Genomic DNA, 54,526 nt, shown 5'->3' on the forward strand with positions numbered 1-54,526 from the left:
GCCGTCGGCATGCCCGCCTCTTGCTCCTTGATCATCCCGATAATCTGCGCCTCGGTAAAACGGCTCTTTCGCATTCGTCTGCTCCTTCAAGGTTGGGCAGACTCTACATCATGATGAGGGATTTCGCGGGGGGCAGGTCACCCCAGATGGTCTTCCAACGACTTTATCTGAAAGGACAGCGCAGCCGGCGTGACATTCAACTCTTCGGCCGCGCGCGCAAATGACATGTGCCTCGCGGCGGCATCAAAGGCGCGCAATGCGGTGAGAGGGGGCAGGCGATCGGCCATGCCAGTTAAGTAATACTTGTCTGAAGGATTGAAAAGCCTCGTTTGTGCCTTTTATCCGCGCAACTCATATTAGGTGTCGCAGACAGATTTTCTGAATCATATGAGGCACGCCATGCTGGAAAGCACCACAAGCCCCGAAATGCGCCTTATCTTCCTGAAGGCACACGAAGACCGCGCCCGTCTGTTTTTTGCGCTCTGGCGCAGGCTGTTGCCGCGCCGTCATCAGCGGACGGTATGAAAAAGGAGCCGGCCCTGGCGGACCGGCCCCTGATCGTTTTTTCGGTTTGCGATGTGCTCGCTGCCGATCAGCCGAAGAACTGCGCCCCGTTTGCGGAAATCGTCGAGCCGTTGATGAAGCCCGCGTCATCGGAGGCGAGGAAAACGACACAGCGGGCAATCTCTTCCGGCTCGCCAAGACGACCGGCGGGGATTTGCGCGATGATGCTCTCGCGGACCTTTTCCGGCACGGCCATGACCATGTCGGTACCGATGTAGCCCGGGCAAACCGCGTTCGCGGTGATGCCTGCCCGCGCGCCTTCCTGCGCCAGGGAGCGGACGATGCCGATGTCGCCTGCCTTGGTCGCGGCATAGTTGACCTGTGCGAACTGGCCTTTCTGACCGTTGACCGAGCTGATCACGATCACGCGGCCGAATTTGCGTTCGCGCATGCCGGGCCAGATCGGGTGGACGGTGTTGAAGACGCCGGTCAGGTTGGTGTCGACCACCTGCTGCCACTGTTCCGGCGACATCTTGTGGAAGGGCGCGTCACGGGTGATGCCCGCATTCGCGACCACGACGTCGATGGGGCCGAGGTCCGCTTCGACCTGCGCGATGCCCGCCTTGGACGATTCGTAGTTCGCGACATCCCACTTGTAGGTCTTGATGCCGGTTTCCTCGGTAAAGGCCGCAGCGGCTTCGTCGTTGCCGGCATAGGTTGCGGCGACGTTGTAGCCTTGGGCTTTCAGCGCCTTGGAAATTGCGGCGCCGATACCTCGGCTGCCGCCGGTCACGAGGGCGGTTCTGGACATGTGTATCTCCTCCAAAATCAGGGTTCGTTGGTTTTTTTTATGGTTTCTTTCGTGTGTCACGGCGCGACCCTTCGAGGGGGCCGTGACACGTCATTCTGTCAATCGCGCGCGACGCACAGGGCGACACCCATGCCGCCGCCGATGCAGAGCGTGGCGAGACCCTTCTTGGCATCGCGGCGCTTCATTTCGAAGAGCAGGGTGTTCAGGACGCGGCAGCCCGATGCACCGATCGGGTGGCCGATGGCAATCGCGCCACCGTTGACGTTGACGATCTCGGGATCCCAGCCCATGTCCTTGTTCACGGCACAGGCCTGCGCGGCAAAGGCTTCGTTCGCTTCCACGAGGTCAAGATCGTCGGCGGACCATCCCGCCTTTTCCAGCGCCTTGCGCGATGCATAGATCGGACCGACGCCCATGATCGACGGATCGAGGCCGGCGGTTGCATAGGACACGATCCGCGCGAGTGGTTCGATACCGCGCTTTTCGGCGTTCTCGGCGGACATCAACAAGGTGGCCGCAGCCCCGTCGTTCAGACCCGACGCGTTGGCGGCGGTGACCGAACCGTCCTTGGTGAAGGCCGGGCGCATTTTTGCCATGGCTTCGAGATTTGCGCCGTGGCGGATGTATTCGTCGCTGTCCATCACGATGTCGCCCTTGCGGGTCTTGATGGTGAAGGGAACGATTTCGTCGACGAACTTGCCGGCTTTTTGCGCGGCTTCGGCCTTGTTCTGGCTGGCGACGGCGAACTGGTCCTGCTGTTCGCGCGAAATCTGCCATTTTTCCGCGACGTTTTCGGCGGTCTGGCCCATGTGATAGCCATTGAAGGCGTCCCACAATCCGTCGCGGATCATGGTGTCGATATATTTCATGTCGCCCATCTTGTGGCCGGCACGCAGGCTGGCGGCGTGGGGTGACATCGTCATGTTTTCCTGGCCGCCGGCGGCCACGATCTCGGCATCTCCGAGCTGGATATGCTGCGCACCCAGAGCGACGGCACGCAACCCCGAACCGCAGACCTGGTTGATGCCCCAGGCTGCGCTTTCCTGCGGCAGGCCGGCATTGATATGGGCCTGGCGGGCGGGGTTCTGTCCCTGCGCGGCGGTCAGGACCTGTCCGAGAATGGTTTCGGAGACCTCTGCTTTGTCGATCCCGGCGCGCTCGACCACGGCCTCGAGTACCGCGGCACCCAGATCGTGGGCGGGCGTGTTGGCGAAAGATCCGCCAAAACTGCCAACCCCGGTCCGTGCTGCAGATGCAATTACTACGTTCGTCATTTTCGCAAATCCTTTGCCAGCGTGCAGATATGAGGATCATTAACGGTTGCACAAGCAAGCGCAACCGACGCGCGAAACCCCCACTTCCGCATCGGACATAAAGGATTGACGCCGGGCCAGCAACTGACAGTGTGTCTCAGGTCGCAGCGCGACGTTGGGCCGGCTGCGGTATCCATGGCGGTCGCACCGTGGGCGCGCCGAACAGGTGACCTTGCAGGCAATCGACGCCGGAGGAGATCAGGAAATCGGCGTCGCGCTGACGTTCGACGGCACCGGCGATGACCAGCATGTCGAACTGTTTCGCAACCGAGACAAGGGCACGGACGATACACTGGTTGTCGGGGTTGTCGGCGAGATTTTGCATGAAAGGTCCGTTGAGCTTGACCGCGTCGAAATAGAAGTCGTTCAGGTATTGCAGCACCAGCGCCCCGTTTCCGAAATCGTCCAGCGCAAAGCCGATGTTGCGATCCTGCAGGTGGTCCATGAAATCGACGACGAGTTCCGGCATGGTCATTGCGGATTGCTCCGAAATTTCGAGAACGAGCCGCTCGCCGACAGATGCATTCTTTTTCAGGTGCCGGTCCAGGATGCGCATCCATCGCTTGTAACCGACGGAACGCACCGACATGTTCAGCGACAGACGGATTGACGGGTTGGCGGCCAGCGTCCGCAGCCCGGTTTCAAGCGCAATACAGTCGATTTCCCGGCCCAGTTCGGTCGCCTCGATTTCCGGCATGAAGGTTCGCGCGGGTATGACGCGCCCGCTCTGATCGAGCACCCGGATAAGCCCTTCGTAAAAGGCGGTCTTGCGTGGCGCACGCGCCTGCATGACGGGTTGGAAGGCCAGCATCGTCTGATTGGTTGCAATGGCGTGCTTCACCATCTCGAGCGCGTGCGATTCCCGTGCGGTGACGACCGCATCGACCGGGCTGTGGCCGCCTTCGGGAATGTCGGCCTTGATCCTGCGACGTCTCGACATGGCGCTCTCCTCGCTCGGGCATTGTCACAGCCGCGTGTCGCTGCGGCACGGGCAGCATCGGATACAGTGGTGAAAAACGTCTTAAGCCTCGCTTTTTCGCGGAAACTGGTTCAAATCCGTCATATAGAGGATGAAGAGGGTGCGATGGAACGCTGTGGTTGGGTCGGGTCAGAACAGATCTACAAGGATTATCACGACACGGATTGGGGTGTGCCCGAATATGACAGCCGTGCGCTTTGGGAGAAACTGATCCTCGACGGCTTTCAGGCCGGGCTGAGCTGGCTCACGATACTTAAAAAGCGCGAGAATTTTCGCGCGGCGTTTCAGGGCTTTGATCCCGATATCATCGCCGGCTGGGGCGAGGAGGAGGTTCTGCGCCTGCTGCAGGATGCGGGCATCATCCGGCATCGCGGCAAGATCGAGGCGACAATCGGCAACGCCCGCGTCTGGCAGAAGATCGAGCAGGCCCAGGGTTTTGACAGGTTTCTCTGGGATTATGTGGGTGGGACCCCGATACAGAACAACTGGCAGAGCCTCGCCGAGGTTCCCGCCCAGACGCCGCTGTCGGTGCAGATTTCAAAAGATCTGAAAAAGGCCGGATTCCGTTTTTGCGGCCCCACCATCGTCTATGCGTTCATGCAGGCGGTCGGCATGGTGAACGATCATCTCGTGACCTGCCCGCGCCATGCAGAGGTGGCCCGGATGGCCAGTAACCGGCCTCCGCTCTGAACCGCTGGGGCCGGTCTGCAGTATCATCCTTCGGGTGCGGTATCCAAAATCGCGGCGAGAATGGATTTGGCGCTGTCGGAATTCCAGTCCGCATCGCCTTGCAGCCGGGCAATTTCGTTGCCTTCGGGGTCGATCAGCACCGTGATCGGCAGGCCGAGAACGCCCATGTCGCGGGCGATCGCCTGTTTCGGATCCTGATGGCGGGGCAGGTTGGTGACGCCGATTTCGTCAAAGAACTTCTGGATGCCGACAGGCGAGTTGCGCCCGGTAGCGAGCGTGACGACCTCGAACGCGTCGCCGCCGAATTCGTCCTGAAGTGCCGAGAGCATCGGCATTTCCTTGCGGCAGGGCGCGCACCAGGTCGCCCAGAAATTCAGGAGCACATATTTACCACGGTAATCGGCCAGGGTGCCGGTGCCCGCGCCATCGGCCAGCATGAACTCTCCGTCGGATACCGGCCTGGGATCGGCATGGAAGACCAGCTTTTTCATGTCGCCTTCGCGCAGCGCCTCAAGCGCGGCGGTGTCCGCGGCGGCGATATTTGCACAGAGCGCAAGGGCCGTATAAACGAACCCGAACAACAGTTTTCTCATGTCCCCTCCGAAGGGTTTCCAAATAATGACCGATACGACCTCGAACCAGATGTGGGGCGGCCGCTTTGCCGCCGGACCGGACGCGATCATGGAGGCAATCAATGCCTCTATCGGGTTCGACAAGCGGATGGCGGCGCAGGATATTGCCGGGTCGCGTGCCCATGCCGCGATGCTGGCGGCGACGGGTGTGATCAGCGATAACGATGCGGCGGCCATTCGTGAAGGGCTGCTCACCGTTTTGTCAGAGATCGAGGCCGGAACATTCGAATATTCCACCGCGCTGGAGGATATCCACATGAATGTCGAGGCGCGCCTGAAACAGGTCATCGGCGAGCCGGCAGGCCGCCTGCACACCGGCCGATCGCGCAACGATCAGGTGGCGACCGACTTCAAGCTCTGGGTCCGGGACCAGTTGGATGCAGCGGAATCCGGTCTGCGCGCGCTGATCGACGCGTTGCTGGCGCAGGCCGAGGCAGGGGCGGATTGGGTCATGCCGGGTTTTACCCATCTGCAAACCGCGCAGCCGGTGACATGGGGTCATCACATGATGGCCTATGTCGAGATGTTCGGACGCGACCTGTCGCGGGTGCGCGACGCGCGGGCGCGGATGAACGAATGTCCGCTCGGGGCGGCGGCGCTGGCTGGCACCAGCTTTCCCATAGATCGCGACATGACCGCGACGGCGCTCGGTTTCGACCGCCCGTCGGCAAATTCGCTCGATGCGGTCAGCGACCGGGATTTCGCGCTCGAATTCCTGTCGGTGGCCTCCATTTCCGCCATCCACCTCAGCCGGATGGCCGAAGAGCTGGTGATCTGGTCCTCGGCGCAGTTCCGCTTTGTCACGCTGTCTGACCGGTTCTCGACCGGCTCGTCCATCATGCCGCAAAAGAAAAACCCCGATGCGGCAGAGCTGATCCGGGCCAAGATCGGGCGGATTTTCGGTGCGAACACGGCGCTCATGATGGTGATGAAGGGATTGCCGCTGGCCTATTCCAAGGACATGCAGGAAGACAAGGAACAGGTGTTTGACGCCGCTGACAACTGGATGCTGGCGCTCGCGGCGATGGAAGGCATGGTCAGGGACATGACGGCCAACCGCGAGTCACTCGCGGCGGCCGCCGGTTCGGGCTTTTCAACCGCGACCGATCTTGCCGACTGGCTGGTGCGGGTTCTGGGCCTGCCGTTCCGCGATGCGCATCACGTCACCGGATCGCTCGTCGCCGTTGCCGAGCAGCGGGGCTGTGACCTGCCCGAGCTTGACCTGGCTGACATGCAGGCGGTGCATCCGGCGATCACCGGGGACGTATTTGGTGTCCTTGGCGTTGAAAATTCGGTAAACTCGCGCATGTCATACGGGGGAACCGCGCCCGCCCAGGTTCGGGCACAGATCGAACGATGGAAAACAAAGTCATGATGAAATCCTGTCTTGTCGGTCTCTGTACGCTCTTGCTGGTCGGCTGTGGCGTGGATGGAGAACCGACGCCACCGCCGCCGAAGCCGCAGAAAGAAACCGGTATCCGGGTATCCGGAGAAGCGCGGGCCGGGATCAGCATCACGCGGAATGCAACGCCATTTGAGGACATGCCCATTCAGCTTGTCCCGGTGCTGCCGGAATAGCGGGGTCGGGTATGCGTGCGTTGGGTTCATCTCTGCTGGTGCTTCTGTTGCTGGCAGGGTGCGAACCCGATCCGCCTCTGGTGGGGCCGGATGGCGAGTTGATCGTGCAGCCCCCGCAGCCCGCAACGGCACAACCTGCGGTCAATGTCGGCATCGGTGTCGGTACTGGCGGCGGCGCCTATGGCGGGGTTGGCATAGCGCAGGGTCCATTCGCGGTGTTTCTCGGTTTCTGAGCGCGAGTTGCCCTCGCTCGGTTCCGTGCTAGGTCCTCCGTGGGATGCAGAGCGGCACGCCCGACCGGCCCTTGGGAGAGACACCGAATGAGCGCATTGCGAATGACCTATCTGGCCCTCGCCGTATGGGGGGCGATACATCCGATGTATTACTTTCTGTTCTGGTTCGCAGAGAACGGTTTTGATCTCGGCGCGCTGGTTCAGGCCTGGCATGTCAACGCCGCCAGCAGCGGGCTGGTCTGGGATCTGACGATTGCGGCGATTGCCCTGACGGTTTTCATCGTCGCCGAGTGCGTGGCCCGCCGTGCCTGGGCGGGACTGATCGCGATTCCGGCGACCTTTTGCATCGGTGTCAGCTGCGGCCTGCCGCTCTACCTGTTTCTGAGGTCGCGCCCGTCTGGCTGATACGCATTGATCCCGGCGCGGGTTTTGCTATGAGGCCGACATGGACCATTTTCTCTACAAGGACGGCGCCCTTCACGCCGAGGATGTGCCGGTGAGCGAGATCGCTGCCGCCGTCGGAACCCCGTTCTACCTCTATTCCACCGCGACGCTGTTGCGTCACTATGCGCTGTTTGACGAGGCGTTGGAGGGCACGGAGCATCTTGTCTGCTATGCGATGAAGGCGGCAGGGAACCAGGCGATCCTCAAGACGCTGGCGCAGGCCGGGGCCGGCATGGACGTGGTCTCGGTCGGCGAATACCTGCGCGCACGCGCCGCCGGGGTACCGGGGGAAAAGATTGTGTTTTCCGGTGTCGGCAAGACGACAGACGAAATGCGCACGGCGCTTGAGGGCGGCATTCGCCAGTTCAATGTCGAATCCGAGCCCGAGCTGGCGGCGCTGAACACTGTTGCGCTGTCGCTGGGCAAGGTCGCGCCGATCACCATCCGGGTCAATCCGGATGTGGATGCCAGGACCCATGCCAAGATCGCCACCGGAAAATCCGAAAACAAGTTCGGCATTCCGATTTCCCGCGCGCGCGAGGTTTATGCGCTCGCGGGGCGCATGCAGGGGATCGAGATTGTCGGCATCGACGTGCATATCGGCAGCCAGCTCACCGATCTGGCCCCGTTCGAGCAGGCCTACAGGCTGGTCGCGGATCTGACCGAAACCTTGCGCGCGGATGGTCACGATATCCGCCGCCTCGATCTGGGGGGCGGGCTTGGCATCCCCTACACGCGCAGCAACCAGGCGCCGCCGCTGCCGCTGGAATACGGCGCGATAGTCAAGCGTACGCTCGGCCATCTGGGTTGCGAGATCGAGATCGAGCCGGGTCGCCTGATCGCCGGCAATGCCGGTATCATGGTCAGCAGGGTGATCTATCTGAAATCGGGCGAAGGCCGCGATTTCCTGATCGTGGACGGTGCGATGAACGATCTGATCCGACCGGCGATGTACGATGCGCATCACGATATCGTGCCGGTGCTCGAACCCGAGGCCGGTGTCGAACAAAGACCCTATGACATCGTCGGCCCGGTTTGCGAAAGCGGCGACACCTTCGCAAGACAGCGCGGTCTGCCGCCATTGGCTGCGGGGGATCTGATCGCGTTTCGAAGTGCGGGGGCCTATGGCGCGGTGATGGCCAGCGAATACAACGCGAGACCGCTGATACCCGAGGTTCTGGTGAAGGGCGATCAATTTGCGGTCATCCGCCCGCGCCCGACCTTTGACGAAATGATAAATCGCGATACCATCCCCGGGTGGCTTTGACGCAATCCGGCGATCTGGCCACTCGGAGACCGTGATGGCCAGACATACACTCCCCCCGGCCCTGCATGCGGTGCGTATGCCCCTGGCATTGACGCGCGCGGGCATGCTGGCCGAACGGGTGTTGCGCTGTTTCTGGCCGCTGATCAGCCTGGTGTTGCTGGTTCTGGCGCTGCTGATACTCGGGATACAGGATCTCGTTCCGGTCGAGGCGGTGTGGGTGAGCGGGGCGGTTGCGATGCTGGGCGCCTGCGCGGCGCTGGTGCATGGTGTCCTGCGGTTTCATTGTCCAACCCGGGCCGAGGCACTGGCGCGGCTGGATGAAACCTTGCCGGGGCGTCCGATACGTGCCCTGCTGGACGAGCAGGCCATCGGGGCGGAAGACTCGCGATCCGCGGCGCTCTGGCGGGCGCACCAGGCGCGGATGGCGGAACGGGCGGCGACCGCCCGGGCACCTGCGCCAGACCTGAAACTCGCGCGCCGGGATCCGTTTGCGCTGCGCTATGTTGCGTTGCTGGCGCTGCTGGTCGCGTTGCTTTTCGGTTCGGTATGGCGGATCGGCAGCGTCGCCGAGATGACGCCCGGCGGGGCTGATTTGGCAAGCGGTCCGTCCTGGGAGGGCTGGATCGAGCCGCCGCGCTATACCGGCAAGCCGACGCTGTATCTCAATGACTTGACCGGCAAAACCCTGCAGGTGCCCGAAGGGAGCCGGATCACCCTGCGTTTCTATGGTGAGGTTGGCGCGCTGAGGCTGGCCGAAACCGTGTCGGCCAGAACCGCAGAAGAAGAAACCGGTTCCGATCCGGTGCAGGATTTCACTGTTGTCCGCAACGGCACCATCCAGATTTCCGGGGGGGGTGGACAGAGCTGGCGGGTCGAGATCATCGACGACACACCGCCGCAGATCGCCATGGCGGGCCCGGCGGAGGCGGAGGCCACGGGCGAGATGACATTGCCCTTTACCGCCAGCGACGACTACGGGGTTGTCGCAGGACAGGCTGTGATCGCTCTGGACATCGCGGCGGTGGACCGTCGCTACGGGCTCGCCCCCGATCCCGAACCCAGAGAGGCCGTGGCGGTGCCGCTGCCGATGCCGATTGCGGGCGACCGACGGATGTTCACGGAAACGCTGATCGAGGATTTCTCGAAACATCCTTTTGCGAACCTGCCGGTCACGGTCCGGCTCTCGGCCGAGGATGCGGCGGGGCATGTCACGGAGATCGACCCGTCGCCAATGGTGCTGCCGGCCCGCCGGTTCTTTGATCCTCTGGCGGCTGCGGTGATCGAGCAACGCCGCGATCTGCTCTGGACGCGCGAGAACGCGGCGCGTGTCGCGCAGATTCTACGCGCGATTTCACATCGGCCGGAGTCGCTGTTCCGCTCGGAAACAGCCTATCTGCGGCTGCGCGTGATCCTGCGCCGGTTGGAGACGTTCACGGCCCATGGGCTCAAGACCGCGCAGCAGGAGGAGATTTCGGAGGCGCTCTGGGCTCTGGCGGTATTGCTGGAAGAGGGCGATCTGAGCGATGCGCTGGAACGTCTGCGCCGTGCCCAGGAGCGGCTGAGCGAAGCGATGAAGAACGGGGCCAGCGATCAGGAAATAGCCGACCTGATGCAGGAACTGCGCGACGCCACCAACGAATACATGCGCCAGTTGTCGCGGAAGGCCCAGCAGGAGGGGGAACAGGGCCAGCAGGGGCAACCTTCTGAGAACGCCATGCAGATGACCCAGAACGATCTGCAACGCATGATGGACCGGATTCAGGAGTTGATGGAACAGGGGCGCATGGCAGAGGCGGAACAGGCGTTGCAGGAATTGCAGCAGATGATGCAGAACATGCGCGTCACCCAGGGACAAGGCCAGGGCGGCCAGTCCGAGGGCCAGCAGGCGATGGAAGGTCTGGTCGAAACCCTGCGCGAACAGCAGGGGCTGAGCGATCAGGCCTTCCGCGATTTGCAGGAACAGTTCAATCCCGGCGCGCAGGCTGGCGAAAACCAGGGCAATCAGGGTCGCAACGGAGGCCAGGGACAGGGACAGAGCCACGAGGGGCAGGGCGGGCAAGGCGAGCCATCCGGTGCGGAACAAGGCTCGCTCGCGGATCGGCAACAGGCTCTGCGCGAGGAATTGCAGCGTCAGCAGGGCAATCTGCCCGGTGCCGGCACACCCGAAGGCGAGGCCGCGCGCGACGCGCTGGACCGGGCGGGGCGCGCGATGGATGGCGCGGAACAAGCCTTGCGCCAGGACGATTACGCCGACGCGATCGACCGGCAATCCGAGGCGATGGAGGCGCTGCGCGAAGGAATGCGCTCGCTCGGTGAAGCGATGGCACAGCAGCAGGGCCAGCCGGGCCAAGGCAGCACGCAGGGCAATATGGAGGCACGGAACCGCGACCCGCTGGGGCGCGAAAGCGGTTCGAACGGATCGCTCGGCACGCCCGAAAACCTGTTGCAGGGCGAAGATGTCTACCGCCGCGCCCGCGAGTTGCTGGATGAAATCCGCCGCCGTTCGGGCGAGGGCGACCGGCCCGAAGTCGAACGCAACTATCTTCAGCGGCTACTCGAGCGGTTCTGATCCACCTGACATGAACTTCTTGAATACGGTGTCGAGCCAGACCCGTCCTTCGTCGATCTTGGCGACATAGAGCTCCATGTAGGATGCTGTTTGCGGCACGGCCTCGGTTATGGTGCGGGCATTGGTATATGCCAACGCGAGCAGCGCCGCGAGCAGGATGGTCAGGGTGATGCCGCGCATGAACCCGGTGCTGCCGCGCGCGGCCGGCGCGTGGCTGAAATTATCGTAAGCGGACTCGCCCGGTCTGCGCAGGGTCGAATTGATCTCGTCAATGTTCGGAAGCTTGCCGCCTTGCCGACCGGGCCTGTCCTGCGACGCCGCAGATGCGGCGGCATCCCCCCTTATATGGGCCATGCGCTCGCGGGCCTTGCGCGCGGTTTCGGAGGCTTCGGCGTCGGCGCGATCCGCGGCGGCGGGCCGGCTGTCCGTGGCTTCGGCGCGGTCGCGGCTGCGCAGGCGGGTTTCGCGCTCGGCTTCCTGTTGCAGGATGGCGCTGACACTGGGGTCGAGCTTGCGTCGGGGCGGTGCGGGTGGCGCCTTGGCCTCGTCGGCGGGATCGTCGTCCAGGAACGAGGCGGACGAAGCGCGCAGGTCGGGCTCGGCGCGCATCAGCGGATTGGGATGGGCAAAGAACCAGGAAGTGTCACAGTTGGAGCATTGAACGTCGCGGCCCTTTGGCGGAATCACCTTGTCGGGCACTTCGTACTGAGCGCCGCAATTCGGGCATGTTAGACGCATGCTGCCCCTCCTGATCCTGTCACTGCCTGCCGGATTGATCTTGTGCCGCAACCTTATGTGTTTCGGCAAGGGTTCGCAAAGGGCGAATTTCTCATGCGCAACGGCGCGGAAACGTGGCGAATCGGCATGGCATTGAAACTGTCCCGACGGTAAGGCACAAGGCGGTAATTGACAGGAGATTGGCCTTGATAGATCTGGAGCAGGTGGGATTCGACTATGGTGGGGGCGCGCTGTTTGGCGATGTATCCTTGTCCCTGCCTGCCGGGTCCTTTCATTTTCTGACCGGACCGTCCGGATCGGGCAAGACGACATTTCTGAAACTCTGCTACGGGGCGCTCAACCCCACCAAGGGGCGAATCCTTGCCTTTGGCGATGACGTCGCCGCGGCGACGCGGGACGATATGGCGACCCTGCGCCGTCGTATCGGCGTGGTGCATCAGGATTGCCGCTTTCTTGACCACCTGCCTGTCGCTGACAATATCGCATTGCCGCTGACGGTATCCGGTCGCGATCTGGCGCAGGAACAGCAGAATCTGGCGGATCTGCTCGGATGGGTCGGGTTGTCCGAGCGCGCCGATGCCTATCCCGCCGAGTTGTCGGGCGGCGAGCGGCAACGTGCCGCGCTGGCGCGTGCGGTGATCCTGTCTCCGGACGTGATCATCGCGGATGAGCCGACAGGCAATATCGACTGGGACATGTCCCAACGCCTGCTGCGCCTGCTGGTGGACCTGAACAGCATGGGCAAGACCGTTCTGATTGCCAGCCATGACATGTCATTGATCCGCGCGGCCAAGTCCGAGGTTCAGGCCCGGGTTCTGCGCATTTCGAACAAACAGGTGCAATTGGCGGGGGCCGATCTGTGAACATGCGACTCTTTTTCGGCCTTCTGTCCGGCGATGCCCGGAGCGACCGGGTCGTCCCGCCCAGCGGGACCACCTCGCATCTGACGCTGTTTGTCGCCGCTGCGATGGGGTTTCTTGCGGTATTCGCCCTGGCATTGGCAATGACGGCCGACCGCGTGGCCGACCGCTGGTCCGAAGCCCAGTCACAGAGCGCGACACTGCGCATTTCTGGTGACGCGGAGCAGCGCGAGGCCCGCACGGCGGCGGTGCTCGACATCCTGGCTGAAACGCCGGGAATCGCCAGTTCGCGGCCATTGACGGCCGAGGAACAGTCAGCCCTGCTGGCTCCGTGGCTGGGTGACGACCTGCCCCTCGGGGATTTGCCGCTGCCGCAGCTGATCGAAGTGATCGCCGAGAGGCCCGGATACGATACCGACGCGCTGCAACAGCGGCTGAACGACGAGGTTCCGGGCGCAGTCCTTGATGATCACAGTGGCTGGCGCGCGCCGATCGTGGACGCTGCGCGGGGGCTGCGGCGACTGGGGGTCATATCGCTGTTGCTGATTACCGGAACCATGGCCGCGACCGTGACGCTGGCGGCGCGCGCGACGCTGGCGGCGAATGCGCAGGTGATCGAGGTCCTGCGCCTTGTCGGCGCCGAGGATCGCTTTGTTGCCGGTGCTTTCGTGCGGCGGCTGACAGTACGGGCGCTTGTGGGCTCCAGCGCAGGCATGGTGCTTGGCGTACTTGCGGTTCTGCTGTTGCCGCCGGGCGGCGAAACCCAGGGTTTCCTGACAGAAATCGGGTTCGGCGGTCTTGGCTGGCTCGCGCCGCTTGCGGTCCCGGTCGTTACGGTGGTGGTGGCGTTTGTCGCAACGGGGATCGCGGCGCGGCAGAAACTGGCGGAGTTCAGCTGATGATGCATGCGGTGCAATGGGTGCGATCCCTCGTCTTCATCATCGTGATCTATTTCTGGATGGCTGTCCTTGGAATCCTGTTCACACCCTATGCAATCCTGTCCAAGCGCGGCGCCTTGCGGGCCTGCAAGATATATGCCCGCACAACTCTCGTCCTGACACGCTGGATGGTGGGCATTCACGGCGAGGTGCGTGGGACGGTTCCCTCTGGCGAGGTGATGGTCGCGGCCAAGCATCAGTCGTTTCTCGATATCCTGCTGATCTTTGACGCGGTGCCGCATGCCAAGTTCATCATGAAGCGCGAATTGCTGTGGACGCCGTTCATCGGGCTTTATGCCAAACGGCTGGGCTGCGTACCGGTCGACCGTGGCCGTCGCGGAGCCGCCGTCGCCAAGATGGTCAAGGACGTGGCGCAGGAGTTCAGCACTCCCGGACAGCTCATCATCTATCCACAGGGCACACGTGTCGCACCCGGCGACAGGAAGCCCTACAAGGTGGGCAGTGGCGTGCTCTACAAGGAACTGGGCCAACCCTGTGTGCCGGTGGCCACCAATGTCGGGCTGTTCTGGCCACGCAAGGGGATCATGCGCAAGCCCGGACTGGCGGTTGTCGAATTCCTCGAACCGATTGCACCGGGACTGGATCGCAACGAATTTATGCGTAAGCTCGAAGAACGTGTGGAAGCACGCTCAGATGAATTGATGCGCGAAGCGGGGTTCGATCCGGATGGAGCAGATTGATACGATAGAGGCGCTAGAGGCGTTGTACGGCACGCCCAGCGAGCCGGCGTTGCGCAAGGTCGCGCGGCGGATGACGCCCACCTATCGCAAATGGATTATGGCTTCGCGGCTGTGCGTGCTGACCACGGTTGGCGAAGGGGGCACCGATGGCAGCCCCCGTGGCGATGACGGACCCGTGGTGCAGGAGCTTGACCCCGGAACCCTGGCGATGCCCGATTGGCACGGCAACAACCGTCTGGATTCACTGCGCAATATCGTAAAGGACGGTCGTGTCTCGCTGATGTTCATGGTGGCCGGCTCCAACACCGTCATTCGTGTCAACGGGAGCGCCCGGTTGACTGCAGACGCAGAACTGCGCGGTCGCTTCGAACGCAAGGGCCGCCTGCCAACGACGGTTATCGTCATTTCGATTGACGAGATCTATTGCCAATGCGCGCGTGCGCTCTTGCGGGCGGGGATTTGGCAGCGGGATGATCGGGCCGGACTGCCGACGATCGGGGATATTCTTGCCGAGATGACCGATGATGAAATCGACGGCAAGGAATATGACCGGACCTGGACCGCGCGCGCGACCAAGACGCTTTGGTAGACCCACGCGCACCTGATCCGGGAGACCACCGCTTGCAGTTGTTTCGACCGGCGCGACCCGAGGATGCCGCCCGCTGCCGCGAAATCGAGGCGGCGGCCTATTCCGCGCGCGAAGCGGCCCCCCTCAGCCGGATTGCGGATCGTATCGCCACATATCCGCAGGGATTTCTGGTGGTTGAACAGAACGGGGTGATTGCAGGCTTTATCAACAGCGGCTGCGCCCATGACGTCGATATGGCCGACGATGCGTTCAAGGCGCTGGCCGGACATGATCCGGACGCGCCCAACGTGGTGATCCTCTCGGTTGCGGTGGACCCCGCCTTTCAGGGCATGGGGCTGGCCCGTGCCCTGATGCAGTCATTCGTGCGTCGCATGGTGGATGGGGGCAAGTCCAGCATCCACCTCATGTGCAAGTCTCACTATGTCCCGATGTACGAGAAGCTTGGCTATCGATACGTGCGCGGTTCGGCCTCGGGTTTTGCGGGCGCAGCGTGGCATGAGATGGTGATGAACCTGTAGCACCGTCAGGCCGCTGTCGCGCCGATGGCGTGGACCTTGCGGGTCCATTTTTCGATAAGACCGGACGTCGGACGGCTGGCGCCGGCGAACCAGGTGATGCGGGTCGGTTTGACGCCGACAAAGCCGAGTATCTGCCGCCTGAGCTGCCAGATCAACGCGCGGCGATACAGCAGTCGCATCGCCCAGCCCGGGGTGTCGGACGTGAGTATCACCCGTGCCGTGCGCCCCGACAGCAGTGGCGCGGGCATGCCTCCGAGCCCCGTGTTTCGGGTGTCAAAGGTGCGCCCCGGAAGGAACGTGCGATCAATCAACCCCTTGAGCCGTGCGGGCAATCCGCCCCACCACATCGGCGTGGCGAGGACCAGATGATCGCTCCATTCGATATCGCCCAGCACCTGTTGCAGGTCGGGTTCGAGCGGCTTGTAATTCTCGTAATTTCCCTGTCCGAAATCGTCGTCGAACGCGAGATCGCTCAGGTTGGTGACCCGCACCTCATGTCCCGCGGCGCGGGCGGCGGTGGCATAGGTTTCCGCAAAACGGCGCGACAGGCTGGTTTCGCCAGGGTGTCCGTTCAGGATGAAAATCTTCTTGGCAGGCACGGGAAGCTCCACAAATTGACCTTGGTCATTTACTTGCAATAAAAATGACCGTGGTCAATATTAATTTGACCTTGGTCAAAAAAGCTGCAACCCAAGGGCATGGCGAAACCCGTGCAAGAACGAACGCTCAAGACCCGTGCCCGTTTGATCGAGGTCGCGCAGGCGCTTGTGGCATCCGGCGGTTACGAAGCCTTGCGCGTCGAAGACGTGGTGTCCGGGGCGGGCGTGGCCAAGGGGACGTTCTTTGCCCATTTCAAAGACAAGGATGCGTTGATGGAACGGCTTGTCGGGGCGGAACTGGCTGCTCGCCTTGACCGTGCCGAAGTGTCGGAGGCCCCCGTTTCGGTCGCGACCCTGATTGCCGCGCTAAGACCGTTTCATCGTTTCATGACCTCCGAGCGCTATGTATTCGACCTGATCCTGCGCTATTCCGGGGCGGCCGCGATCGCCGAGATCGGACCGATCGCGCAATGCCTGCAGCGATATTCCGTGCTGGTCACGGGGTGGATCGAGGCCGGAGCCTACCGGCGGGACATATCGGCGGACCTGCTCGCCGAGGGGGTGCAGGCCTTTGCCGTCCAGGCCATGTCTCTGCAGTTCTGCGCCCTGCACCGGGCGCAGGATTTCGAGGAGCGGCTGACGCTTTATCTTGACGCCTGGATGGCCCCGGCGGCCTGAACCGCCGGTGCGGCATCAGCTGTGGATCGCTCCGCTGCCACAGGCCAGCGCGGCTTCGCGCACGGCTTCGGAATAGGTCGGGTGGGCGTGGCAGGTCATGGCAAGATCCTCGGCCGAGGCGCCGAACTCCATCGCGACACAGATCTCGTGGATCAGGTCGCCGGCACCGGGGCCGATGATATGTGCGCCGAGAATCCGGTCGGTTTCCTTGTCGGCGATGATCTTGACAAAGCCGTCGGCGGCGAAATTCGCCTTGGCGCGGCCATTGCCCATGAACATGAATTTTCCGACCTTATAGGCGCGGTCCGCTTTCTTGAGCGCCTCTTCGGTCTCACCGACATTCGCCACTTCGGGCCAGGTGTAGATCACGCCCGGGATCACGCCATAGTTCACATGCCCATGCTTGCCCGCGACCTGTTCGGCAGCGGCCATGCCTTCGTCCTCGGCCTTGTGGGCCAGCATCGGGCCGTCGATACAATCTCCGATCGCATAGATGCCCGGTACGTTTGTCTGCCAGTCCTTGCCGACCTTGATCTGCCCGCGCTCGCTGCGCTCGACGCCGAGCGCATCAAGCCCGAGACCGTCAACATAGGGTTTGCGACCCGTGGCGAGCAGGACCACATCGGCATCCAGCACGTGTTCGCTGTCGTCCTTGCGCAGTTTGTAATGCACCTTGGCCTTGGTTTTGGTTGCTTCGGTCTTCTGCACCGCCGCGCCCATGATGAAGGTCAGCCCCTGTTTCTTGAGAATGCGCTGAAAGGTCTTTTGCACATCTCCATCCATGCCGGGGGTGATCGCATCGAGGAATTCCACGACGGTCACGTCGGCGCCAAGACGGGCGTAGACACTGCCCAGTTCCAGCCCGATCACACCGGCACCGATCACCACCATCTTTTTCGGGATCTTGCCAAGCTCCAGCGCGCCGGTGGAGGTCACGACCACCTTTTCGTCGATATCGACGCCGGGCAGGGCGGACGCCTCGGAGCCCGAGGCGATGATGATGTTCCTGGTGGTGTGAACCTCGTCACCGACCTTGACCTTGCCGGCCTCGGGAATCGAGCCCCAGCCCTTGAGCCAGTCGATCTTGTTCTTCTTGAACAGGAATTCGACGCCCTTGGTATTGGTGTCGATCACCTCCTGCTTGTAGGCCTGCATCTGTTTCCAGTCGACGCTGGGCGATTTCCCCTTGAGACCCATCCTGGCAAAGTTGTGCTCGGCCTCGTGCAGCTGGTGGCTGGCGTGCAGCAGGGCCTTGGACGGTATGCAGCCCACGTTCAGGCAGGTGCCGCCGAGGGTTTCGCGGCCTTCGACGCAGGCGGTCTTGAGCCCGAGTTGTGCGCAGCGGATGGCGCAGACATAGCCGCCGGGTCCGGCACCGATGATGATCACGTCGTAGTCAGCCATGAGAGAGGTCCTTTGTTGTGAGCGGGGCAGGGGCGCTGCCCCTCGGCGCAGTCTGCGCCTCACCCCGGAGTATTTCGCCAAAGATGAAGGTCATGTCAGGGAGGCCAGCAGCATCAGGGCGGTGGCGATGAGGCTGACCATCCAGATCACCGAGCGCCAGGGACTCAGGCCGAGGGCATAGGCGGGGACATAGAGGATGCGGGCCACGAGATAGGTCCAGGCGCAGGTTGCGGTGAAGGCGGTGGACTGGTCGGTCAGAGCGATGGTCACGCAGGGAATTGTGAAGAGGATCAGACCTTCGAAATGGTTGTTCATCGCCCGTTGCAGGCGGCCCGCGGTGCCGGTGAGGTGTACCGGCGTGTCGCGCGGGCCAAGCGCGGTTTTCGATCCGACCTGGAGGTTGGCGGTGATCGAGTAGGCCGCGAATTGCAGGATCTGCAGCAGGGCGGCGAGGGTGAGGGCGGTGAGTTCGGGGGTCATGATCTTCCTGAATTACTAGGGAGAACGCAAATCTGTGCGCATTGCAGCTTTAAGTTGCTTTGTAGCACGAATGCGATCCGGGCTACCTGCCTCTGTTTGTTCCCATTCATCAAGCAATAGTCGCGTTGAATCTGATGCGACCAATTGTGAGCGCAAAAGCCAATGACCGACGTTGAATTCGCCTTGCTTATTGGGCTCTCTGCTTTCGTACTTCATCCAAGACTCTAGTAAACCAAGGTAAGCCTCTTTGCGTTCGTCGTATATGCGCCGTTTGGAGATAATTCGTTCGGATAGCCAAAATTGAATGACGGCAGTAGCAAGTGAACCGACACCAAAGGCTGTTAGTAGAGCGACAAAATCCAAAGTGCTTTTCCAGTTTACAAGTTTGCTAAAGCATCGCCCGCGTCGACCAGAGACGCCCAAAGCTTCGAACAAGCGGTGATCACAAATCCATCAGCAACCGGCGCGGGTCTTCCAGCGCCTCCTTCACGCGCACGAGGAATGTGACGGCGCCCTTGCCATCGACGATGCGGTGGTCGTAGGACAGGGCCAGATACATCATCGGGCGGATGACGACCTCGCCGTTGATCGCCATGGGACGGTCCTGGATCTTGTGCATGCCGAGGATGCCCGATTGCGGCGGGTTCAGGATCGGCGAGGACATCAGCGAGCCGTAGACGCCGCCGTTGGACAGGGTGAAGGTGCCGCCCTGCATCTCCGCCATCGAGAGTTTGCCATCACGGGCGCGTTTGCCCTTTTCGGCAATCGCCTTTTCGATCTCGGCGAAAGACATGCTGTCGGCGTCGCGGATCACCGGCACGACGAGGCCGGTGGGGGTGCCGGCTGCGACGCCCATATGGACGAAATTCTTGTAGACGATCTCGTTGCCGTCGATCTCTGCGTTGACCTCGGGCACTTCTTTCAGCGCGTGGCAGCAGGCCTTGGTGAAGAAGGACATGAAGCCGAGCCGCACGCCGTGTTTCTTTTCGAACTCGTCCTTGTACCGGCTGCGCAGGGCCATCACCTCGGTCATGTCGACCTCGTTATAGGTGGTGAGCATGGCGGCGGTGTTCTGGCTGTCCTTGAGGCGCTTGGCGATGGTCTGGCGCAGACGGGTCATCTTGACCCGCTCCTCGCGGGCGGCGTCATCGGCGGGAACCGGGGCGCGCGGCGCGCTGGCGGGGGCGCTTGCCGCGGGGGCCGGGGCGGAGGTTGCGGCGGCCACGGCGCGGGCGACATCGTCTTTCATGACGCGGCCGTCGCGGCCGGTTCCGGTGACCTGATCGCGCGTGACCCCGGCCTCGGCCATCGCCTTTCTGGCACTTGGGGCGTCTTCGATATCGGCCTTGTCGGAGGATGCGGGGGCCTCTGCGGGCGCTTCGGGGCGCGGGGCGGGCGCAACGGTGCCGTCGGCCCCGCCGCTGATCACGGCGAGCTTGGCGGAGGCATCCACCGTGGTGCCTTCGGGCGCGGTGATTTCGGCCAGGACGCCGGCGGCGGGCGAGGGCACTTCCACGCTGACCTTGTCGGTTTCCAGTTCACACAGCATCTCGTCCTGCGCAACCGAGTCTCCCACGGCCTTGAACCAGGTGCTGACGGTGGCTTCTGTCACGGATTCGCCTAGGGTGGGCACCATGACGTCGATGCTGTCACCGGTTGGCGCGGTGTCCCCGTCCGCATCGGCGGGGGCGGCGGGTTTCTCATCCGCCGTGTCGGCACCTTCGCCTTCGAGGATGGTGGCCAGCAACGCGTCAACGCCCACGGTCTCGCCCTCGGCGGCGATGATTTCGCCCATCTTGCCGGCAGAGGGGCTGGGGACTTCGACGGTCACCTTGTCGGTTTCCAGTTCGCACAGCATTTCGTCGACCGCGACCGCATCGCCGGGTTTCTTGAACCAGGTGGCGACGGTGGCCTCGGTCACGGATTCGCCCAGCGTCGGGACGCGTACTTCGGTTGTCATGACTTACTTTCCTTCGATGGTCAGCGCTTCATCCACGAGCGCTTCTTGTTGGGCCTTGTGCTGGCTGGCGAGCCCGGTTGCGGGCGATGCCGATGTTGCGCGACCGACATAAACCGGGCGTTTGTGCTTGGCCTTGATCCGGTTCAAGACCCATTCGATGTTGGGTTCGATAAAGGTCCAGGCCCCCTGGTTCTTGGGCTCTTCCTGGCACCAGACCATCTCGGCCCCCTTAAACCGTTCGAGTTCTTTGACCAGCGAGATTGCCGGGAACGGATAGAACTGTTCGATGCGAATGAGATAGATGTCGTCGATGCCACGGGCGTCGCGTTCTTCGAGCAGGTCGTAATAGACCTTGCCCGAGCACATCACCACGCGCCTGATCTTCTTGTCGGCGACCAGTTCGGTTTCCGAGTTCCCCTTTTCCGCATCGTCCCAGAGCACCCGGTGAAAGCTCGATCCGGTGGTGAATTCCTCTGCGGTGGAGATCGCGAGCTTGTGGCGCAGAAGCGATTTGGGCGTCATCAGGATCAGCGGCTTGCGAAAGCTGCGGTGAATCTGGCGGCGCAGGATGTGGAAATAGTTCGCCGGGGTGGTGCAGTTGGCGACGATCCAGTTGTCCTGGCCGCACATCTGCAGGAAGCGTTCGAGCCGGGCAGAGCTGTGCTCGGGGCCCTGGCCCTCGTAGCCATGCGGCAGCAGGCAGACCAGACCGGACATGCGCAGCCATTTGCTTTCGCCCGAACTGATGAACTGGTCGAACATGATCTGCGCGCCGTTGGCGAAATCGCCGAACTGCGCTTCCCACAATACGAGGGCGTTGGGTTCGGCCAGCGAATAGCCATATTCAAAGCCCAGCACCGCATATTCGCTCAGCATCGAATCGATGACTTCGTATTGCGATTGGCCGGCGCGGATGTTGTTGAGCGGAAAATATCGCTCTTCGGTTTCCTGGTTGATCAGGCCGGAGTGACGCTGGCTGAAGGTGCCGCGCGTCGCATCCTGCCCGGCCAGCCGCACGGGATACCCTTCGGTGAGCAAGGATCCATAGGCCAGTGCCTCACCGGTTGCCCAGTCGATGCCCTTGCCGGTGGCAAACATCTCTTTCTTGCTTTCCAGCAAACGCGACACGGTCCGATGCAGCGGGAAACCGTCGGGCACACGAGTCAGGGCGTCGCCCACCTCCTTGAGGGTTTCGGGCGTGATCGCGGTTTCACCGCGTACGTATTCCTCGCCATGCTTGTCGATATGCGACCAGCGCCCGTCGAGCCAGTCGGCCTTGTTGGGCTTGAAATCCTTGCCGGCTTCGAATTCCTCGTTCAGATGCGCCTGGAAGGCGGCTTTCATGTCCTCGATCTCGCCCTCGGGGATCAGACCATCCTTGACCAGCCGCTCGGTATACAGGCTGAGCGTGGTCTTGTGGGTCTTGATCTGTTTGTACATGATCGGGTTGGTGAACATGGGCTCGTCGCCCTCGTTATGCCCGAACCGGCGATAGCAGAAGATGTCGACGACCACGTCCTTGTGGAATTTCTGCCGGAACTCGGTGGCAACCTTGGCGGCATGGACGACCGCCTCGGGATCGTCGCCGTTGACGTGAAAGATCGGCGCTTCGACCATCAGCGCGATGTCGGTGGGATAGGGCGAACTGCGGCTGAAATGCGGTGCGGTGGTAAAGCCGATCTGGTTGTTCACGACGATATGCATGGTGCCACCGGTCTTGTGGCCCTTGAGCCCGGAGAGGCCAAAGCACTCGGCAACCACGCCCTGACCCGCAAAGGCGGCATCGCCATGCAGCAGGATGGGCAGCACGGATGTGCGTTCGCTGTCGTGGTTCTGGTCCTGCTTGGCGCGGGCCTTGCCCAGGACGACGGGGTTGACCGCTTCGAGGTGGCTGGGGTTGGCGGTCAGCGACAGGTGCACGATGTTGCCGTCAAAATCACGATCGCTCGACGCGCCAAGGTGGTATTTCACGTCACCCGAACCATCGACATCCTCAGGTTTGAAACTGCCGCCCTGAAATTCGTTGAAAATCGCGCGATAAGGTTTCTGCAACACGTTGGCCAGCACCGACAGGCGCCCCCGGTGCGGCATGCCGACGATGATGTCCTTGACCCCGAGCGCGCCGCCGCGCTTGATGATCTGCTCCATCGCCGGGATCAGGCTCTCGCCACCGTCAAGACCAAAGCGCTTGGTGCCCATGTATTTGACGTGCAGGAATTTCTCAAAACCTTCCGCCTCGACCATCTTGTTCAGGATCGCCTTGCGCCCCTCGCGGGTAAAGCGGATTTCCTTGTCGAAGCCCTCGATCCGTTCCTTGAGCCAGGCGGCCTCTTCCGGGTTGGAGATATGCATGTATTGCAGGGCGAATGTGCCGCAATAGGTGCGCTTCACGATCTCGACGATCTGCCGCATGCTGGCGATCTGCAGACCGAGCACGTTGTCGATGAAGATCGGCCGATCCATGTCGGCCTCGGCAAAGCCGTAGGTCTTGGGATCGAGCTCGGGATGTGCGGTCTGATCGCGCAGGCCCAAGGGATCGAGATCGGCCACCAGGTGACCCCGGATCCGATAGGCCCGGATCAGCATCAGTGCCCGGATGCTGTCGAGCACCGCGCGTTTCACCTGTTCCTCGCTGACCTCGATACCGGCTGCGGCAGCCTTTTCGACGATCTTCTTGCCCGCGGCCTCTCTCTCGGCGGCGGGATATTCGCCGGTCAGAGCGCCGGTCAGGTCGTCATTCGGCATCGGCGGCCAGTCGCTGCGCGACCAGGACGGCCCCCTTGCGTCGGCCTTGACGTCGATCTCGGTGTCGCCGAGCTGCGCAAAGAACGCCGCCCACGCCTCGTCGACCGCGTTCGGGTCATTTGCATACTGGGCATACAGCTGCTCCAGATACGCCGCGTTGTGTCCCTGCATGAAGGACGAGGCATGAAACTGGTCGTTGGGTGAGTGCTCGGTCATGGTTGTACCTCATGTGGGTTGGGACCGTATTTATTGGTTTCAGGCTGGCTGGGCCGACTGAGCCAGAACAGCACGAGAAGGGGCGAGATCAAGAGCACGATCAGCGTCGGCAGCAGGATCAGCAGGGTGGCGCCCGTCAGCAGGCGATCCATGGTGCCGCCATGGAAATGGCTGGCCGCGCCAATGCCAAAGACCAGCACCGCGAAGGCGACCATTGCCAGCAATGTCGGCAAAAGGACATGCCATCCGCTGCGTCCGGTATCGTGCATCCGCCGCCACGCCGCCGCCAGATGCGGCAGAAAAACCACGAGCGCCACCAGGGATTGCACCGGCTGTGACGATTGTATGACGGTGGCATTCGCCGCTTCGCTGCTGATGCTGGTGACAGAGGTGAAGAACATCCAGTCGATCGCCGCAGCGGCAAGGCCGAGCAAAAGCACGAACAGGAAGAAAAACCAGTATTCCGGGCGAGTCGCCCGGCCCGAGAAGGTTACATATTTGCCGAGGCAGGTTTTGATCGCTTGTGTGAACGTCATGCAGGCACCTGGTGTGGGTCAGGGCCATATGTGTTGGTCCTGGGCTGCGATGGCAACATCAATTGCCCCATCGTGTGCGAAAAGAAAATCATTGTGAGGCCAAGCATCAAGAGGGCGGCGACAAGAGACAGCGCGGCCATGAGTTTACCGGCCAGAAACAGCGACGCAAACAGCGCGAGGATTCCCACATCGCTGGAGAGAAACGCCACGCCGATCAGCAGGGCAATCACGCCAAAAGCCGCCAGAGGCTTGAGCGGGTCGAGCATGAGCGTACCGGGGTTGCCCGTGTCATGCAGCCTACGAACGCCAGCGGATGTGACCGGCACATAAAGCAGGGTGATGAGGACAAGGACTCCGACCCACCCCTGCCCATCGGGAAGGGTGGCAAGGGCAATCCAGCTTGCCGAGGCAAATACCGATACGGCGACACTCATGAACCCGAAATAGCGCGCACGCGCCGTCCGGCCCCTGAAATCAAGGGATCGGCGCAATTCCAGCCAGAATACATGCAGGACCGGCATTGCTATCCGATCGCTTCCAACACCGCTTCCCCCAGCGACGCGGGGCTTTCGGCGACCACGATGCCGGCGGATTTCATGGCTTCGATCTTGTCTTCGGCGCCGCCCTTGCCGCCGGCAACGATGGCCCCGGCGTGACCCATGCGGCGACCCGGAGGGGCCGTGCGCCCGGCGATGAACCCGGCGGTGGGTTTCCAGCGGCCTTTCTTCTTTTCGTCGGCCAGGAATTGTGCGGCCTCTTCCTCGGCGCTGCCGCCGATTTCGCCGATCATGATGATGCTTTCGGTTTCATCGTCGGCAAGAAACCATTCGAGCACGTCGATATGTTCGGTGCCCTTGATCGGGTCGCCGCCGATCCCGACGCAGGTCGACTGGCCCAGCCCGACATCGGTGGTCTGCTTCACCGCTTCGTAGGTCAGCGTGCCTGAACGCGACACGACCCCGACAGTTCCGCGCTTGTGAATATGGCCGGGCATGATGCCGATCTTGCAGGCATCGGGGGTGATGACACCGGGGCAGTTCGGTCCGATCAGCCGGCTTTTCGACCCTTCCAGCGCGCGTTTCACCCGCATCATGTCAAGCACCGGGATACCCTCGGTGATGGCAACGATCACGTCCATCCCCGCGTCGATGGCCTCGAGGATCGAATCCGCCGCAAAGGGCGGGGGCACGTAGATCACCGTCGCATCGGCCCCGGTCGCGGCCCTGGCTTCGTGGACCGAGTTGAAGACCGGCAGACCGATATGCTCCATGCCGCCCTTGCCCGGCGTCACGCCGCCCACCATTTTCGTGCCATAGGCGATCGCCTGTTCACTGTGAAACGTGCCTTGCGACCCGGTCAGACCCTGGCAGATGACCCTGGTGTTTTCGTCGATGAGGACAGCCATATCTGGTCCCTTTTCATGATTATACGCGATAGGTGAGATAGAAGACGCTGGTGCCGTTCGCGACACAGCCCTGGGCGCCGCCCCATGCGCCAACCCCGATTTCAAGCCCGATCGGATTGCTCGGGTCCTGATAGGCGACACATTGCACCGGTTGCCCGGTCGCCGGGTTCACGGGGCCATAGGTCACGCGCCGCACGAAGCCGGGATAGAAGCGTGGCACCACCGCATCGAGCACCGGCGCCGCCGCGCTGACGTCGAGATGGTTGCTCGTCACGCGGCAATGTTCGGGCATCTCGCCGTAATAGAGTTCGATATGCACGGTGTCGGCCGGCGCGGTGAAATAATGGGTGGTGTCACTGTTTCCCTGGCTGCGCTCCACCCGTTCGGCAAAGCCCGAATTGCGAAACATCTGCGCGCGCATTGCCGGTTGCACATGCGGCTGGATGCAGAATTGCAGGGCAATCTCCGCGTTGATACGCGCGGCTTCCTCGACGGTTTGCGCAGACGCGGCGGTGCCAAGACACAGCAGCAGGCTGGCAATCAGGCGGATCATTCGGGCACCTCCAGTCGGATAGCGGTAAAGACCAGCGAATAGGGTGCGATGATGATCGAGACCGGCACCTGTTCGCCGTTCCAGTCAAACAGCGCGGCATAGTGGTAGGACAGCGTATCGTTCTGGCCGATGAGTTCGCCCGCCATGCCCCGCGCCGCGAAGCCGATGGGAAGATTGCCACCGACGATCTGTGCAGGCGAGGTGGGGCGCACGATCTCTTCAAATGCCGCAACCCAGGGGCCGGGATCGGTGGATAGCGCAAGATTGATCTCGGCCGCATTGAACCCCTGGTCATGCGCCGAACAGGTGTTCATCCGCATCCCCGGCAGGCCGGTAACGCGCAGGGTGATCATCTGGTTGTCGGCAAACCGCCGGGCCTCGACGATCTGGCCATCCGCCGACCGGCCCACGGTGCTGATGCCATTGGGGCCGGGATTGGGCGTTTCGGCGATAAAGGCCGATTGTTCGAACAGCGCCGCCTTGCAGTCGGTCCGAAACGTTTCCCACACCCGCGCCACCGCCTCGCGCGGGGATTGCGCGGCGGCTGGTGTGGCCAGCAATAGGGATATGAGGAGGGGGCGGATCATCTGCTTCAACGGTAGCGGTGCGTAATATCTTGCGAGCCGGTCTGGCGCTGGCGGCGGTTTCTGGGAGGGGCGTCGATGAGAGAGGCCATGTTCGTTTCATTACTATGCGTGCGCGGTTCGCCGAGTCTGTCTTTGCTTTCGATGCTGCGCGCGCGATCAGGTTTGAAGATTTTCATATCAATCCAGCAACACGTATGGTGACGCTGCCACTCTCGATATCGATCATCACGGGAATTGAGCGGCCGGGGAAGACGCCTTCAACCACGATCAGGTTCCAAGGGCCGTCTCCAAACTGCTCCATACTTGTGTTTGAAGTCGGCAGGTCTCTCATCTGGCCGCCTGAAACTGTCATTTCGCCGGAGGCGGATAGCATGCCGGTCAGGGTCGACGCGACGGAAGATTGATCCAGATCGTCTTCCGACAAAGTCGAAATCTCACACTCGATCCAGTAGCCGTTGGTCAGGCTGAGAAGATGGACATAGGTGAATGAACGGTAATCAGTGGAGGATTGATTGAGAACAAGACTACCTCCGTCGGTCGATTTTGCGAATGATTTCCGCGGAAGATCAGAGAGAGTTGGCAAATTCTCTTCCATCTGTTCAGGAGCTTCAATTACGCCGCCGCAGGCGCGAAAAAACTCTGACCAAAGCGCTGGAAAACGATCAATCAGCCCCTGAGCGTTGGCTGGAAACGCAGAGAATGCTAGCAACGCCGCAATTTTCAGGAAAAGGACGAATGATCGCATGATTCTGGCTCTCAGCCCTTCACGGCCTTCACGGCCTTCACGATCTTCTGGGCCCCGTCCTTGAGGTCGTCCGCAGCGATCACGTCGAGGCCGGACGTGTTGATGATCTCCTTGCCCTTCTCCACATTGGTGCCTTCCAGCCGCACAACGAGAGGCACCTTAAGGCCGACCTCTTTCACTGCGGCGACGACGCCCTCCGCGATCACGTCGCAGCGCATGATGCCGCCGAAGATGTTGACGAGGATGCCTTTGACCTGCGGATCGGAGGTAATGATCTTGAACGCCTCGGTGACCTTTTCCTTGGTCGCGCCGCCGCCGACATCGAGAAAGTTTGCCGGTTCCGCACCGTAGAGCTTGATGATGTCCATCGTTGCCATCGCGAGGCCGGCACCGTTGACCATGCAGCCGATTTCGCCATCCAATGCGATATAATTCAGGTCGAACTTGGACGCTTCCAGTTCCTTCGGGTCCTCCTCGGACGTGTCGCGTAATTCGGCGATGTCGGCGTGGCGGTACACAGCGTTGCCATCGAACCCCATCTTGGCATCAAGGCATTTCAGGTCGCCACCATCGGTCACGATCAGCGGGTTGATCTCGAGCATTTCCATGTCCTTTTCGATGAACATGCGATACAGCGTTTCCATCAGGCGCACGCATTGCTTGACCTGTTTCCCGGTCAGTCCGAGCATGAAGGCGATGCGGCGTCCGTGAAAGGCCTGGTATCCGGTCGCGGGATCGACCGGGAAGGACAGGATTTTCTCGGGGGTGTTGGCGGCGACTTCTTCGATGTCCATGCCGCCTTCGGTCGAGCAGACAAAGCTGATACGGCTGGTCTGGCGATCGACCAGCAGCGCAAGATAGAGTTCGGTTTCGATACCGCTTCCGTCTTCGATGTAGATACGGTTCACCTGTTTGCCCACGGGTCCGGTCTGGTGCGTGACAAGCTTGCGTCCCAGCATCCGCTTGGCTTCCGCGGCGGCCTCTTCGACGGATTTCGTCAGGCGGACGCCGCCTTTTTCACCGGCGTCGGTCTCTTTGAAACTGCCCTTTCCGCGCCCCCCCGCATGTATTTGCGCCTTGACCACCCACATCGGTCCATCAAGCTCGCCCGCAGCGGTCTTGGCCTCTTCCGCGCGCAAGACGACCCGCCCGTCAGAGACCGGTGCGCCATAGCTGCGGAGCAAAGCCTTGGCCTGATATTCGTGAATGTTCATCGAAAACTGTCCCGTCTAGCTGCGTTTACCCCGGGTATAACGATCCCGTTCCAATGGAGTTAAACGCTTTTTTGCTGCGGGCTTGGGTTTTTGCTAAAAAAGCGACATTTGTGATCACACGTCTGAAGTGTGTGATCACAAACCGTGGCGGCGAGATTTCGTGGCGCTGGATGCAGGGGGATCGTGCGATTCGTTTTGGAAAATGAAAACCCCGTCGGCGAGAATGCCCTCGGGAGTCCATCCCCGGACGTTTGAGGATGGTGCGTAAAATGTCGACGGCTGAATGTCGCGCCGTGGCCTCAGGATTTGCAGCGGCGTGCAATCCAGCCCGTCAGACCAACGCCATCGGCCGGAAGCGACAGGGTGGCCGGCACCGGAATTGGAACGACACCGTTATCGACGGACATGTCATCGGTACCGAAATCAACAGGCCCTGAACCTAAAACTACATTGATAAATCGACTCAAAATTCGCGCTCCAGGCGTTCGACAACAAAAAACGCCGGTCAGCATCTGTTGCTGTCCGGCGTCCATTGTGTGGGCTGATGAGCCGATCAGGCGAGCGAGCTATCGATGCTTTTGCAGGCCTCGACCAGACCCTTCACCGCATTCACGGAATTGTCGAACATAGCCTGTTCGTCCTTGGTCATCTTGATGTCGATGACTTTTTCGATGCCGCCGGCTCCGATCACGGTCGGCACGCCGACATACATGCCCTTCAGGCCAAGCGCGCCATCGACATAGGCCGCGCAGGGCAGAACGCGTTTCTGATCTTTCAGATAGGCTTCGGCCATCTCGATCGCGGAAGTTGCAGGGGCGTAGAACGCGCTGCCGGTTTTCAACAGGCCAACGATCTCGGCACCGCCGTCCCGGGTACGTTGAATGATGCCGTCAAGCTTTTCCTGAGTGGTCCAGCCCATCGCAACCAGATCGGGCAGGGGGATGCCCGCAACTGTCGAATAGCGGGCGAGGGGCACCATCGTGTCGCCATGTCCGCCAAGAACAAATGCGGTGACGTCTTTCATCGAGACACCGAATTCGTTCGCAAGGAAGTGACGAAACCGCGCGCTGTCGAGCACGCCGGCCATTCCGCAGACCTTCTCATGCGGCAGGCCGGAGAATTCGCGCAGGGCCCAGACCATCGCATCAAGCGGGTTGGTGATGCAGATCACGAACGCATTGGGCGCATGATCGCGGATGCCTTCGCCGACCGATTTCATGACCTTGAGGTTGATGCCCAGCAGGTCGTCGCGGCTCATCCCCGGCTTGCGCGGAACACCTGCCGTGACGATGCAGACATCGGCGCCGGCGATATCGGCATAAGATTGTGTGCCGGACAGGGCAGCGTCAAAACCCTCGGACGGGCCGGATTCGGCGATGTCGAGCGCCTTGCCCTCGGGTGTGCCCTCAGCGATATCGAACAGGACGACATCGCCCAGTTCTTTCAGCGCTGCGAGGTGGGCGAGCGTGCCGCCGATCTGACCTGCTCCGATGAGCGCGATCTTGGGTCTGGCCATGGATTTCTCTCCGATCCGATGAAAATTGCGGGTTGCCTAGTGCGTCATGCGGTTTCGTGCAAGTGTTCTGCAACGCGGCATTGGCACTCGATGCGGTCATCCACGAAACATCCGAGACGGTAAAGGCCAATTATCGGAAAGGGTTACGAGGCAACACGAAGCGGGCGTTGCGCATCGGTTTTTTTGGACCGGCGGCGCGCGCGGATCGCCCGCTGGTCTTTAGAACGCAATCTTCGCCGCAAAGGCGGTGTCGGGCTGCTCGTCGATTCTTGCGCGGATCGGCGCGCCTGGTCGCTTCAGGTCAACACGCTGTTGACGCTTTTCTATCTGACCGGCCCGGGGGAATATTGGAAATCAACGACGGGAAACTCGAACTGCTGCTCGACACGCAGACCTGACGGATTCAGGCGTCGCTGCCGTCGGACGGCAACGCCTCGGCGAGTTCTTCGAACGACTGGCCGGATGCCACGAGACAGGTGATACCGTTGGGCATCGTCACGGTGATGGTCCAACTGCCGGTGTCGTGCGAGGCGAAAGTTTCCACCACCGCGCCCTGAGAGCCCAGCCCAATGCTCTGGCGCGTTTCGCCAAATCGGCTGGTCAGGCGCTCGATCACGGTATCGCGCGGTGCACAGTTGCGGGACTGTTGCGCAGAAACCTGTTGTGCCGCCAAAACCATCAAGCCCAACCCGACGGTCATGTTCAACGCTGTCTTCATCATGGGTCCACCTTTCTGAAACAATGCGCCGGATACGTTCGCGGACGCTTGCAAACAGCGGCTTGCTGTCAGCGACGATCCTGCCCACGGAGTTGCTGAAAAGTGGTTAATTCGCCGTTCTGACGGCTGTCCGGGCCTCACACGTCGTCAGAAAATGCTGCATTGCGGCGCTTTTGGCTTGAATTTTCCAACCAAAAATGCCCCTTTCTGCGCAATATTATGACTTGTGGAGAGACTCATGCCATCCAGCGCCCGCCCTTACCGATCGGTCTTGTACATTCCCGCATCCAAGGCGCGGGCGTTGGAAAAGGCCAAGTCGCTTCCGGTGGACGCGATCATTTTCGATCTCGAAGACGCGGTGACGCCGGCGGAAAAGGCGAATGCGCGCGCTCTTTTGACAGAGGCGCTCGCCGCTGGCGGATATGGCAACCGCGTGCGGCTTGTCAGGATCAACGGTCTGGATACCGAGTGGGGCCGCGATGACGCGATTGCCGCCCGCGACATGGAGTGCGACGCGATCCTGCTACCCAAGGTCGGCAGCCCCGAGGACGTGGACGCGCTCGCCGAGATCACCGGTGACATTCCCGTCTGGGCGATGATGGAAACGCCCAGGGGGATGCTGAACGCCCACGCCATCGCCGCGCATCCGCTGATCGGCGGGTTCGTGCTGGGAACCAACGATCTGGCCAAGGAGCTCAATACCCGTTTCCGCCCGGATCGTGAGCCCTTGATGACCGGGCTTGGCCTGTGCCTGCTCGCGGCCAAGGCCGAAGGTGTGATAGCGATTGACGGGGTATTCAACGCGTTCAAGGACGATGCCGGGCTCGAGGTCGAATGTAAACAGGGGCGTGACATGGGGTTTGACGGCAAGTCCCTGATTCATCCGGCGCAGGTCGAGGTCACCAATCGCGCCTTTGCGCCATCGGCGGACGAACTCGATCTGGCGCGCCGGCAGATCTCTGCCTTCGAGGAAATCGAAGCCAGTGGGCAGGGGGTCGCCGTGGTTGATGGCCGGATCGTCGAGAATCTTCACGTTGCCACTGCCCGCGAATTGCTGGCAAAAGCGGAAATGATCGAGGCGTTGCAAGCGGGGTAGTCCGGGATGGGCTGGAGTCTTCTGATTTTGGGGTTGGCGCTGTGGTGGGGCGCGCATCTCTTCAAACGCGTCCGGCCTGATCAGCGCGCTGCCATGGGCAATGCGGGCAAGGGGGCCATCGCGCTGGCCCTGTTGATCTCGATTGTGCTTATGGTGATCGGCTTTCGGGCGACGCCCTATATCGCCGTCTGGACACCGCCCGGCTTCATGATCCACATCAACAACACGCTGATGGTCTTTGCCTTCTGGCTGGCCAGCCCGGCGGGCCAGAAGGGGCTGATTCTGAACAAGGTGCGCCATCCGATGCTTGCGGGGTTCAAGCTCTGGGCATTTGCGCACCTGTTGGTAAATGGCGATCTCGCCTCCATCGTGCTGTTTGGCGGGCTGCTCGCCTGGGCTGTGGTCGAGGTGATCGTGATCAACCGCGCCGAGCCTGAATGGACGCCACCGGCACCGGGAACATTGGCCAAGGATGCGATGTTCTTTGCGATATCGGTCGTGCTGCTTGGCGTGATCGGCATGATTCACGGCTGGTTGGGATACTGGCCGTTCCCGCAATAAGGACACATCAGATGAGCAAGATTTACCGGTTCCTCTCGGAAGAGGACACATCCGCGTTCTGTCACAAGGTCAGCGCAGCCCTGGCCAAGGGCTGGACATTGTATGGTTCGCCGACACAGACCTTCGATGCGGCGACCGGCACCATGCGGTGCGGGCAGGCGGTGATCAAGGACGTCGCTGCGGAGTACACCCCCGACATGAAACTGGGAGAGCAGTAGATGGCCAACAAGACCAATTCCGGCCGGTTTTTCGAGGATTACGCAATTGGCGACGTGCTCGAACATCCGGTGCCGCGAACCGTGACGACCGGAGAGCGTGCGCTGTACCACATGCTCTATCCCGCACGGCATGCACTGCATTCGTCCGACCTGTTTGCGCAGAACTGTGGCCTGACAGGCAGCCCGCTGGATGATCTCGTGGCTTTTCATGTGGTTTTTGGCAAGACGGTGCCCGACGTGTCGCTGAATGCCGTCGCGAATCTCGGATATGCAGAGGGGCGCTGGCTGCGACCGGTCTGGCCCGGCGATACCCTGCGATCGGTCTCCGAGGTGATCGGGGTCAAGCAGAACAGCAATGGCAAGACCGGCGTCGTCTATGTGCGGACACGGGGCATGAACCAGCATGGCGATGAGGTTCTGGAATATGTCCGATGGGTGATGGTGCGCAAACGCGATGTCGATGCGCCCGCGCCCGAAGCGGTTGTGCCCGACCTCGCCAAGGTGGTGTCGGCGGATGATCTGGTGATTCCCGATGGTCTGGATTTCACCGGCTACGATTTCTCGCTTGCCGGAGAACCGCACCGCTGGGGCGATTATGAGGTTGGCGAGCAGATCGACCACGTGGACGGGGTGACAATCGAGGAGGCCGAGCACATGATGGCGACGCGCCTGTGGCAGAACACGGCCAAGGTGCATTTCGACGTCAACGCCCGGCCCGATGGCAGCCGCCTGATCTATGGCGGACATGTCATTTCGATGGCGCGCGCCTTGTCTTTCAACGGGCTGGCCAACGCGCAGATGGTCGTTGGCCTGAATTCCGGTGCCCATGCCAACCCCTGCCTTTCCGGGGATACGGTTTATGCTTGGTCCGAAGTGCTCGAGAAAGCCGAAATGCCGGCACCCGGCGTAGGAGCCATTCGCCTGCGGCTGGTCGCGACCAGGGGGCACACCCCTTTCGTTCTGCGCGGCGAGGATGGCAAGTACCGCCCCGAGGTTCTGCTCGATCTCGACTACTGGGCGCTGATGCCGGTCTGAGCTGCGGGGTGCGCAGCGCGGAGCTGGTGCGGATAGCAGCAGGTTCGCACCGGTCAGCGAATGCCATGTCGTTTACCGGATAGGCAGGCGCGGTTGGATTTCGTAGCCTCTCGCCCATGTTCGCCCTGTTCCGGATATCTCTTCTGTGCCTGCTCCTGTCGGTCTGGTCTGTCGGGCGGGTATTCGCCTGTGATCTGGCCTTGGCCCTGGCTGTAGATGTCTCCGGCTCTGTCGATCATGAAGAATACCGCTTGCAGATGGACGGGCTGGCGCTTGCGCTTCGGGACGGCGTCATCGCCGAGGCGCTGGTGCGGGGGCGGGCACAGGTGATGCTTGTGCAGTGGAGCGGCACAAGCCGACAGCAGGTCGCAATTCCGTGGACAACGCTGAACAGCTTTGATGCCGTCGAGCAGTTTGCCGACCTTGTCGCCGCAAGCCCGCGGATCTGGCGTAATTATTCCACAGCGATCGGCGACGCTCTGGCATTCGTCCTGCCGGCGTTCGAACAGGTGCGGCAGTGCAGCCGACTCCTCATCGACGTGTCCGGGGATGGCCCGTCCAACGAAGGGCAGCCACCGCGCGACACGCATCAGAACCTGTCGCGCGCCGGGATCACCGTTAACGCCATTGCGATCGAGGCTTCCGAACCGGACCTGACCGCATATTTCTTTGAGAACGTCATCGTGGGCGAAGGCGCTTTTGTGATCACAGCATCGAGTTTCCGTGAGTATCCTGATCGGATACGCAAGAAACTGTTGCGCGAAGTCACGCGACAGACCGCAACGCACGAGGGTGCCGCAGAGCCGATGGTTCATAGCCGTTGACCGCGACTCAGTCGATCGGGGATCTAAAGCTTACGAGAGCCCCGCAGATATGTGATCACAGCTATGCGAGGCGTGATCACAAGTTTGCGCTAAACTGAAAAACCGCGCCAAAAAACCGCGCCTAATCATGCCGTGTATGGGTGACAGCGGGAAAAAAAGGTTTAAAAACGGGCAAAAGCATCTGCAAAGGACCCGCCATGGCTGACGTCAATCGGGGCAATCGCCCGCTATCTCCGTTTATGATCGGGCAATATTACCGCCCACAGATGACCTCGATCTCATCCATCATGGTGCGCATCACCGGGATCGCATCGCTGGGTACGGCGTTTCTGATCGTGCTCTGGCTGCTGACGGCGGCGACATCCGAGAGCGCGTTCGCCGTGGTTGACGGCCTGTTGCGCAGTGTCGTTGGCGATATCGTGATGCTGCTGGCAACATGGGCGATCTGGTATCATGTTCTGGGGCGCCTCCGTCATGTCATCTGGGATTTCGGATATCTGCTGGAAGTCGGCGTGTCCGAGCGCATGGGCCTTGGCATGTTCATCGGAGCCACGGTGCTGACAATCATTACGGCGATCGCGGTGTAAGGAGAGTGACCATGAGATATCTTACCGACCGCAAACGCGCCGAAGGACTGGGATCATCGCGGCACGGAACCGACCATCACTGGCAGATGCTGGTCAGTTCCATCCTGCTTTGCGTTCTTGTGCCGCCGTTCATCTTTACCTTCGGTATCGGTCTTGGTGGTACGCATGAAGAGGTGATCGCCTATTTTGGGCGGCCATTCCCGGCCATCCTGACGGCGCTGACGCTGATCGTGGGGATCAACCACCTCAAATACGAGGCGCAGGAAGCGATCGAGGATTACATGGGCGGAACAGCGGCCAAACTGGCCTATATCGCCGTGGGTGCCTTTGCCTACACACTTATCGCAGCGGGCCTCTTCGCTCTTGTCAAAATCGCGCTCTGAGGCGCGCCAGGGATTAAACGAACATGACTGCAACATACGAATACGAGACGCATGAATATGACGTCGTGGTCGTCGGAGCAGGGGGCGCGGGCCTTCGCGCGACCCTGGGCATGGCAGAACAGGGCCTTCGGACCGCCTGTGTAACCAAGGTTTTCCCGACGCGGTCGCACACGGTTGCTGCGCAGGGTGGGATTGCGGCTTCGCTTTCCAACATGGGCCCCGACAACTGGCAGTGGCACATGTATGACACGGTCAAGGGATCGGATTGGCTGGGCGACACGGACGCGATGGAGTACCTGGCGCGCGAGGCCCCCAAGGCGGTGTATGAGCTTGAGCATTACGGCGTGCCCTTCAGCCGCACCGAAGAGGGGAAGATTTACCAGCGGCCCTTTGGGGGGCACACGACCGAGTTCGGCGACGGTCCTCCGGTGCAACGGACCTGCGCCGCCGCGGACAGGACCGGTCACGCGATCCTGCATACGCTTTACGGACAGAGCCTCAAGAACAATGCGGAATTCTACGTCGAGTATTTCGCCATCGACCTGATCATGACCGAAGACGGTGCCTGTCAGGGGGTGGTCTGCTGGAAACTCGACGACGGGACGATGCACGTGTTCAGCGCCAAGATGGTGGTTCTGGCCACGGGTGGCTATGGCCGCGCCTATTTCAGTGCCACGTCGGCGCATACCTGCACCGGCGATGGCGGTGGCATGGTGGCCCGCGCCGGACTGCCCTTGCAGGATATGGAATTCGTCCAGTTCCACCCCACCGGTATCTACGGTTCCGGCTGTCTGATTACCGAAGGCGCACGCGGTGAGGGCGGCTACCTGACCAACTCGGAAGGCGAGCGGTTCATGGAGCGCTATGCCCCGCAATACAAGGACCTCGCCCCGCGCGATTATGTCAGCCGGTCGATGACCATGGAAATCCGAGAGGGCAGGGGGGTTGGTGCCGAAGGCGACCATATACACCTGAACCTGTCGCACCTGCCGCCGGAAGCGCTGGCGGAACGGCTACCGGGCATCTCGGAGAGCGCCAGGATTTTTGCCGGGGTCGACGTCACCAAGGAACCGATCCCGGTCATTCCGACGGTGCATTATAACATGGGCGGCATTCCCACCAACTATTGGGGTGAAGTGCTCAACCCGACCGCAGAGGATCAGAACGCCGTGGTGCCGGGTCTGATGGCGGTTGGTGAAGCGGGATGCGCCTCGGTACACGGGGCCAACCGCCTGGGCTCGAATTCGCTGATCGACCTGGTTGTGTTCGGTCGGGCTGCCGCCATTCGTGCCGGCAAGGTTGTTGATCCGTCCAAGGCCAATGCCGCGCTGAACCAGGCGTCGATCGATGCCGCCTTTGATCGGTTCGATACGCTGCGCAACGCGCAGGGTGCGGTTCCGACTGCCGAATTGCGCCTTGAGATGCAGAAATGCATGCAGGCCGATGCCGCCGTGTTCCGCACGTCCAAGACACTCGCCGAAGGTGTCAAGCGCATGGACGAGGTCGCGGCCAAGATGTCGGACCTGCGTGTCACGGATCGCAGCCTTGTGTGGAACAGCGACCTCATGGAGACGCTGGAACTGACCAACCTGATGCCGAACGCGCTGGCCACGATCACCGGCGCAGAGGCACGTCACGAGAGCCGGGGAGCGCACGCGCATGAAGATTTCCCGGATCGTAACGATGACGACTGGCGGGTTCACACGATCAGCCGGGTGAACGGACGAAACGTGGACTTGTCCTATCGTCCCGTGGTTGTCGATCCGCTGTCCACGGAAGCCGAGGGTGGCATCAGTCTCAAGAAGATCGCGCCCAAAGCCCGGACGTTCTAGGGCGGAGCAAGGGCTTTGGAAACGGGACCAGACAGCAGCACGGCCAAGCGCCTGATCATCCATTGTGGTGTTCAGAAAACCGGTTCGACGTCGTTGCAGAATTTTCTGGGCCGCAACCGTGACAAACTGGCCGGGCGGCTCGCGATACTGACGCCTGTCAAGGGTTCGGCGACGCGCGATCTGGGCAATGCGGCAATGCGGTTCAGCCTGCGACCGTCCGACAAGCGGATGAGGCGCTTACGTGAATGCGCAATCCTTCTGCGCGATGCGATATTGCGGCAGGACGCGGGCACGGTGCTGCTCAGCCACGAGAATCTGCTGGGCGCAATGCCGGGAAATGGCGGTACGGTATCGCTCTATCCGCAACTCGAGCCCATCGTCGATGCGCTTGAGCGTGCGTTCGCGCCACTACGTCCCGATTACGCAATCTACACCCGCGGTATGGCTGAATGGAAACGCAGCGTGCATGGTCAGGCGATCCGTTCCGATGGTTACACCGGGACGCTCGCCGAATTCCTTTCCGAGACCGAAGCATGCAGCGACTGGAGCGATGTGCAGCGTCGCCTGGAACTGGCAGTCGGTCCGACCCGCGCAAGGTTGTTTAGTATCGAGGATGAACCGACGCCCGAGCGTCCGGGCCAACAACTCCTGCATCATGCGGGGCTGACCGCAACAGAGATCGCGGCGCTGAGCCCGGCACCCGGACGCAGAAAGGTCCGCATGAACACCGGCAGTGTCGAATTCCAGCGTCTTGTGAATCAACTCAAGATCGACCGCGCTGCGCGGCGGGCGATCAGCGAATTGATCGCTGGAAATCAGGGGCTGTTCGCGTCTTGACGGCAATCAGCGATTATATGTTCCGCAAGGCGCTGCGGCAACGCGGTCTGGTGGCGGTCCCCGACAAGGGGCGGCAGGAGGATTATCTGCATGGCTTTGGAGCCGAAACCGATGTGATTGTCGATGTCGGGGTGCATACCGGTACGCCGCAGCTTTACCGCGCCTTTCCCGACCGGAAATTCGTGCTGATCGATCCGCGGCTCGAGGCCGAAGCCGAGACCATCGCGAATGGCGCGCCCAAAGATTTCGATTTTCACGCCTGCGCCGTCGGCGCGGTTTCAGGCCGGATGGACCTGCGGATCCCCGTCATGCGCAAGGGCAGAAACCCCGCCAGGGCAGGGTTCAAGCCGATTGCGGGTCCGATGGCAAAAGGTGTCACAGGCTATGACATATGCACGGTTCCGGTGGTGCCGCTGGATCACATCATGGCGAATTATCCCGGACGGGTCGGCCTCAAGATCGACACCGAGGGCTTCGAACTCGAGGTCTTGCAGGGCGCGGCCCAGACGCTGCTGCGCTGCGACTTTGTGATTCTGGAACTGTCGCTGACCAATCGGTTTGAGGACATCGCCCCGCCCAGCCGGGTGATGTCCGAACTTGCCGGGGCGGGGCTCGAGCTTCGAGATATCCTGCGCAGTACCGGTGATGGCAGGGGGGGCGCACGGCCCCGCTTGCTTGACGTCCTGTTCACACGATGGGAGGTGCGAAACTGATGCACCGGCCCGCACCCACATACACGTGGTCCGAACCGCCACACCCAACTTTCCGACCAGTGAGGTATTTGCAATGGTCCAACTGACGCTCCCCAAGAACAGCCGAATCACCACCGGCAAGACCTGGCCAAAGCCCGAGGGCGCCACGAATGTGCGCAAGTTCCAGATCTATCGCTGGACCCCGGATGACGGGCAGAACCCGCGCGTGGACACCTATTTCCTTGATATGGACAAATGCGGCCCGATGGTTCTGGACGCGCTGATCAAGATCAAGAACGAGGTGGATCCGACACTGACATTCCGCCGCTCCTGCCGCGAGGGGATTTGCGGATCATGTGCGATGAACATCGACGGTATCAACACGCTCGCCTGCATCTACGGGTTGGATGAGATCAAGGGTGACGTGCGCATCTATCCGCTGCCGCACATGCCGGTGGTCAAGGACCTGATCCCCGACCTCACCCATTTCTACGCCCAGCATGCGAGCATCATGCCGTGGCTCGAAACCAAGACCAACCGCCCGGCCAAGGAATGGAAGCAGTCCATCGAGGATCGCAAGAAACTGGACGGTCTCTATGAATGCGTGATGTGCGCGTCATGTTCCACATCCTGCCCGTCCTACTGGTGGAACGGCGATCGTTACCTTGGCCCTGCGGCGCTGCTGCACGCCTATCGCTGGATCATCGACAGCCGTGACGAGGCAACGGGCGAACGGTTGGACGAGCTTGAAGACCCGTACAAGCTCTATCGCTGCCACACGATCATGAACTGCGCCAAGACCTGCCCCAAGGGCCTGAACCCGGCCAAGGCGATTGCCGAGATCAAGCACATGATGATCGAGCGTTCGGTCTGATCGTTCACCCGGCTGGCGAACGCGGCGTAAGCACCGGAAACGGGTCTTGCTGCATCGCGTTCTCTGGCGGCTTTGACGAAGCAGCCGGTGGGTCGCGCACCACCTGGTGGGCAGGCCTGCGGCCTGTTGGAAGGCCGATTGGCGATCTGTCGCATCTCCAATCCGGCGCCGCTTTTCGTGACTGGCCAGTGTCGGCAATCAGATGTGTACCGGGTGTTTTCCGCTGCTGTCCGGGCCGAGCGTCGTGACGTCGGGTCGTGCATGACGGAATTGTAAAAACGTCGGATGCAAATCACGGTCATCGGTACTAGGTTGCGGTCAGGGAGGGCATGAAACTCTCGGAGAAATCCATGAATACGCCCAAGAAAACACCGAATCCCACGGCGCGCGAAGCTCTCGAAATCCTGGAACAGGCTTTTGCATATTATTTCCCTGAACCCGCACTCATGGACGAAGAAACCGGTCGGGTCGAGTATTTTGAATATGCGCCTGCGGCGTGAGCACAATCACCGGTTCCGCAGATTGACCGGCAGGGCGGCGCGATGCTGATCCTGCTGGTTTTCCTGCTGATCGGTGTCGCAGCCTATTTCACATGGCGCTGGCGCAGCTCGACCGTGACGCGGCAGTGCCGGTGGCGGGCTGATCGGTCCGTGGCTGCGGATTATTATCGCTGTCTCGCCTGCGGAGGCCACATGCGTACCGGAACCGATCGTGCGCCCCGCGTGTGCATGGCGCGCGCGTCAAGCTGATCCGCGTCAGTTCCTCAGGCCGAAAAAGAAAATTCGGATCCGAGCATTTTTCCTCTTGATCGGAATCGCGTTTGGCACGATATGCGGCTTCAAGACGCCAACGCACGCGCCTCTGTCCCAAGGGCTCATCCCCCATGGTTACGTAGCGACGGTAACGTCTCTGAATGGAAGTGAGCGGTCATATATGGCCGGGTCTGTTGGAGATGACCATGAACGCTATCGTAACCGACATGTCGGCTGCCTCTCGTATTGCGCCCGCAGTTTTTCCCGAAAACCGTATCGAGTCTTTCCTCAAGACAGTCCGGTTTGATCGTCCCACCCTGGTTCTGGATCTCCAAGCTGTTGCGCGTCAGTATCACGCGCTCAAGGCGGGGCTGGGGCGTGCGCATATTCACTATGCGGTCAAGGCCAACCCGCAGCGCGAAATCATCGAGACGCTGGTGGAACTCGGATCGGGATTTGACGCGGCATCCCGCGCGGAAATCGAATTGTGCCTCAGCCTCGGGGCGGATCCGGATCACATCTCATTTGGAAATACCGTCAAACGTGCCTCCGATATCGCATTTGCACACCATGTCGGTGTGACCCTCTTCGCGGCCGATGCCGAGGAAGAGCTGGAAAAGATCGCCGAATTCGCACCGGGAAGCCGGGTCTACATCCGTTTGATCGTGGATGCGTCCGAGGCCGACTGGCCGCTGTCCCGCAAATTCGGCTGTGCGCGCGACAAGGCAATCAAGCTGCTGGATATGGCACTTGAACTGGGCTTGTCGCCTGTCGGTTTCTCGTTCCACGTGGGCAGCCAGACCCGACGTGCCGAGATGTGGACGGCGACGCTGGATCAGGTCGCCCAGATCTGGGCCGAAGCAAAGGCGGCGGGCCACGACCTGAGCCTGCTGAACATCGGCGGCGGTTTCCCGGCCCATTACGACGAGGAAATCGAGGCGCCAACACCCTATGCCGCCAAGGTGATCGACCTGATCGCGGACCGCTTTGGCGACGTTCCGCAGATCATGGCGGAACCGGGCCGCGGCATGGTTGCCGAGGCGGGCATGATCGCCGCCGAGGTGTTGCTGGTGTCCAGGAAATCGGACGATGACATGTTCCGCTGGGTGTATCTCGATATCGGTAAGTTCTCGGGGCTGGCCGAGACCATGGACGAGTCGATCCGCTATCAGTTCATCACCGATCGCGACCACGAAGAAACCGGTCCCTGCATTCTCGCCGGACCCTCCTGCGACAGCGCCGACGTGCTTTATGAAAAACGCCCGGTTGCGCTGCCGTTGGGTCTGCGCGCGGGTGACCGGTTTATCATCCGCAGTTGCGGGGCGTACACGTCGACCTATGCGTCGATCGGTTTCAACGGCTTTCCGCCACTGGATGTCGTGGTGATCTGATCTCCGACCGGGAGGAGGGGGCAGGGGCTTTCCCTGTCCGGCATTCTGGCGCACTGTCATGGGAAAGGCCCAAGGAGTGCGCCAGATGCCATTCGATCCTCCTGCCGATGCCGAGGCGCGCCGCGCCGTCGCCCCGGTAATCTGCTACCCTCCAGACACGCTGCCGGCACCTGATCTTGCCCGCTATGCGACCGTGCGCAACAACGCGCGCAAAATCGGCGAGATTTTGGCGCCGCCGCGAGAGGCTGCTTGTTTTGAGGTTCCTGCGGGACATTTTTTTCGGATCAGCTCTGTCGAGGGTCCGCAGGTTGGCGATCTCAACCTGTGGAACGCGGCAAATATTGATGAACGATTCTATTCCGGCAAGACGCGCGCTCTGCATGGCACCCACGTAAGCACCGGGCAGCGGTTGTGGAGCAGCTTTCCCTATCTGCGCCCGATGGCTACGATCGTGGCCGATACGCTGGACTGGTATGGCAAGGACAGCTTTGGCGGTTCAGTCCATGACGTGATCGGAACCCGGTGCGATCCGTATACCGGTAATCTGTTGGCGGGCGGGCAATATCATCATTGCTGCCACTCCAACCTGGTGCGCGCGCTGGCGGACCACAGGGGCCTGACACTTGACGAGGCCGAGCCCCATGTGCACGATGTACTGAACGTGTTCATGTGCACCGGCTTTACCCGCGATACCGGGCAGTATTTCATGAAGGCCAGCCCGGTGCGGCCGGGCGACTATCTGGAGCTCTTTGCGGAAATCGACCTCCTGGGTGGGCTGAGTGCCTGTCCGGGCGGCGATTGCAGTGCCGAACACTCCAGTGACACGGCGGTGTGCCATCCGCTGCTGGTCGAGATTTTCGAACCGCTGGATGGTGATCTGGCAGGTTGGAACAGTCCCGGGATCAACGATTATGACAGAAGCCACGGTCGCTGAGCCTGTCGTGGCCGGCGGTGTCAGGGCTCAGGAAAACGCCGCTTCGAGCGCGATTTCCACCATGTCGCCAAAGCTGGTCTCGCGCTGATCGGAAGGGAGCGCCTCACCGGTAAGCAGATGATCTGACACCGTCAGCACGGCGAGCGCGCGACGACCGTAACGCGCGGCGAGTGTATAGAGTTCCGCCGCTTCCATTTCGACGCCCAGGATCCCGTGGCGCACCATCTGTTCGTTCAGGTCGGGCCGTTCGTCATAGAACACATCGGACGAATAGATTCCGCCCACATGAATTCTGGTATCCCGCCGCTCGGCGGCGCCGACGGCAGCCCGCAGCAGCGACCAGTCTGCGCAGGGGGCATAGGACAATTCCTTGAAGATGCCGCGCGACGGTGTGGTCAGCGTACTTGCGGTCATCGCCAGGATGATGTCCCGCACGGCGACCTGTTCCTGCATTCCGCCACAGGACCCGATGCGGATCAGCGTCTTGGCATCATAATCGCGAATCAATTCGTTCGCGTAGATCGAGAGCGATGGCATTCCCATGCCGCTTCCCTGGATGGTAACACGTTTACCGTTCCAAAGGCCGGTAAACCCCAACATGCCACGCACTTCGTTCACGAGTTCCACGTCGTTCAGAAAGGTTTCTGCGGCCCATTTTGCGCGATAGGGATCGCCCGGGAGCAAAACGGTATCCGCGATTTGCCCGGGTTTTGCGCCAATATGAATTGTCATGTCGGGGTTTGCCTGACTTAGATTTCCAGTTCCGCGATGTCCTTGCCGTTTGCCAGGGCATCGTGAATCCATTGTGGCTTGCGGCCTCTGCCGGACCAGGTTTGCGCCGGATCATCGGGATTGCGGTATTTCGCAGCAGCTTTCGAGCCTTTGGCCGACTTTCGCGTGACTTGGTCACCCGACAATTCGCTCAGTGCAAAGCCGTATTCGGCAGCGGCTCTTTCTGCGGCTTCCAAGGCTTCTTTGCGCTCGCGTTTCTCGGCGCTGGTAATCGCTTTCTCGACGTCCTTGCTCAGTTTCTTCAGTTCTTTTCGCGACATCGAGGTAAGGTCAATCGTCATAAGTTTCTCCCATTAACCAAATGTGACGCGTATTTGCGTCACAGCCTGCAACACTAAAGCTCTTGGCGACGCATTTCAGCGTCAATTTTTAAACCAGAACAAATTTATTTTAAGAAATAACAAATTTATTCTATTCCGCAGCCATTTCCGCAGGGTCAACGAGCGTCACAATATCCGTCATGATTGTGTTCAACTCGAAATCCTTTGGCGTGTATACCTTGGAAACTCCCATCTGTTGCAAGCGTTGCGAATCTTCGTCGGGTATGATTCCGCCCACGATCACGGGAATGTGTGACAGACCGGCGGCCTGCATTCTGTTCATTACCTCCTCGACCAGCGGGATATGGCTTCCGGACAGAATCGACAAACCGACAACATGGGCGTTGCTGTCCTTGACCGAGGCGACGATTTCCTCCGGGGTCAGACGAATGCCATCGTAGGAAATATCCATGCCGCAATCGCGGGCACGAAACGCGATCTGTTCGGCGCCATTGGAGTGACCGTCCAGACCGGGTTTGCCGACAAGGAATTTGAGGCGACGGCCCAGCTTGTCGCTGACCGCGTTCACCGCCTCGCGAATTTCGTCAAGTCCTTCGGTCTTGTTCGACGGCGAACCCGAAACACCGGTCGGGCCGCGATAGGTGCCAAAGACCTGGCGCATCTGTTCGGCCCATTCACCTGTCGTGGCACCGGCCCTGGCGGCGGCGATCGAGGATTCCATCACGTTTGCGCCGCTGGCTGCCGCCTCTCTCAGGGCGGTCAGTGCAGCAGCGACCTCGGCTTCATCCCGTCCGGCCCGCCATGCGGCAAGCCGGCTGATCTGGTCCTGTTCGACTGCCGGATCGACGATCATGATGCCGCCGTCTTCGCTCATCAGGGGCGAGGGTTCGGTGGTGGTGAACTTGTTCACGCCGACAACCGTGGTTTCTCCTGCTTCGATCCGGTTCAGACGCTCGGCATTGGAGTCGACGAGCCGGGATTTCATGTATTCGATCGAGGAAATCGCACCCCCCATGCTGTCGAGGTTGGCGAGTTCTGCCCGGGCACCGGTCTTGAGCTCTTCGACCTTGGCCTCGACGACCGGATTCTGATCAAAGAGGTCGCCATATTCCAGCAGGTCGGTCTCGAAGGCGAGAATTTGTTGCATCCGCATCGACCACTGTTGATCCCACGGACGGGGAAGGCCGAGCGCCTCGTTCCAGGCGGGCAGTTGCACGGCGCGTGCCCGTGCATTTTTGGACAGTGTCACGGCCAGCATCTCGATCAGGATGCGATAGACATTGTTCTCCGGTTGCTGTTCGGTCAGGCCGAGCGAATTCACCTGAACACCATAGCGGAACCGTCGCATTTTGGCGTCGGTCACACCGTAGCGTTCTTCGCAGATTTCGTCCCAAAGATCGACAAAGGCCCGCATCTTGCACATTTCGGTGACAAAGCGGATGCCGGCGTTCACAAAAAACGAGATTCGTCCGACCAGTGCCGGAAAATCAGCTTCCGGGACTCTCGGCCGCAGTTCGTCCAGCACCGCTATGGCGGTGGCCAGCGCAAAGGCCAGTTCCTGCTCGGGCGTCGCGCCGGCCTCTTGCAGGTGATAGGAACAGACGTTCATCGGGTTCCATTTCGGAACGTTCGCATAGCAATATTCCGCCACGTCGGCGATCATCTTGAGCGATGGTTTGGGCGGACAGACATACGTGCCCCGGCTCAGATACTCCTTGATCAGGTCATTCTGGACCGTGCCTTGCAACTTGCTGATATCCGCGCCCTGCTCTTCGGCGACGGCAATATATAGTGCCAGCAGCCACGGGGCCGTGGCGTTGATCGTCATCGAGGTGTTCATCTGCTCCAGAGGGATCTGGTCGAAGAGTGCGCGCATGTCGCCAAGGTGGCAGACCGGCACGCCGACTTTTCCGACTTCGCCACGTGCAAGCGTATGGTCGCTGTCATATCCTGTCTGGGTTGGCAGATCGAAGGCCACAGAGAGTCCGGTCTGACCTTTGGCGAGGTTGCTGCGATACAGGGCGTTGCTGGCCTGTGCCGTGGAGTGGCCGGCATATGTGCGGATGAGCCAGGGGCGGTCTTTTTGCGTCATGTCGGACCTCGATGTTTCGCGGCGCAATTTTCTTGCGTATTCGATTTCTAAACAGAAATTTTCGACCGTTGTCAATTCGCTGCGTTGCGGCACGTGCGTTCAATCCGCCGTGGGGCGCTGCATTCGGGTGCTCGAGCGAAAATTCATCATGTGGCCCAGGAACCCGATGTCCTGCGTGTCGATTTCCACAAAGCCCTCTCGTTGACGTCGATGACGTCAAGCCGGACCGCAGAAAGGTCCCGTGCGCGCGCCATGTCGCAGATCGCGTTCAGCGGCGCCGTCCCGACGCCTCTGCGGCCAGCTTGCGGCCGTGCGGATGGAAGCCGGGTGTTGTTGTCGTCTGATCGGATAGGTGCTTGTTGGTCATGAAAGATATATTTACCTCACGGCTGCGGCTTGCAAGGATCGGTCATGACTACTCGCGTTGAACTTCCGCTCTGGCTGCTGCTCCTGATCCTAGGTTTTGCGGCGGTCGCAGCGTTGGACAAGGTGATGCTTCCCTCCGTGCGCTGGTTTTTCCGGCGCAGGCTCGAGCGCGTGGTTGCACGCCTGAACGAACGGTTGGAGCGTCCGATCCAGCCGTTCAAGCTGGCCCGGCGTCATGACATGATCCAGCGGTTGATCTATGATCCGCAAGTCAGCCAGGCGGTCGCAGACCATGCCAGGGCGCAGGGCATTCCCGAGAGCGTCGCCTTTCAAGAGGCCAGCCGGTATGCGCGCGAAATCGTGCCTTCGTTTTCGGCATCCGCCTATTTCGGATTTGCGATTCGCGCCGCGCGGTGGCTGTCGAACGCGCTGTACCGTGTCCGGTTGGGGTATCATGACGAGGCCGGTCTCAAGCGGATCGACCCCGACGCAACGGTGGTTTTTGTCATGAACCATCGCAGCAATATGGATTACGTGCTTGTCACCTATCTGGCGGCTGAGCGGTCGGCGTTGTCCTATGCGGTGGGCGAGTGGGCGCAGGTCTGGCCCCTGAGCGGGCTTATCCGTGCCATGGGCGCATATTTCATTCGGCGGAAATCGCGGAACGAGCTCTATCGCAAGGTTCTCGCACGCTATGTCCGGCTCGCGACCGATGCCGGTGTCACGCAGGCGATGTTTCCCGAGGGCGGGCTGAGTCTGTCGGGCGCGCTGATGCCGCCCAAATTGGGTTTGCTGAAATACATTGTCGATGATTTCGATCCGGAGGGGCGGGATGTGGTGTTCGTGCCGGTTGCGCTCAACTATGACCGAGTCCTCGAAGACCGCATCCTGATCGCGGCGGCAAATGATCCCAAGAGGCGCTTTAATGCCAGAATCGGTGTGGTTGCGGGTAAATCATTCAAGCAATTGTGGCTGCGCATGACGGGGCGCTATCATCGCTTTGGCTATGCAGCCGTCAGTTTTGGCAAACCGCTGTCACTCAGATCTTTGCGCAACGAGGTCACCGGCGATCTGACGGTCCCCCTCGCGCGTCAGCTCATCGCCAAGATCGGCGCGATCGTACCGATGTTGCCGGTGCCGGTTGTCGCATGGTTGATGTTGGAGCGCGGGCCGATGACGCGGGCGGATGTGGAAGTTGCGTTTGGATCAATCCTGAGAAACTATCCCGACGCGCATGTTCATCTGCCCCGCGACAGTCGCGATTACGGTGCCGAGGTCGGCTTGCGCAATCTGGTCGAGCGCAAGATCCTTCGGCTTGAGGGGGATCGTTATCATGTGGAACCGGATCAGATGGCGTTGGTCAGGTATTACGCCAACTCCATCCGCCATCTCATGGAAAAGGACGCACCGGTTTCTGCGGTAGCAAAGGGAGATGCTGCAACTGCGGGGTCATAAAGTTACAAAAAAGGTCTAATTGTTGTTGCAATATTTCGTAGTGCTTTCTATTCCGTTCTGACATACATGATTCTGCATTGCGGCAAACAATAAGACAGGAGGCCAGCATGGCTCTGGACACCAACAGCGACATTGCCCCCTACGAGGCGCCTGAAAAGGATCTTTATGAGGTCGGTGAAATCCCGCCCATGGGATATGTGCCCAAGAAGATGTATGCATGGGCCATCCGCAAGGAACGTCATGGCGAACCCGATAGCGCCATGTTGCAAGAGGTGCTGGATGTACCCGAACTTGACAGTCAGGATGTCCTCGTTCTGGTGATGGCTGCCGGTGTGAACTACAATGGCGTCTGGGCGGCGCTTGGCAAACCGATCAGTCCGTTTGACGGCCACAAGCAGCCCTATCACATCGCCGGCTCCGACGCGTCGGGTATCGTCTGGGCGGTAGGTGACAAGGTCAAGCGCTGGAAAGTCGGCGATGAGGTGGTGATCCACTGCAACCAGGATGATGGCGACGACGAAGAGTGCAATGGCGGCGATCCGATGTATTCGCCCAGCCAGCGCATCTGGGGTTACGAGACGCCCGACGGCTCGTTCAGCCAGTTCACGCGTGTGCAGGCGCAGCAGCTGATGCCGCGCCCCAAGCATCTGACCTGGGAAGAGGCCGCGTGTTACACGCTGACGCTCGCCACCGCCTACCGGATGTTGTTCGGTCACCATCCGCATGAATTGAAGCCGGGCCAGAATGTTCTGGTTTGGGGCGCCTCCGGGGGGCTCGGTTCATATGCGATCCAGTTGATCAACACCGCCGGCGCAAACGCGATCGGCGTGATCTCCGACGAGGACAAGCGCGATTTCGTGATGGGCCTGGGTGCAAAGGGCGTCATCAACCGCAAGGACTTCAAGTGCTGGGGGCAATTGCCGACGGTCAACACGCCCGAATACGCGGAGTGGTTCAAGGAGGCCCGCAAATTCGGGGCTGCGATCTGGGAGATCACCGGCAAGGGCAACAACGTCGATATCGTTTTCGAACACCCCGGCGAGGCGACGTTCCCGGTATCGACCTTTGTCTGCAAGAAGGGCGGAATGGTCGTGATCTGCGCCGGGACGACGGGTTTCAACCTGACATTCGACGTGCGCTATCTGTGGATGCACCAAAAGCGCATCCAGGGCAGCCATTTTGCCCATCTCAAGCAGGCAAGTGCGGCGAACAAGCTGATGCTCGAACGACGGCTGGACCCGTGCATGTCCGAAGTGTTCGACTGGAACGACCTGCCCAAGGCGCATATGAAGATGATGCGCAACGAGCACAAGCCGGGCAACATGTCCGTGCTGGTTCAGTCACCGGTGACGGGCCTGCGCACGCTTGAGGAAGTTCTGGACGCGGGCAAGTAAAACTCGGCGTCTTCAATTCGAGAACAGTAACACCCGCGAATCGCCCTTTGGTGACGCGGGTGTTTTGCATTCTGAATCCGGGTATTTGAAAACAGGCCCTTGGAAAAATCGCCCTCGCTATTTTTGGGGGGTCGAAAGCGGCGAATTTCCTAACAAACGTGCAAATGGTAGTCTTGTGTTAATTGTTCGTTAACCACTGCGGAGCGACCCTGATGACGCACAACGACTGGATACTGGACGTATTGGCAGACCTCAAATCATTTGCTTCGGCCAATGGTCTGGGAGCGCTTGCGGAGCAATTGGATGACACCACGCTTATTGCCGCTGCCGAGATTTCGTCCCGAAAAGAAGAGGCGCGTTCGGTACTAAATGGTGAACCGAGTCAATCTGGATCAGGTGCTGGAGGAATTGGACGCCACCAGCGAGCTTGAAGAACTTCAGGGAATAATCGAAGCCTTGCGCGACGCGTTTCTTGTCGATCACATGGTGTATCACTGGGTCGACGGCGCGGGGGATCAATACGGCTGCGGAACATATTCGGACGAGTGGAGGGCGCGATGGATCGCGCAGAACTACCAGCGCGTAGATCCGGTCGTCGTCGGATGTTTCCAGCGGTTTCACCCGGTCGATTGGAAAAGGCTCGACTGGTCGAGCAAGGCCGCCCGTCAATTCATGATCGAAGCTCAGGAATACGGCGTGGGCAACCAGGGGTTCTCGATCCCCATCCGCGGCCCGAACGGGCAATTCGCACTGTTTTCGGTCAGTCACAGCTGCGATGACGCGACCTGGGAGAAATTTACAGAGGAGAACAGCCGCGACCTGATCCTGATCGCTCATTTCTTCAACAGGAAGGCATTGGAATTCGAACCCGACCGGCAACCGGAAAGCTCCAGAGCGCTGTCCCCGCGCGAAGTGGATGCGATGACATTGCTGGCAATGGGATACAGCAGGGCGCAGACGGCAGAGACGCTCTCGATCTCTGAACACACGTTGCGCGTCTACATTGAAAGTGCCCGTTTCAAGCTCGGCGCGCTCAACACCACTCATGCGGTTGCCCGTGCCATGAGCCGTGGCCTGATCGTGGTCTGAACGGAAGGAACTCCGCGATGACCTGACGTTAACCAATGTTGTCGTAAGGCTGAAGACGCAGGACGACAAGGGGACACGATCATGCTGCGCTACATCTATGCAAATGACCTTCACAACTATCCAAAGTTGCGCCGGACAATGTTTCGCGATCGCGCGGACCAGTTCAAAACGCGCCTCGGCTGGGACGTAGACGTTGATGAAAACGGCTATGAAACGGACAGTTACGACCGGCTGAATCCGCTCTATGTCATCTGGGAGCAACCTGATGGCTGCCACGGCGGATCGATGCGGTTTCTGCCGACGACCGGTCCGGTCATGGTCAACGATGTATTCGGCGACCTTGTCGGCGCCAACACGATTTCCAGCCCGATGATCTGGGAATGCACACGGTTTTGCCTGTCGCGCAGCGCGGGCAGCAACGTTGCCGCCGCGCTGATGCTCGGCGGAGGCGAGATCATGAACGGCTTTGGCATCAGGCACTTTGTCGGAGTGTTCGATGCGCGCATGGTGCGCATCTATCGCCTGATCGGCTCGTCGCCCGAAGTACTGGGCAGCACCGGGGAAGGCCGGAACCGGATCAGCGTCGGCCTCTGGGAATTTTCAGACACGGCCAAGGCGCAGATCGCCCGCAAATCAGGAATTTCCGAGGAATTGTCACGCCTTTGGTTCAACCGGGCGTTCAGACCGGCGCAGCAGCGGCAACTGGCGCTCTCTGCCTGAGCCAAATCGAAATCGCTCACTGGTGAAGCCATTGTCGCGCCTGTAGTGTCGCGATCATGACAGCATCGAACTTCACCTATTCTGACGATCAGGCCCTGGCCCACGACCGCGTTGCCGAACTGCTGCGCGGGGCGGGCATCGATATCGACAACGGCACGACGATGCCACCGCGCGACGATGGCGTCGGTGTGATGGCGCTTGTGGGCAAGGCGGGATCGGGCAAGACACTGCTTCTGGCGGAACTTTACAAGGAACTGGAACGTGCCGGGGTCGAGGTGGTGTCCGGCGATTACGAGAGCCGGCGTAGCAAGAGCAGGCGAACACTCGCCATTCTGGCCCCCACCAACAAGGCGGCGAGCGTCCTGCGGTTGCGGGGCGTGCCGGCAACGACCATCCACCGTATCCTGTATTCACCGGTCTATGATCCCGAGTACGAGCGTATCGCCGAATGGTTGGCCAACGACGGTGAACGCCCCGAGATCGAGGGGCTGACCGACCTGGCGCTGGATCGCGCGGCAGCGTTCTATGCCGGCAACAAGTCGATTCCGGGGGCTTTGGCGGCGGCGGGGCTGCGCGGTTCGGATTTCATCACCGGGTGGAAACGGCGCGAGGATCCGCTCGATATCGGATTTGTCGACGAATCGTCGATGCTGGACGACCGGCAATTCGAGGACCTCAAGGATATCTTTCCAACGCTTGTGTTGTTCGGCGACCCGGCGCAGTTGGCTCCGGTCAACCAGTCCGGCGGCATGGTATTTGACGGGTTGCCCGACACGCGCAAGCTGAGCCTGCATCGCGTTCATCGACAGGATGCGGATAACCCGATACTCGACCTTGCGCATGCGCTTGCCGATCCGCAGCTCGACTTCCAGGGTTTCGAGACGATGGTCGAGGACACGGCTCGCCGCGATGAGCGCGTGGTCTGGGGACAGCGGGTCGAGGTCGATCTGATGGCCCGAAGTCCGGTCCTTGTCTGGCGCAATGCAACGCGGATCCGGCTCATCAACGCATTTCGCACCGTCCACGGCGCACCCGAAGATGCGCTTCTGGAAGGCGAGCCGCTGATTTGCGACGGGATCGAGCTTCCATCCAAGCATCGCAAGCGCCGGCTCGACCTCGAAGCGCGCGGGCTGATCAAGGGGGCGCAGGTCGTCTATCTGGGACCGGGCAAGAAACCCGGTTTCTCGCGCCTGCATGTGATGGGGGCCGAGGATCCACAGGTGAGCGCCGCGTCGATCGTCAAGATCGAGAAACCGGACGAGGAAGAGCCGTTCATTCCCTTTGCCGCCGGCATGGGGGCGGCGTTTCTGCACGGCGCGGCCGTTACCATCCACAAGGCGCAAGGCTCGCAGTGGGACACGGTGCAGGTGTTTGCGCCCGACCTGTTCGTTGCGGCCCGCATGGGGCGGATCGAAGCCGGACAACCGCTGTGGAAACGGCTTGCCTATGTGGCGATCACGCGGGCGCAGGAACGGTTGATCTGGGTTGTGCGCAACCGCCTGTCCAAGCCCACCCATGCGCTCCGCGTGGATGACCTGCGCGGCGCGCCTGTCGCTCCGCTGACCCTGCAGGTGGAAGAGACATGAAGCCCATCGCAATCACCGGTGCCGGGAGGGCGTCGTTTAACTCTAGCCGCGCAGCAGGCGGAATGCGGTGGATGCACCCCAGCCAGCGGCGATGGCAATTGCCAGCGACAGCAGGCCATACCAGAAAGGCTGTTGTCGCGAGAGGACGAACAGCCAGCGTTCCAATCCCACCTTCTGAACCGCGATGGTGGTCTCGTAGCTCGATACCACCTGTCCGTCACGGGTCAGAAAGATGCGGGTGACATAATCGCCCTCTGTCAGGTTCGAGGGCATGTCGATTGCGGTTCTGAACAGGGTCTGCTGGTCCAGCGCAACGCCGTTTTCAAGCGTCTGATAGAGATCCGCTTCACGGCGGATACGGATCACCGCATCGGTGAACAGCGCGGAGTTGGCGATATTGTCGGGGGCGCCGACCGACCGGATGGCGCGATCGATGGAAACCTTGTGGCGCAAGTCTTCGGTTTCGCTCAGCACTTGCGAGAAAGGCGCGGTGGTGGCGACGGCGTAAAAGCTTGGCGCGCGATCCACCTCGACCGCATCGGTGTTGACCCAGATGCCGAACCTTCGCGACTTGCGGCGCACGGTGACCGGCTCGGAGGGGCCGGTGATGGTGATGACCACCTCAAGCGGCGAACCTTCGAGAATGGGTGTTTCCCGTTTGACGGCGCCAAAGAGCAGGATTTCGGACCCGTCAAAGCTGGTGGTGATGGCAACCTTGTCCTGGCTGAGACCCAGCACGACCTCTTCCGCCAGGCTGGCCAGCGGTATCAGAATGAACAGGATGGACCACAGGAACCGCATGATCAGTCTCCGCCGACCGGTGCGAGGGAATAGAGTTCGCCCGGTTGCAGCAAAAGTTCGAGCGCCAGTTTTCCGCAGACCGCCAGCACCATGAGCGCCAGCAGGATGCGCAACTGCTCGGCCTTCATCCGCAGGCCGATCTGGGTACCGAGCTGCGCCCCGATGACGCCGCCGATCAGCAGCAGCAGCGCCAGCATCACATCCACCGTATAGTTGGTGGTGGCGTGCAGCATGGTGGTAAAGGCGGTGACGAAGATGATCTGGAACAGCGAGGTTCCGACAACCACCTTGGTCGGCATGCCGAGGATATAGATCATCGCAGGCACCATGATAAAGCCGCCGCCGACCCCCATGATCGCGGCGAGCACACCCACGGCGAGCCCCACACCGAGTGGCGGGATGACGGAAATATAGAGCCCCGAGGTGCGAAACCGCATCTTGAACGGCAAGGCGTGAACCCAGGTTCTCTGGCGGCGGACAAAGGGTGGCTTGCCGCCCGCCTTGCGGCTCTTGCGAATGGCGTTCAGGCTCTCGATGAACATCAGCGCCCCGATGATGCCAAGGAAAACCACATAGCAGAGGTTTACCAGCAGATCGACCTGACCGATGCTCTTGAGATAGTTGAAGACCCCGATCCCCAGACCGGCCCCAAGCAGGCCGCCCGCAAGCAGGACGGTGCCCATCTTGAGGTCGACGGTGCGCCGCCGGAAATGCGCCAGCACGCCGGAAATCGAGGAGGCGACGATCTGATTGGCGCCGGTGGCGACCGCCACCGCAGGAGGGATCCCGATAAAGAACAGAAGCGGGGTCAGGATGAAACCGCCGCCCACGCCGAACATGCCCGAGAGAATGCCGACCAGCCCACCAAGACCGAGCACCAGAAAGATGTTCACGGAAACTTCGGCGATGGGGAGATATACCTGCATGATATGTGTTAGCTCTGTCCGTCGTGAAAATGCAACCGCCATGCTGCTTTGCAGCACGAGAAATTAATAGCCCGCGGTCCTGACCTATCTTTCCTTGACATAGGGTTCACCCCCCGCCCTTGGTGGGATCGCCTTGCCGACGAAACCGGCGAGTATGACGACCGTCAGGATATAGGGCAGGGCATCCATCACCTGTACCGGAATCACCAGACCGCCCAGATCGATATTCTGATAGCGCAGCGCGATGGCCTGAAGGAATCCGAACAGCAGGCAGGCCCACATCGCATG

General features: G+C 61.0%; 64 protein-coding genes and 1 pseudogene (1 of these 65 cut by a window edge). 36 read left to right on the forward strand and 29 right to left on the reverse strand.

What is annotated here, in order from left to right:
- Window positions 1–140 precede the first annotated feature (140 nt).
- Window positions 141–287 (reverse strand): annotated as a pseudogene (locus tag AB9K34_RS17485) (LysR family transcriptional regulator); the annotation flags it as partial.
- A gap of 112 nt (window positions 288–399) precedes the next feature.
- On the opposite strand from AB9K34_RS17485, the gene AB9K34_RS17490 reads away from it, so the two are divergent.
- A complete protein-coding gene (locus tag AB9K34_RS17490; protein WP_369955710.1) occupies window positions 400–525 on the forward strand; it encodes a hypothetical protein in 126 nt (41 codons plus the stop codon).
- Window positions 526–592: 67 nt separating this feature from the next.
- Here AB9K34_RS17490 and phbB read toward each other — a convergent pair whose 3' ends face one another.
- The 3 genes from phbB to AB9K34_RS17505 all read right to left on the reverse strand — a co-directional run bounded on the left by phbB (window position 593) and on the right by AB9K34_RS17505 (window position 3,568).
- Entirely contained in the window at window positions 593–1,315 is a 723-nt protein-coding gene (gene phbB / locus AB9K34_RS17495) for an acetoacetyl-CoA reductase (protein ID WP_369955711.1), read from the reverse strand.
- A 98-nt stretch (window positions 1,316–1,413) separates the two neighbouring features.
- On the reverse strand, window positions 1,414–2,589 hold the full coding sequence (locus AB9K34_RS17500; protein ID WP_369955712.1) for an acetyl-CoA C-acetyltransferase: 1,176 nt from the start codon (window positions 2,587–2,589) through the stop codon (window positions 1,414–1,416).
- Between the two features lie 136 nt (window positions 2,590–2,725).
- Window positions 2,726–3,568, reverse strand: coding sequence for an EAL domain-containing protein (locus AB9K34_RS17505; RefSeq protein ID WP_369955713.1), 843 nt, complete (start codon window positions 3,566–3,568; stop codon window positions 2,726–2,728).
- Window positions 3,569–3,712: 144 nt separating this feature from the next.
- Between AB9K34_RS17505 and AB9K34_RS17510 the strand changes: the two genes are divergently transcribed.
- Window positions 3,713–4,297: a DNA-3-methyladenine glycosylase I gene (locus AB9K34_RS17510; RefSeq protein WP_369955714.1), complete on the forward strand. Its 585-nt coding sequence runs from the start codon at window positions 3,713–3,715 to the stop codon at window positions 4,295–4,297.
- A gap of 23 nt (window positions 4,298–4,320) precedes the next feature.
- Here the strand turns inward: AB9K34_RS17510 and AB9K34_RS17515 are convergent, their stop codons facing one another.
- Window positions 4,321–4,890 carry a TlpA family protein disulfide reductase gene (locus AB9K34_RS17515; protein WP_369955715.1) on the reverse strand — a complete coding sequence of 190 codons (570 nt, stop codon included), beginning with the start codon at window positions 4,888–4,890 and terminating at the stop codon, window positions 4,321–4,323.
- A gap of 25 nt (window positions 4,891–4,915) precedes the next feature.
- Here AB9K34_RS17515 and argH point away from each other — a divergent pair, with 25 nt between their 5' ends.
- From argH to AB9K34_RS17545, 6 genes are all read left to right on the forward strand, one after another.
- Window positions 4,916–6,304, forward strand: coding sequence for an argininosuccinate lyase (argH, locus tag AB9K34_RS17520; RefSeq protein WP_369955716.1), 1,389 nt, complete (start codon window positions 4,916–4,918; stop codon window positions 6,302–6,304).
- On the forward strand, window positions 6,286–6,507 hold the full coding sequence (locus AB9K34_RS17525) for a hypothetical protein (protein ID WP_369955717.1): 222 nt from the start codon (window positions 6,286–6,288) through the stop codon (window positions 6,505–6,507). Before argH ends, AB9K34_RS17525 begins: the two co-directional genes overlap by 19 nt.
- A 20-nt stretch (window positions 6,508–6,527) precedes the next feature.
- The gene (locus tag AB9K34_RS17530; protein ID WP_369955718.1) at window positions 6,528–6,740 is read left to right on the forward strand and encodes a hypothetical protein; all 213 of its coding nucleotides are present in this window, start codon (window positions 6,528–6,530) and stop codon (window positions 6,738–6,740) included.
- Between the two features lie 87 nt (window positions 6,741–6,827).
- Window positions 6,828–7,145, forward strand: coding sequence for a DUF2834 domain-containing protein (locus tag AB9K34_RS17535; RefSeq protein WP_369955719.1), 318 nt, complete (start codon window positions 6,828–6,830; stop codon window positions 7,143–7,145).
- A gap of 40 nt (window positions 7,146–7,185) precedes the next feature.
- Entirely contained in the window at window positions 7,186–8,451 is a 1,266-nt protein-coding gene (lysA, locus tag AB9K34_RS17540; protein ID WP_369955720.1) for a diaminopimelate decarboxylase, read from the forward strand.
- Window positions 8,452–8,485: 34 nt separating this feature from the next.
- The gene (locus tag AB9K34_RS17545; protein WP_369955721.1) at window positions 8,486–11,020 is read left to right on the forward strand and encodes a TIGR02302 family protein; all 2,535 of its coding nucleotides are present in this window, start codon (window positions 8,486–8,488) and stop codon (window positions 11,018–11,020) included.
- Here AB9K34_RS17545 and AB9K34_RS17550 read toward each other — a convergent pair.
- The gene (locus AB9K34_RS17550; RefSeq protein WP_369955722.1) at window positions 11,003–11,758 is read right to left on the reverse strand and encodes a zinc-ribbon domain-containing protein; all 756 of its coding nucleotides are present in this window, start codon (window positions 11,756–11,758) and stop codon (window positions 11,003–11,005) included. The genes AB9K34_RS17545 and AB9K34_RS17550 overlap by 18 nt on opposite strands.
- Before the next feature lie 185 nt (window positions 11,759–11,943).
- Between AB9K34_RS17550 and AB9K34_RS17555 the strand changes: the two genes are divergently transcribed.
- Genes AB9K34_RS17555 through AB9K34_RS17575 form a run of 5 tightly spaced genes read left to right on the forward strand, consistent with a single transcriptional unit; the run spans window position 11,944 to window position 15,364 of the window.
- Window positions 11,944–12,621 (forward strand): cell division ATP-binding protein FtsE, encoded by a 678-nt coding sequence (locus AB9K34_RS17555; protein WP_369955723.1) that lies wholly within the window; start codon window positions 11,944–11,946, stop codon window positions 12,619–12,621.
- A 2-nt stretch (window positions 12,622–12,623) separates the two neighbouring features.
- The gene (locus AB9K34_RS17560) at window positions 12,624–13,517 is read left to right on the forward strand and encodes a cell division protein FtsX (RefSeq protein ID WP_369955724.1); all 894 of its coding nucleotides are present in this window, start codon (window positions 12,624–12,626) and stop codon (window positions 13,515–13,517) included.
- Window positions 13,517–14,257 carry a lysophospholipid acyltransferase family protein gene (locus tag AB9K34_RS17565; RefSeq protein ID WP_369955725.1) on the forward strand — a complete coding sequence of 247 codons (741 nt, stop codon included), beginning with the start codon at window positions 13,517–13,519 and terminating at the stop codon, window positions 14,255–14,257. The genes AB9K34_RS17560 and AB9K34_RS17565 overlap by 1 nt, the downstream gene beginning before the upstream one ends.
- Window positions 14,244–14,846 (forward strand): pyridoxamine 5'-phosphate oxidase family protein, encoded by a 603-nt coding sequence (locus AB9K34_RS17570; RefSeq protein ID WP_369955726.1) that lies wholly within the window; start codon window positions 14,244–14,246, stop codon window positions 14,844–14,846. The genes AB9K34_RS17565 and AB9K34_RS17570 overlap by 14 nt, the downstream gene beginning before the upstream one ends.
- 32 nt (window positions 14,847–14,878) lie before the next feature.
- Complete coding sequence (locus AB9K34_RS17575) at window positions 14,879–15,364, forward strand: GNAT family N-acetyltransferase (protein WP_369955727.1); 486 nt, start codon at window positions 14,879–14,881, stop codon at window positions 15,362–15,364.
- 5 nt (window positions 15,365–15,369) lie between these two features.
- On the opposite strand, the gene AB9K34_RS17580 is transcribed toward AB9K34_RS17575, so the two are convergent.
- A complete protein-coding gene (locus AB9K34_RS17580; protein WP_369955728.1) occupies window positions 15,370–15,963 on the reverse strand; it encodes an NAD(P)H-dependent oxidoreductase in 594 nt (197 codons plus the stop codon).
- A gap of 111 nt (window positions 15,964–16,074) precedes the next feature.
- Here AB9K34_RS17580 and AB9K34_RS17585 point away from each other — a divergent pair, with 111 nt between their 5' ends.
- Window positions 16,075–16,641 (forward strand): TetR/AcrR family transcriptional regulator, encoded by a 567-nt coding sequence (locus AB9K34_RS17585; RefSeq protein WP_369955729.1) that lies wholly within the window; start codon window positions 16,075–16,077, stop codon window positions 16,639–16,641.
- 15 nt (window positions 16,642–16,656) lie between these two features.
- On the opposite strand, the gene lpdA is transcribed toward AB9K34_RS17585, so the two are convergent.
- The 15 genes from lpdA to mdh form a co-directional block, all read right to left on the reverse strand.
- Window positions 16,657–18,045 carry a dihydrolipoyl dehydrogenase gene (gene lpdA, locus AB9K34_RS17590; RefSeq protein ID WP_369955730.1) on the reverse strand — a complete coding sequence of 463 codons (1,389 nt, stop codon included), beginning with the start codon at window positions 18,043–18,045 and terminating at the stop codon, window positions 16,657–16,659.
- A gap of 90 nt (window positions 18,046–18,135) precedes the next feature.
- A complete protein-coding gene (locus tag AB9K34_RS17595; RefSeq protein WP_369955731.1) occupies window positions 18,136–18,525 on the reverse strand; it encodes an MAPEG family protein in 390 nt (129 codons plus the stop codon).
- Window positions 18,526–18,540: 15 nt separating this feature from the next.
- The gene (locus tag AB9K34_RS17600; RefSeq protein ID WP_369955732.1) at window positions 18,541–18,888 is read right to left on the reverse strand and encodes a hypothetical protein; all 348 of its coding nucleotides are present in this window, start codon (window positions 18,886–18,888) and stop codon (window positions 18,541–18,543) included.
- Window positions 18,889–18,967: 79 nt separating this feature from the next.
- Window positions 18,968–20,485 (reverse strand): 2-oxoglutarate dehydrogenase complex dihydrolipoyllysine-residue succinyltransferase, encoded by a 1,518-nt coding sequence (gene odhB / locus AB9K34_RS17605; RefSeq protein ID WP_369955733.1) that lies wholly within the window; start codon window positions 20,483–20,485, stop codon window positions 18,968–18,970.
- A gap of 3 nt (window positions 20,486–20,488) precedes the next feature.
- Window positions 20,489–23,446 carry a 2-oxoglutarate dehydrogenase E1 component gene (locus tag AB9K34_RS17610; protein ID WP_369955734.1) on the reverse strand — a complete coding sequence of 986 codons (2,958 nt, stop codon included), beginning with the start codon at window positions 23,444–23,446 and terminating at the stop codon, window positions 20,489–20,491.
- Entirely contained in the window at window positions 23,443–23,982 is a 540-nt protein-coding gene (locus tag AB9K34_RS17615; protein WP_369955735.1) for a DUF805 domain-containing protein, read from the reverse strand. Before AB9K34_RS17615 ends, AB9K34_RS17610 begins: the two co-directional genes overlap by 4 nt.
- The gene (locus tag AB9K34_RS17620; protein WP_369955736.1) at window positions 23,979–24,503 is read right to left on the reverse strand and encodes a DUF805 domain-containing protein; all 525 of its coding nucleotides are present in this window, start codon (window positions 24,501–24,503) and stop codon (window positions 23,979–23,981) included. The genes AB9K34_RS17615 and AB9K34_RS17620 overlap by 4 nt, the downstream gene beginning before the upstream one ends.
- Window positions 24,504–24,505: 2 nt before the next feature.
- Entirely contained in the window at window positions 24,506–25,387 is an 882-nt protein-coding gene (gene sucD / locus AB9K34_RS17625; RefSeq protein WP_369955737.1) for a succinate--CoA ligase subunit alpha, read from the reverse strand.
- 19 nt (window positions 25,388–25,406) lie between these two features.
- Window positions 25,407–25,940: a hypothetical protein gene (locus AB9K34_RS17630; RefSeq protein ID WP_369955738.1), complete on the reverse strand. Its 534-nt coding sequence runs from the start codon at window positions 25,938–25,940 to the stop codon at window positions 25,407–25,409.
- Window positions 25,937–26,527 carry a hypothetical protein gene (locus AB9K34_RS17635; protein ID WP_369955739.1) on the reverse strand — a complete coding sequence of 197 codons (591 nt, stop codon included), beginning with the start codon at window positions 26,525–26,527 and terminating at the stop codon, window positions 25,937–25,939. Before AB9K34_RS17635 ends, AB9K34_RS17630 begins: the two co-directional genes overlap by 4 nt.
- 5 nt (window positions 26,528–26,532) lie before the next feature.
- The gene (locus AB9K34_RS17640; RefSeq protein WP_369955740.1) at window positions 26,533–26,703 is read right to left on the reverse strand and encodes a hypothetical protein; all 171 of its coding nucleotides are present in this window, start codon (window positions 26,701–26,703) and stop codon (window positions 26,533–26,535) included.
- Window positions 26,700–27,272, reverse strand: a complete 573-nt coding sequence (locus tag AB9K34_RS17645; RefSeq protein WP_369955741.1) for a hypothetical protein — start codon at window positions 27,270–27,272, stop codon at window positions 26,700–26,702. The genes AB9K34_RS17640 and AB9K34_RS17645 overlap by 4 nt, the downstream gene beginning before the upstream one ends.
- Before the next feature lie 11 nt (window positions 27,273–27,283).
- Window positions 27,284–28,486: an ADP-forming succinate--CoA ligase subunit beta gene (sucC, locus tag AB9K34_RS17650; protein WP_369955742.1), complete on the reverse strand. Its 1,203-nt coding sequence runs from the start codon at window positions 28,484–28,486 to the stop codon at window positions 27,284–27,286.
- Window positions 28,487–28,785: 299 nt separating this feature from the next.
- The gene (locus tag AB9K34_RS17655) at window positions 28,786–28,998 is read right to left on the reverse strand and encodes a hypothetical protein (protein ID WP_369955743.1); all 213 of its coding nucleotides are present in this window, start codon (window positions 28,996–28,998) and stop codon (window positions 28,786–28,788) included.
- A 41-nt stretch (window positions 28,999–29,039) separates the two neighbouring features.
- Window positions 29,040–30,002, reverse strand: a complete 963-nt coding sequence (gene mdh, locus AB9K34_RS17660; protein WP_369955744.1) for a malate dehydrogenase — start codon at window positions 30,000–30,002, stop codon at window positions 29,040–29,042.
- A 56-nt stretch (window positions 30,003–30,058) separates the two neighbouring features.
- Between mdh and AB9K34_RS17665 the strand changes: the two genes are divergently transcribed.
- Complete coding sequence (locus AB9K34_RS17665; protein WP_369955745.1) at window positions 30,059–30,400, forward strand: hypothetical protein; 342 nt, start codon at window positions 30,059–30,061, stop codon at window positions 30,398–30,400.
- Between the two features lie 5 nt (window positions 30,401–30,405).
- Here AB9K34_RS17665 and AB9K34_RS17670 read toward each other — a convergent pair whose 3' ends face one another.
- Window positions 30,406–30,723 (reverse strand): hypothetical protein, encoded by a 318-nt coding sequence (locus AB9K34_RS17670; protein WP_369955746.1) that lies wholly within the window; start codon window positions 30,721–30,723, stop codon window positions 30,406–30,408.
- 235 nt (window positions 30,724–30,958) lie between these two features.
- On the opposite strand from AB9K34_RS17670, the gene AB9K34_RS17675 reads away from it, so the two are divergent.
- The 15 genes from AB9K34_RS17675 to AB9K34_RS17745 all read left to right on the forward strand — a co-directional run bounded on the left by AB9K34_RS17675 (window position 30,959) and on the right by AB9K34_RS17745 (window position 42,736).
- Complete coding sequence (locus AB9K34_RS17675; RefSeq protein ID WP_369955747.1) at window positions 30,959–31,816, forward strand: CoA ester lyase; 858 nt, start codon at window positions 30,959–30,961, stop codon at window positions 31,814–31,816.
- A 6-nt stretch (window positions 31,817–31,822) separates the two neighbouring features.
- Window positions 31,823–32,377 carry an NnrU family protein gene (locus AB9K34_RS17680; RefSeq protein ID WP_369955748.1) on the forward strand — a complete coding sequence of 185 codons (555 nt, stop codon included), beginning with the start codon at window positions 31,823–31,825 and terminating at the stop codon, window positions 32,375–32,377.
- 11 nt (window positions 32,378–32,388) lie between these two features.
- Window positions 32,389–32,595 (forward strand): DUF1737 domain-containing protein, encoded by a 207-nt coding sequence (locus AB9K34_RS17685; RefSeq protein ID WP_369955749.1) that lies wholly within the window; start codon window positions 32,389–32,391, stop codon window positions 32,593–32,595.
- Window positions 32,596–33,630 carry a MaoC family dehydratase gene (locus AB9K34_RS17690; RefSeq protein WP_369955750.1) on the forward strand — a complete coding sequence of 345 codons (1,035 nt, stop codon included), beginning with the start codon at window positions 32,596–32,598 and terminating at the stop codon, window positions 33,628–33,630.
- Window positions 33,631–33,746: 116 nt separating this feature from the next.
- Complete coding sequence (locus tag AB9K34_RS17695) at window positions 33,747–34,454, forward strand: DUF1194 domain-containing protein (RefSeq protein ID WP_369955751.1); 708 nt, start codon at window positions 33,747–33,749, stop codon at window positions 34,452–34,454.
- A gap of 197 nt (window positions 34,455–34,651) precedes the next feature.
- Window positions 34,652–35,041 carry a succinate dehydrogenase, cytochrome b556 subunit gene (sdhC, locus tag AB9K34_RS17700; protein WP_369955752.1) on the forward strand — a complete coding sequence of 130 codons (390 nt, stop codon included), beginning with the start codon at window positions 34,652–34,654 and terminating at the stop codon, window positions 35,039–35,041.
- A gap of 11 nt (window positions 35,042–35,052) precedes the next feature.
- Entirely contained in the window at window positions 35,053–35,424 is a 372-nt protein-coding gene (gene sdhD / locus AB9K34_RS17705) for a succinate dehydrogenase, hydrophobic membrane anchor protein (protein WP_369955753.1), read from the forward strand.
- 23 nt (window positions 35,425–35,447) lie between these two features.
- Window positions 35,448–37,256: a succinate dehydrogenase flavoprotein subunit gene (sdhA, locus tag AB9K34_RS17710; RefSeq protein ID WP_369955754.1), complete on the forward strand. Its 1,809-nt coding sequence runs from the start codon at window positions 35,448–35,450 to the stop codon at window positions 37,254–37,256.
- Between the two features lie 15 nt (window positions 37,257–37,271).
- Window positions 37,272–38,093, forward strand: a complete 822-nt coding sequence (locus AB9K34_RS17715) for a hypothetical protein (protein ID WP_369955755.1) — start codon at window positions 37,272–37,274, stop codon at window positions 38,091–38,093.
- Window positions 38,090–38,806: an FkbM family methyltransferase gene (locus tag AB9K34_RS17720; RefSeq protein ID WP_369955756.1), complete on the forward strand. Its 717-nt coding sequence runs from the start codon at window positions 38,090–38,092 to the stop codon at window positions 38,804–38,806. Before AB9K34_RS17715 ends, AB9K34_RS17720 begins: the two co-directional genes overlap by 4 nt.
- 73 nt (window positions 38,807–38,879) lie before the next feature.
- The gene (locus AB9K34_RS17725) at window positions 38,880–39,659 is read left to right on the forward strand and encodes a succinate dehydrogenase iron-sulfur subunit (protein WP_369955757.1); all 780 of its coding nucleotides are present in this window, start codon (window positions 38,880–38,882) and stop codon (window positions 39,657–39,659) included.
- A 350-nt stretch (window positions 39,660–40,009) separates the two neighbouring features.
- Entirely contained in the window at window positions 40,010–40,159 is a 150-nt protein-coding gene (locus AB9K34_RS17730; RefSeq protein ID WP_369955758.1) for a hypothetical protein, read from the forward strand.
- Window positions 40,160–40,201: 42 nt separating this feature from the next.
- The gene (locus AB9K34_RS17735; protein ID WP_369955759.1) at window positions 40,202–40,408 is read left to right on the forward strand and encodes a hypothetical protein; all 207 of its coding nucleotides are present in this window, start codon (window positions 40,202–40,204) and stop codon (window positions 40,406–40,408) included.
- 209 nt (window positions 40,409–40,617) lie between these two features.
- Complete coding sequence (locus AB9K34_RS17740; RefSeq protein ID WP_369955760.1) at window positions 40,618–41,802, forward strand: type III PLP-dependent enzyme; 1,185 nt, start codon at window positions 40,618–40,620, stop codon at window positions 41,800–41,802.
- 85 nt (window positions 41,803–41,887) lie between these two features.
- Window positions 41,888–42,736 (forward strand): urea carboxylase-associated family protein, encoded by an 849-nt coding sequence (locus tag AB9K34_RS17745; RefSeq protein ID WP_369955761.1) that lies wholly within the window; start codon window positions 41,888–41,890, stop codon window positions 42,734–42,736.
- A 27-nt stretch (window positions 42,737–42,763) separates the two neighbouring features.
- Here AB9K34_RS17745 and deoD read toward each other — a convergent pair whose 3' ends face one another.
- The 3 genes from deoD to AB9K34_RS17760 form a co-directional block, all read right to left on the reverse strand.
- On the reverse strand, window positions 42,764–43,468 hold the full coding sequence (gene deoD, locus AB9K34_RS17750) for a purine-nucleoside phosphorylase (protein WP_369955762.1): 705 nt from the start codon (window positions 43,466–43,468) through the stop codon (window positions 42,764–42,766).
- A 17-nt stretch (window positions 43,469–43,485) separates the two neighbouring features.
- The gene (locus AB9K34_RS17755) at window positions 43,486–43,809 is read right to left on the reverse strand and encodes an H-NS family nucleoid-associated regulatory protein (protein ID WP_369955763.1); all 324 of its coding nucleotides are present in this window, start codon (window positions 43,807–43,809) and stop codon (window positions 43,486–43,488) included.
- Window positions 43,810–43,939: 130 nt separating this feature from the next.
- On the reverse strand, window positions 43,940–45,901 hold the full coding sequence (locus AB9K34_RS17760; RefSeq protein WP_369955764.1) for a methylmalonyl-CoA mutase family protein: 1,962 nt from the start codon (window positions 45,899–45,901) through the stop codon (window positions 43,940–43,942).
- A gap of 411 nt (window positions 45,902–46,312) precedes the next feature.
- Between AB9K34_RS17760 and AB9K34_RS17765 the strand changes: the two genes are divergently transcribed.
- The 6 genes from AB9K34_RS17765 to AB9K34_RS17790 all read left to right on the forward strand — a co-directional run bounded on the left by AB9K34_RS17765 (window position 46,313) and on the right by AB9K34_RS17790 (window position 52,511).
- On the forward strand, window positions 46,313–47,722 hold the full coding sequence (locus tag AB9K34_RS17765; RefSeq protein ID WP_369955765.1) for a 1-acyl-sn-glycerol-3-phosphate acyltransferase: 1,410 nt from the start codon (window positions 46,313–46,315) through the stop codon (window positions 47,720–47,722).
- Window positions 47,723–47,829: 107 nt separating this feature from the next.
- A complete protein-coding gene (ccrA, locus tag AB9K34_RS17770) occupies window positions 47,830–49,116 on the forward strand; it encodes a crotonyl-CoA carboxylase/reductase (protein WP_369955766.1) in 1,287 nt (428 codons plus the stop codon).
- A gap of 212 nt (window positions 49,117–49,328) precedes the next feature.
- Window positions 49,329–49,547: a hypothetical protein gene (locus AB9K34_RS17775; RefSeq protein WP_369955767.1), complete on the forward strand. Its 219-nt coding sequence runs from the start codon at window positions 49,329–49,331 to the stop codon at window positions 49,545–49,547.
- Window positions 49,486–50,205, forward strand: coding sequence for an autoinducer binding domain-containing protein (locus AB9K34_RS17780; protein WP_369955768.1), 720 nt, complete (start codon window positions 49,486–49,488; stop codon window positions 50,203–50,205). The genes AB9K34_RS17775 and AB9K34_RS17780 overlap by 62 nt, the downstream gene beginning before the upstream one ends.
- A gap of 81 nt (window positions 50,206–50,286) precedes the next feature.
- Complete coding sequence (locus AB9K34_RS17785) at window positions 50,287–50,925, forward strand: acyl-homoserine-lactone synthase (RefSeq protein WP_369955769.1); 639 nt, start codon at window positions 50,287–50,289, stop codon at window positions 50,923–50,925.
- 56 nt (window positions 50,926–50,981) lie between these two features.
- Window positions 50,982–52,511, forward strand: coding sequence for an ATP-dependent RecD-like DNA helicase (locus AB9K34_RS17790; RefSeq protein ID WP_369955770.1), 1,530 nt, complete (start codon window positions 50,982–50,984; stop codon window positions 52,509–52,511).
- A gap of 42 nt (window positions 52,512–52,553) precedes the next feature.
- On the opposite strand, the gene AB9K34_RS17795 is transcribed toward AB9K34_RS17790, so the two are convergent.
- From AB9K34_RS17795 to AB9K34_RS17805, 3 genes are all read right to left on the reverse strand, one after another.
- On the reverse strand, window positions 52,554–53,312 hold the full coding sequence (locus AB9K34_RS17795; protein ID WP_369955771.1) for a TIGR02186 family protein: 759 nt from the start codon (window positions 53,310–53,312) through the stop codon (window positions 52,554–52,556).
- A gap of 2 nt (window positions 53,313–53,314) precedes the next feature.
- Window positions 53,315–54,238, reverse strand: coding sequence for a sulfite exporter TauE/SafE family protein (locus tag AB9K34_RS17800; protein WP_369955772.1), 924 nt, complete (start codon window positions 54,236–54,238; stop codon window positions 53,315–53,317).
- An 84-nt stretch (window positions 54,239–54,322) separates the two neighbouring features.
- On the reverse strand, window positions 54,323–54,526 hold the final stretch of the coding sequence (locus AB9K34_RS17805) for an ABC transporter permease (protein WP_369955773.1). The gene runs 762 nt beyond the window's last position; 204 of the gene's 966 nt are visible here — the last part of the coding sequence; its start codon lies off the right edge, out of view; the stop codon is at window positions 54,323–54,325.

Origin of the sequence: Sedimentitalea sp. XS_ASV28, from assembly GCF_041224545.1 — a bacterium.
In the GTDB taxonomy this organism is placed as follows: domain Bacteria; phylum Pseudomonadota; class Alphaproteobacteria; order Rhodobacterales; family Rhodobacteraceae; genus Sedimentitalea.

Coding starts and splice junctions, on each gene's coding strand:
- AB9K34_RS17490 (WP_369955710.1), top strand. CDS start 400: ATGCTGGAAAGCACCACAAGCCCCGAAATGCGCCTTATCTTCCTGAAG.
- phbB (WP_369955711.1), bottom strand. CDS start 1,315: ATGTCCAGAACCGCCCTCGTGACCGGCGGCAGCCGAGGTATCGGCGCC.
- AB9K34_RS17500 (WP_369955712.1), bottom strand. CDS start 2,589: ATGACGAACGTAGTAATTGCATCTGCAGCACGGACCGGGGTTGGCAGT.
- AB9K34_RS17505 (WP_369955713.1), bottom strand. CDS start 3,568: ATGTCGAGACGTCGCAGGATCAAGGCCGACATTCCCGAAGGCGGCCAC.
- AB9K34_RS17510 (WP_369955714.1), top strand. CDS start 3,713: ATGGAACGCTGTGGTTGGGTCGGGTCAGAACAGATCTACAAGGATTAT.
- AB9K34_RS17515 (WP_369955715.1), bottom strand. CDS start 4,890: ATGAGAAAACTGTTGTTCGGGTTCGTTTATACGGCCCTTGCGCTCTGT.
- argH (WP_369955716.1), top strand. CDS start 4,916: ATGACCGATACGACCTCGAACCAGATGTGGGGCGGCCGCTTTGCCGCC.
- AB9K34_RS17525 (WP_369955717.1), top strand. CDS start 6,286: ATGGAAAACAAAGTCATGATGAAATCCTGTCTTGTCGGTCTCTGTACG.
- AB9K34_RS17535 (WP_369955719.1), top strand. CDS start 6,828: ATGAGCGCATTGCGAATGACCTATCTGGCCCTCGCCGTATGGGGGGCG.
- lysA (WP_369955720.1), top strand. CDS start 7,186: ATGGACCATTTTCTCTACAAGGACGGCGCCCTTCACGCCGAGGATGTG.
- AB9K34_RS17545 (WP_369955721.1), top strand. CDS start 8,486: ATGGCCAGACATACACTCCCCCCGGCCCTGCATGCGGTGCGTATGCCC.
- AB9K34_RS17550 (WP_369955722.1), bottom strand. CDS start 11,758: ATGCGTCTAACATGCCCGAATTGCGGCGCTCAGTACGAAGTGCCCGAC.
- AB9K34_RS17560 (WP_369955724.1), top strand. CDS start 12,624: ATGCGACTCTTTTTCGGCCTTCTGTCCGGCGATGCCCGGAGCGACCGG.
- AB9K34_RS17565 (WP_369955725.1), top strand. CDS start 13,517: ATGATGCATGCGGTGCAATGGGTGCGATCCCTCGTCTTCATCATCGTG.
- AB9K34_RS17570 (WP_369955726.1), top strand. CDS start 14,244: ATGGAGCAGATTGATACGATAGAGGCGCTAGAGGCGTTGTACGGCACG.
- lpdA (WP_369955730.1), bottom strand. CDS start 18,045: ATGGCTGACTACGACGTGATCATCATCGGTGCCGGACCCGGCGGCTAT.
- AB9K34_RS17595 (WP_369955731.1), bottom strand. CDS start 18,525: ATGACCCCCGAACTCACCGCCCTCACCCTCGCCGCCCTGCTGCAGATC.
- odhB (WP_369955733.1), bottom strand. CDS start 20,485: ATGACAACCGAAGTACGCGTCCCGACGCTGGGCGAATCCGTGACCGAG.
- AB9K34_RS17610 (WP_369955734.1), bottom strand. CDS start 23,446: ATGACCGAGCACTCACCCAACGACCAGTTTCATGCCTCGTCCTTCATG.
- AB9K34_RS17615 (WP_369955735.1), bottom strand. CDS start 23,982: ATGACGTTCACACAAGCGATCAAAACCTGCCTCGGCAAATATGTAACC.
- AB9K34_RS17620 (WP_369955736.1), bottom strand. CDS start 24,503: ATGCCGGTCCTGCATGTATTCTGGCTGGAATTGCGCCGATCCCTTGAT.
- sucD (WP_369955737.1), bottom strand. CDS start 25,387: ATGGCTGTCCTCATCGACGAAAACACCAGGGTCATCTGCCAGGGTCTG.
- AB9K34_RS17630 (WP_369955738.1), bottom strand. CDS start 25,940: ATGATCCGCCTGATTGCCAGCCTGCTGCTGTGTCTTGGCACCGCCGCG.
- AB9K34_RS17635 (WP_369955739.1), bottom strand. CDS start 26,527: ATGATCCGCCCCCTCCTCATATCCCTATTGCTGGCCACACCAGCCGCC.
- AB9K34_RS17640 (WP_369955740.1), bottom strand. CDS start 26,703: ATGAAAATCTTCAAACCTGATCGCGCGCGCAGCATCGAAAGCAAAGAC.
- AB9K34_RS17645 (WP_369955741.1), bottom strand. CDS start 27,272: ATGCGATCATTCGTCCTTTTCCTGAAAATTGCGGCGTTGCTAGCATTC.
- sucC (WP_369955742.1), bottom strand. CDS start 28,486: ATGAACATTCACGAATATCAGGCCAAGGCTTTGCTCCGCAGCTATGGC.
- AB9K34_RS17655 (WP_369955743.1), bottom strand. CDS start 28,998: ATGCTGACCGGCGTTTTTTGTTGTCGAACGCCTGGAGCGCGAATTTTG.
- mdh (WP_369955744.1), bottom strand. CDS start 30,002: ATGGCCAGACCCAAGATCGCGCTCATCGGAGCAGGTCAGATCGGCGGC.
- AB9K34_RS17670 (WP_369955746.1), bottom strand. CDS start 30,723: ATGATGAAGACAGCGTTGAACATGACCGTCGGGTTGGGCTTGATGGTT.
- AB9K34_RS17675 (WP_369955747.1), top strand. CDS start 30,959: ATGCCATCCAGCGCCCGCCCTTACCGATCGGTCTTGTACATTCCCGCA.
- AB9K34_RS17680 (WP_369955748.1), top strand. CDS start 31,823: ATGGGCTGGAGTCTTCTGATTTTGGGGTTGGCGCTGTGGTGGGGCGCG.
- AB9K34_RS17685 (WP_369955749.1), top strand. CDS start 32,389: ATGAGCAAGATTTACCGGTTCCTCTCGGAAGAGGACACATCCGCGTTC.
- AB9K34_RS17690 (WP_369955750.1), top strand. CDS start 32,596: ATGGCCAACAAGACCAATTCCGGCCGGTTTTTCGAGGATTACGCAATT.
- AB9K34_RS17695 (WP_369955751.1), top strand. CDS start 33,747: ATGTTCGCCCTGTTCCGGATATCTCTTCTGTGCCTGCTCCTGTCGGTC.
- sdhC (WP_369955752.1), top strand. CDS start 34,652: ATGGCTGACGTCAATCGGGGCAATCGCCCGCTATCTCCGTTTATGATC.
- sdhD (WP_369955753.1), top strand. CDS start 35,053: ATGAGATATCTTACCGACCGCAAACGCGCCGAAGGACTGGGATCATCG.
- sdhA (WP_369955754.1), top strand. CDS start 35,448: ATGACTGCAACATACGAATACGAGACGCATGAATATGACGTCGTGGTC.
- AB9K34_RS17725 (WP_369955757.1), top strand. CDS start 38,880: ATGGTCCAACTGACGCTCCCCAAGAACAGCCGAATCACCACCGGCAAG.
- AB9K34_RS17730 (WP_369955758.1), top strand. CDS start 40,010: ATGAATACGCCCAAGAAAACACCGAATCCCACGGCGCGCGAAGCTCTC.
- AB9K34_RS17735 (WP_369955759.1), top strand. CDS start 40,202: ATGCTGATCCTGCTGGTTTTCCTGCTGATCGGTGTCGCAGCCTATTTC.
- AB9K34_RS17740 (WP_369955760.1), top strand. CDS start 40,618: ATGAACGCTATCGTAACCGACATGTCGGCTGCCTCTCGTATTGCGCCC.
- AB9K34_RS17745 (WP_369955761.1), top strand. CDS start 41,888: ATGCCATTCGATCCTCCTGCCGATGCCGAGGCGCGCCGCGCCGTCGCC.
- deoD (WP_369955762.1), bottom strand. CDS start 43,468: ATGACAATTCATATTGGCGCAAAACCCGGGCAAATCGCGGATACCGTT.
- AB9K34_RS17755 (WP_369955763.1), bottom strand. CDS start 43,809: ATGACGATTGACCTTACCTCGATGTCGCGAAAAGAACTGAAGAAACTG.
- AB9K34_RS17760 (WP_369955764.1), bottom strand. CDS start 45,901: ATGACGCAAAAAGACCGCCCCTGGCTCATCCGCACATATGCCGGCCAC.
- AB9K34_RS17765 (WP_369955765.1), top strand. CDS start 46,313: ATGACTACTCGCGTTGAACTTCCGCTCTGGCTGCTGCTCCTGATCCTA.
- ccrA (WP_369955766.1), top strand. CDS start 47,830: ATGGCTCTGGACACCAACAGCGACATTGCCCCCTACGAGGCGCCTGAA.
- AB9K34_RS17775 (WP_369955767.1), top strand. CDS start 49,329: ATGACGCACAACGACTGGATACTGGACGTATTGGCAGACCTCAAATCA.
- AB9K34_RS17780 (WP_369955768.1), top strand. CDS start 49,486: ATGGTGAACCGAGTCAATCTGGATCAGGTGCTGGAGGAATTGGACGCC.
- AB9K34_RS17785 (WP_369955769.1), top strand. CDS start 50,287: ATGCTGCGCTACATCTATGCAAATGACCTTCACAACTATCCAAAGTTG.
- AB9K34_RS17790 (WP_369955770.1), top strand. CDS start 50,982: ATGACAGCATCGAACTTCACCTATTCTGACGATCAGGCCCTGGCCCAC.
- AB9K34_RS17795 (WP_369955771.1), bottom strand. CDS start 53,312: ATGCGGTTCCTGTGGTCCATCCTGTTCATTCTGATACCGCTGGCCAGC.
- AB9K34_RS17800 (WP_369955772.1), bottom strand. CDS start 54,238: ATGCAGGTATATCTCCCCATCGCCGAAGTTTCCGTGAACATCTTTCTG.